General features: G+C 72.5%; 57 protein-coding genes (1 of these 57 only partly in view). 33 read left to right on the top strand and 24 right to left on the bottom strand.

The window, feature by feature from the left end:
• Positions 1-157 precede the first annotated feature (157 nt).
• Complete coding sequence (locus tag ACFC0G_RS28130) at positions 158-526, top strand: zinc ribbon domain-containing protein YjdM (RefSeq protein WP_376408042.1); 369 nt, start codon at positions 158-160, stop codon at positions 524-526.
• Positions 527-590: 64 nt separating this feature from the next.
• On the opposite strand, the gene ACFC0G_RS28135 is transcribed toward ACFC0G_RS28130, so the two are convergent.
• Genes ACFC0G_RS28135 through ACFC0G_RS28145 form a run of 3 tightly spaced genes read right to left on the bottom strand, consistent with a single transcriptional unit; the run spans position 591 to position 2,312 of the window.
• Positions 591-1,301 carry a class I SAM-dependent methyltransferase gene (locus ACFC0G_RS28135; protein ID WP_376408044.1) on the bottom strand — a complete coding sequence of 237 codons (711 nt, stop codon included), beginning with the start codon at positions 1,299-1,301 and terminating at the stop codon, positions 591-593.
• Positions 1,302-1,335: 34 nt separating this feature from the next.
• Positions 1,336-1,857, bottom strand: a complete 522-nt coding sequence (locus tag ACFC0G_RS28140; RefSeq protein WP_376408047.1) for a hypothetical protein — start codon at positions 1,855-1,857, stop codon at positions 1,336-1,338.
• A gap of 5 nt (positions 1,858-1,862) precedes the next feature.
• Positions 1,863-2,312 carry an ATP-binding protein gene (locus ACFC0G_RS28145; RefSeq protein ID WP_376408050.1) on the bottom strand — a complete coding sequence of 150 codons (450 nt, stop codon included), beginning with the start codon at positions 2,310-2,312 and terminating at the stop codon, positions 1,863-1,865.
• 262 nt (positions 2,313-2,574) lie between these two features.
• On the opposite strand from ACFC0G_RS28145, the gene ACFC0G_RS28150 reads away from it, so the two are divergent.
• The 3 genes from ACFC0G_RS28150 (at position 2,575) to ACFC0G_RS28160 (ending at position 4,564) form a co-directional block, all read left to right on the top strand.
• On the top strand, positions 2,575-3,447 hold the full coding sequence (locus tag ACFC0G_RS28150; RefSeq protein ID WP_376408053.1) for a helix-turn-helix transcriptional regulator: 873 nt from the start codon (positions 2,575-2,577) through the stop codon (positions 3,445-3,447).
• Entirely contained in the window at positions 3,448-3,684 is a 237-nt protein-coding gene (locus ACFC0G_RS28155; RefSeq protein WP_055640502.1) for a DUF397 domain-containing protein, read from the top strand.
• Between the two features lie 73 nt (positions 3,685-3,757).
• Entirely contained in the window at positions 3,758-4,564 is an 807-nt protein-coding gene (locus ACFC0G_RS28160; protein WP_376408056.1) for an SAM-dependent methyltransferase, read from the top strand.
• A 90-nt stretch (positions 4,565-4,654) separates the two neighbouring features.
• On the opposite strand, the gene ACFC0G_RS28165 is transcribed toward ACFC0G_RS28160, so the two are convergent.
• Both ACFC0G_RS28165 and ACFC0G_RS28170 read right to left on the bottom strand, forming a co-directional pair.
• Positions 4,655-6,547 carry a M64 family metallopeptidase gene (locus ACFC0G_RS28165; protein WP_376408059.1) on the bottom strand — a complete coding sequence of 631 codons (1,893 nt, stop codon included), beginning with the start codon at positions 6,545-6,547 and terminating at the stop codon, positions 4,655-4,657.
• A 101-nt stretch (positions 6,548-6,648) separates the two neighbouring features.
• Positions 6,649-7,992, bottom strand: coding sequence for a 6-phospho-beta-glucosidase (locus ACFC0G_RS28170; RefSeq protein WP_376408062.1), 1,344 nt, complete (start codon positions 7,990-7,992; stop codon positions 6,649-6,651).
• Between the two features lie 113 nt (positions 7,993-8,105).
• Between ACFC0G_RS28170 and ACFC0G_RS28175 the strand changes: the two genes are divergently transcribed.
• A complete protein-coding gene (locus ACFC0G_RS28175; protein WP_376408065.1) occupies positions 8,106-8,558 on the top strand; it encodes a YchJ family protein in 453 nt (150 codons plus the stop codon).
• 141 nt (positions 8,559-8,699) lie between these two features.
• On the opposite strand, the gene ACFC0G_RS28180 is transcribed toward ACFC0G_RS28175, so the two are convergent.
• From ACFC0G_RS28180 to ACFC0G_RS28195, 4 genes are all read right to left on the bottom strand, one after another.
• Entirely contained in the window at positions 8,700-10,802 is a 2,103-nt protein-coding gene (locus tag ACFC0G_RS28180) for an MDR family MFS transporter (protein ID WP_376408068.1), read from the bottom strand.
• A 116-nt stretch (positions 10,803-10,918) separates the two neighbouring features.
• Positions 10,919-11,170, bottom strand: coding sequence for a hypothetical protein (locus ACFC0G_RS28185; protein ID WP_376408071.1), 252 nt, complete (start codon positions 11,168-11,170; stop codon positions 10,919-10,921).
• Positions 11,171-11,296: 126 nt separating this feature from the next.
• The gene (locus tag ACFC0G_RS28190) at positions 11,297-11,476 is read right to left on the bottom strand and encodes a hypothetical protein (protein ID WP_376408074.1); all 180 of its coding nucleotides are present in this window, start codon (positions 11,474-11,476) and stop codon (positions 11,297-11,299) included.
• 67 nt (positions 11,477-11,543) lie between these two features.
• Positions 11,544-12,602 (bottom strand): ATP-dependent DNA ligase, encoded by a 1,059-nt coding sequence (locus ACFC0G_RS28195; protein ID WP_376408077.1) that lies wholly within the window; start codon positions 12,600-12,602, stop codon positions 11,544-11,546.
• 53 nt (positions 12,603-12,655) lie between these two features.
• Here ACFC0G_RS28195 and ligD point away from each other — a divergent pair, with 53 nt between their 5' ends.
• Positions 12,656-13,693: a non-homologous end-joining DNA ligase gene (gene ligD / locus ACFC0G_RS28200; protein WP_376408080.1), complete on the top strand. Its 1,038-nt coding sequence runs from the start codon at positions 12,656-12,658 to the stop codon at positions 13,691-13,693.
• A gap of 160 nt (positions 13,694-13,853) precedes the next feature.
• Complete coding sequence (locus tag ACFC0G_RS28205) at positions 13,854-14,723, top strand: alpha/beta hydrolase (protein ID WP_376408083.1); 870 nt, start codon at positions 13,854-13,856, stop codon at positions 14,721-14,723.
• Here the strand turns inward: ACFC0G_RS28205 and ACFC0G_RS28210 are convergent, their stop codons facing one another.
• The 3 genes from ACFC0G_RS28210 to ACFC0G_RS28220 all read right to left on the bottom strand — a co-directional run bounded on the left by ACFC0G_RS28210 (position 14,724) and on the right by ACFC0G_RS28220 (position 17,169).
• Positions 14,724-15,311 carry a hypothetical protein gene (locus ACFC0G_RS28210; protein WP_376408086.1) on the bottom strand — a complete coding sequence of 196 codons (588 nt, stop codon included), beginning with the start codon at positions 15,309-15,311 and terminating at the stop codon, positions 14,724-14,726.
• A gap of 234 nt (positions 15,312-15,545) precedes the next feature.
• Positions 15,546-16,244 (bottom strand): TetR/AcrR family transcriptional regulator, encoded by a 699-nt coding sequence (locus ACFC0G_RS28215; protein ID WP_376408088.1) that lies wholly within the window; start codon positions 16,242-16,244, stop codon positions 15,546-15,548.
• Between the two features lie 133 nt (positions 16,245-16,377).
• Positions 16,378-17,169, bottom strand: a complete 792-nt coding sequence (locus tag ACFC0G_RS28220; protein ID WP_376408091.1) for an IclR family transcriptional regulator — start codon at positions 17,167-17,169, stop codon at positions 16,378-16,380.
• A gap of 199 nt (positions 17,170-17,368) precedes the next feature.
• Here ACFC0G_RS28220 and ACFC0G_RS28225 point away from each other — a divergent pair, with 199 nt between their 5' ends.
• The 8 genes from ACFC0G_RS28225 (at position 17,369) to ACFC0G_RS28260 (ending at position 23,933) form a co-directional block, all read left to right on the top strand.
• A complete protein-coding gene (locus ACFC0G_RS28225) occupies positions 17,369-17,482 on the top strand; it encodes a putative leader peptide (RefSeq protein WP_376408094.1) in 114 nt (37 codons plus the stop codon).
• Between the two features lie 338 nt (positions 17,483-17,820).
• Positions 17,821-18,852, top strand: coding sequence for an ABC transporter substrate-binding protein (locus ACFC0G_RS28230; RefSeq protein WP_376408097.1), 1,032 nt, complete (start codon positions 17,821-17,823; stop codon positions 18,850-18,852).
• 73 nt (positions 18,853-18,925) lie between these two features.
• Entirely contained in the window at positions 18,926-19,927 is a 1,002-nt protein-coding gene (locus ACFC0G_RS28235) for an ABC transporter substrate-binding protein (protein WP_376408100.1), read from the top strand.
• The gene (locus tag ACFC0G_RS28240) at positions 19,924-20,811 is read left to right on the top strand and encodes an ABC transporter permease (protein ID WP_376408102.1); all 888 of its coding nucleotides are present in this window, start codon (positions 19,924-19,926) and stop codon (positions 20,809-20,811) included. Before ACFC0G_RS28235 ends, ACFC0G_RS28240 begins: the two co-directional genes overlap by 4 nt.
• Complete coding sequence (locus ACFC0G_RS28245) at positions 20,808-21,560, top strand: ABC transporter ATP-binding protein (protein ID WP_376408105.1); 753 nt, start codon at positions 20,808-20,810, stop codon at positions 21,558-21,560. The genes ACFC0G_RS28240 and ACFC0G_RS28245 overlap by 4 nt, the downstream gene beginning before the upstream one ends.
• Before the next feature lie 93 nt (positions 21,561-21,653).
• Complete coding sequence (locus ACFC0G_RS28250) at positions 21,654-22,517, top strand: ABC transporter substrate-binding protein (RefSeq protein ID WP_376408108.1); 864 nt, start codon at positions 21,654-21,656, stop codon at positions 22,515-22,517.
• Between the two features lie 5 nt (positions 22,518-22,522).
• Positions 22,523-23,617 carry an LLM class flavin-dependent oxidoreductase gene (locus ACFC0G_RS28255; protein WP_376408111.1) on the top strand — a complete coding sequence of 365 codons (1,095 nt, stop codon included), beginning with the start codon at positions 22,523-22,525 and terminating at the stop codon, positions 23,615-23,617.
• A gap of 46 nt (positions 23,618-23,663) precedes the next feature.
• Entirely contained in the window at positions 23,664-23,933 is a 270-nt protein-coding gene (locus ACFC0G_RS28260) for a WhiB family transcriptional regulator (protein WP_376408113.1), read from the top strand.
• 81 nt (positions 23,934-24,014) lie between these two features.
• Here the strand turns inward: ACFC0G_RS28260 and ACFC0G_RS28265 are convergent, their stop codons facing one another.
• From ACFC0G_RS28265 to ACFC0G_RS28275, 3 genes are all read right to left on the bottom strand, one after another.
• Entirely contained in the window at positions 24,015-24,989 is a 975-nt protein-coding gene (locus ACFC0G_RS28265) for an acyl-ACP desaturase (protein WP_376408116.1), read from the bottom strand.
• Positions 24,990-25,267: 278 nt separating this feature from the next.
• Positions 25,268-25,516, bottom strand: coding sequence for a hypothetical protein (locus tag ACFC0G_RS28270; RefSeq protein ID WP_376408119.1), 249 nt, complete (start codon positions 25,514-25,516; stop codon positions 25,268-25,270).
• Positions 25,517-25,530: 14 nt separating this feature from the next.
• The gene (locus tag ACFC0G_RS28275) at positions 25,531-26,382 is read right to left on the bottom strand and encodes a helix-turn-helix domain-containing protein (protein WP_376408122.1); all 852 of its coding nucleotides are present in this window, start codon (positions 26,380-26,382) and stop codon (positions 25,531-25,533) included.
• A 182-nt stretch (positions 26,383-26,564) separates the two neighbouring features.
• On the opposite strand from ACFC0G_RS28275, the gene ACFC0G_RS28280 reads away from it, so the two are divergent.
• Entirely contained in the window at positions 26,565-27,038 is a 474-nt protein-coding gene (locus ACFC0G_RS28280) for an ATP-binding protein (RefSeq protein WP_376408124.1), read from the top strand.
• 116 nt (positions 27,039-27,154) lie between these two features.
• Here the strand turns inward: ACFC0G_RS28280 and ACFC0G_RS28285 are convergent, their stop codons facing one another.
• The 3 genes from ACFC0G_RS28285 to ACFC0G_RS28295 form a co-directional block, all read right to left on the bottom strand.
• On the bottom strand, positions 27,155-28,795 hold the full coding sequence (locus ACFC0G_RS28285) for an ABC-F family ATP-binding cassette domain-containing protein (RefSeq protein WP_376408127.1): 1,641 nt from the start codon (positions 28,793-28,795) through the stop codon (positions 27,155-27,157).
• A 287-nt stretch (positions 28,796-29,082) separates the two neighbouring features.
• Positions 29,083-29,499, bottom strand: coding sequence for an SsgA family sporulation/cell division regulator (locus ACFC0G_RS28290; protein ID WP_376408129.1), 417 nt, complete (start codon positions 29,497-29,499; stop codon positions 29,083-29,085).
• A gap of 141 nt (positions 29,500-29,640) precedes the next feature.
• Complete coding sequence (locus tag ACFC0G_RS28295; RefSeq protein WP_376408132.1) at positions 29,641-30,135, bottom strand: (4Fe-4S)-binding protein; 495 nt, start codon at positions 30,133-30,135, stop codon at positions 29,641-29,643.
• 109 nt (positions 30,136-30,244) lie between these two features.
• On the opposite strand from ACFC0G_RS28295, the gene ACFC0G_RS28300 reads away from it, so the two are divergent.
• Positions 30,245-31,363, top strand: coding sequence for a WD40/YVTN/BNR-like repeat-containing protein (locus ACFC0G_RS28300; protein ID WP_376408135.1), 1,119 nt, complete (start codon positions 30,245-30,247; stop codon positions 31,361-31,363).
• Between the two features lie 67 nt (positions 31,364-31,430).
• Here the strand turns inward: ACFC0G_RS28300 and ACFC0G_RS28305 are convergent, their stop codons facing one another.
• Positions 31,431-31,730, bottom strand: coding sequence for a YciI family protein (locus tag ACFC0G_RS28305; RefSeq protein WP_376408138.1), 300 nt, complete (start codon positions 31,728-31,730; stop codon positions 31,431-31,433).
• A gap of 82 nt (positions 31,731-31,812) precedes the next feature.
• Between ACFC0G_RS28305 and ACFC0G_RS28310 the strand changes: the two genes are divergently transcribed.
• The 3 genes from ACFC0G_RS28310 to ACFC0G_RS28320 are packed head-to-tail and all read left to right on the top strand — an operon-like array spanning position 31,813 to position 33,078.
• Positions 31,813-32,526, top strand: coding sequence for an endonuclease V (locus tag ACFC0G_RS28310; RefSeq protein ID WP_376408141.1), 714 nt, complete (start codon positions 31,813-31,815; stop codon positions 32,524-32,526).
• Between the two features lie 49 nt (positions 32,527-32,575).
• Positions 32,576-32,710, top strand: a complete 135-nt coding sequence (gene mmpA / locus ACFC0G_RS28315; RefSeq protein WP_376408144.1) for a morphogenic membrane protein MmpA — start codon at positions 32,576-32,578, stop codon at positions 32,708-32,710.
• Positions 32,707-33,078, top strand: a complete 372-nt coding sequence (locus ACFC0G_RS28320; protein ID WP_376408147.1) for a VOC family protein — start codon at positions 32,707-32,709, stop codon at positions 33,076-33,078. The genes mmpA and ACFC0G_RS28320 overlap by 4 nt, the downstream gene beginning before the upstream one ends.
• A gap of 52 nt (positions 33,079-33,130) precedes the next feature.
• On the opposite strand, the gene ACFC0G_RS28325 is transcribed toward ACFC0G_RS28320, so the two are convergent.
• Complete coding sequence (locus ACFC0G_RS28325) at positions 33,131-34,489, bottom strand: saccharopine dehydrogenase family protein (protein WP_376408150.1); 1,359 nt, start codon at positions 34,487-34,489, stop codon at positions 33,131-33,133.
• Between the two features lie 181 nt (positions 34,490-34,670).
• Here ACFC0G_RS28325 and ACFC0G_RS28330 point away from each other — a divergent pair, with 181 nt between their 5' ends.
• The 4 genes from ACFC0G_RS28330 to ACFC0G_RS28345 are packed head-to-tail and all read left to right on the top strand — an operon-like array spanning position 34,671 to position 40,428.
• A complete protein-coding gene (locus ACFC0G_RS28330) occupies positions 34,671-35,816 on the top strand; it encodes a CaiB/BaiF CoA transferase family protein (RefSeq protein ID WP_376408153.1) in 1,146 nt (381 codons plus the stop codon).
• The gene (locus ACFC0G_RS28335; protein ID WP_376408156.1) at positions 35,813-36,955 is read left to right on the top strand and encodes an acyl-CoA dehydrogenase family protein; all 1,143 of its coding nucleotides are present in this window, start codon (positions 35,813-35,815) and stop codon (positions 36,953-36,955) included. Before ACFC0G_RS28330 ends, ACFC0G_RS28335 begins: the two co-directional genes overlap by 4 nt.
• 45 nt (positions 36,956-37,000) lie before the next feature.
• Positions 37,001-38,215 (top strand): acetyl-CoA C-acetyltransferase, encoded by a 1,215-nt coding sequence (locus ACFC0G_RS28340; protein ID WP_376408159.1) that lies wholly within the window; start codon positions 37,001-37,003, stop codon positions 38,213-38,215.
• A 38-nt stretch (positions 38,216-38,253) separates the two neighbouring features.
• Positions 38,254-40,428 carry a 3-hydroxyacyl-CoA dehydrogenase NAD-binding domain-containing protein gene (locus ACFC0G_RS28345; protein ID WP_376408162.1) on the top strand — a complete coding sequence of 725 codons (2,175 nt, stop codon included), beginning with the start codon at positions 38,254-38,256 and terminating at the stop codon, positions 40,426-40,428.
• On the opposite strand, the gene ACFC0G_RS28350 is transcribed toward ACFC0G_RS28345, so the two are convergent.
• Entirely contained in the window at positions 40,415-41,143 is a 729-nt protein-coding gene (locus ACFC0G_RS28350) for a MerR family transcriptional regulator (RefSeq protein WP_376408165.1), read from the bottom strand. The genes ACFC0G_RS28345 and ACFC0G_RS28350 overlap by 14 nt on opposite strands.
• Positions 41,144-41,219: 76 nt before the next feature.
• Between ACFC0G_RS28350 and ACFC0G_RS28355 the strand changes: the two genes are divergently transcribed.
• On the top strand, positions 41,220-41,702 hold the full coding sequence (locus ACFC0G_RS28355; RefSeq protein ID WP_376408168.1) for a macro domain-containing protein: 483 nt from the start codon (positions 41,220-41,222) through the stop codon (positions 41,700-41,702).
• A gap of 93 nt (positions 41,703-41,795) precedes the next feature.
• Positions 41,796-42,299 carry a hypothetical protein gene (locus ACFC0G_RS28360; RefSeq protein ID WP_376408171.1) on the top strand — a complete coding sequence of 168 codons (504 nt, stop codon included), beginning with the start codon at positions 41,796-41,798 and terminating at the stop codon, positions 42,297-42,299.
• A gap of 25 nt (positions 42,300-42,324) precedes the next feature.
• Here ACFC0G_RS28360 and sph read toward each other — a convergent pair whose 3' ends face one another.
• Positions 42,325-43,326 (bottom strand): sphingomyelin phosphodiesterase, encoded by a 1,002-nt coding sequence (gene sph, locus ACFC0G_RS28365; protein WP_376408174.1) that lies wholly within the window; start codon positions 43,324-43,326, stop codon positions 42,325-42,327.
• A 158-nt stretch (positions 43,327-43,484) separates the two neighbouring features.
• Between sph and ACFC0G_RS28370 the strand changes: the two genes are divergently transcribed.
• Positions 43,485-43,973, top strand: a complete 489-nt coding sequence (locus ACFC0G_RS28370; protein ID WP_376408177.1) for an ATP synthase F0 subunit B — start codon at positions 43,485-43,487, stop codon at positions 43,971-43,973.
• 116 nt (positions 43,974-44,089) lie between these two features.
• A complete protein-coding gene (locus tag ACFC0G_RS28375) occupies positions 44,090-44,959 on the top strand; it encodes an oxygenase MpaB family protein (protein WP_376408179.1) in 870 nt (289 codons plus the stop codon).
• A gap of 25 nt (positions 44,960-44,984) precedes the next feature.
• Here the strand turns inward: ACFC0G_RS28375 and ACFC0G_RS28380 are convergent, their stop codons facing one another.
• A complete protein-coding gene (locus ACFC0G_RS28380; protein WP_376408182.1) occupies positions 44,985-46,526 on the bottom strand; it encodes a M1 family metallopeptidase in 1,542 nt (513 codons plus the stop codon).
• 225 nt (positions 46,527-46,751) lie between these two features.
• On the opposite strand from ACFC0G_RS28380, the gene ACFC0G_RS28385 reads away from it, so the two are divergent.
• The 3 genes from ACFC0G_RS28385 to ACFC0G_RS28395 all read left to right on the top strand — a co-directional run bounded on the left by ACFC0G_RS28385 (position 46,752) and on the right by ACFC0G_RS28395 (position 50,525).
• On the top strand, positions 46,752-48,800 hold the full coding sequence (locus ACFC0G_RS28385; protein ID WP_376408185.1) for a Xaa-Pro dipeptidyl-peptidase: 2,049 nt from the start codon (positions 46,752-46,754) through the stop codon (positions 48,798-48,800).
• The gene (locus ACFC0G_RS28390) at positions 48,797-50,104 is read left to right on the top strand and encodes a M14 family metallocarboxypeptidase (protein ID WP_376408188.1); all 1,308 of its coding nucleotides are present in this window, start codon (positions 48,797-48,799) and stop codon (positions 50,102-50,104) included. The genes ACFC0G_RS28385 and ACFC0G_RS28390 overlap by 4 nt, the downstream gene beginning before the upstream one ends.
• Before the next feature lie 118 nt (positions 50,105-50,222).
• Entirely contained in the window at positions 50,223-50,525 is a 303-nt protein-coding gene (locus ACFC0G_RS28395; RefSeq protein ID WP_376408191.1) for a hypothetical protein, read from the top strand.
• 135 nt (positions 50,526-50,660) lie between these two features.
• On the opposite strand, the gene ACFC0G_RS28400 is transcribed toward ACFC0G_RS28395, so the two are convergent.
• Positions 50,661-51,617, bottom strand: a complete 957-nt coding sequence (locus ACFC0G_RS28400) for an FAD-dependent oxidoreductase (protein WP_376408193.1) — start codon at positions 51,615-51,617, stop codon at positions 50,661-50,663.
• A gap of 82 nt (positions 51,618-51,699) precedes the next feature.
• Between ACFC0G_RS28400 and ACFC0G_RS28405 the strand changes: the two genes are divergently transcribed.
• Together ACFC0G_RS28405 and ACFC0G_RS28410 are read left to right on the top strand one after the other, a co-directional pair.
• The gene (locus ACFC0G_RS28405; RefSeq protein ID WP_376408196.1) at positions 51,700-52,170 is read left to right on the top strand and encodes a hypothetical protein; all 471 of its coding nucleotides are present in this window, start codon (positions 51,700-51,702) and stop codon (positions 52,168-52,170) included.
• A gap of 223 nt (positions 52,171-52,393) precedes the next feature.
• On the top strand, positions 52,394-53,556 hold the 5' portion of the coding sequence (locus tag ACFC0G_RS28410) for an ABC-F family ATP-binding cassette domain-containing protein (RefSeq protein WP_376408199.1). 475 nt of this gene lie beyond the right edge of the window; 1,163 of the gene's 1,638 nt are visible here — the first part of the coding sequence; its start codon is at positions 52,394-52,396; the stop codon falls past the right edge of the window.

The following is a 53,556-nucleotide window of genomic DNA, read 5'->3' on the forward strand; positions in this document are numbered from 1 at the left end:
TGAGGTGCTAGTGCCCTTTATCGGGCGTGGGGGTTCAAGTCCCCCCTCGGACACCGAAGAGAAGTGCCGGTCGATCTCGTATCGACCGGCACTTCTCGTTTTCCACAGGGCGAGCGGGCGGCCGGGACGGCGGGCGGTTGGCGCCTATCCTGGGGGAGTGATCGAGAACCTTCCTCCCTGTCCCCAGTGCTCCAGCGAGTACACGTACGAGATGAACAACCTGGTGGTCTGCCCGGAGTGCGGCCACGAGTGGGTCCCGGCCGCCGACGGGGCGACGGACGGTGGCGGTACGGACGCGGGCGGCGAGAGCGTGATCAAGGACGCCGTCGGCAACGTGCTCAACGACGGCGACACGGTGACCGTCGTCAAGGCCCTCAAGGTCAAGGGCAACCCCTCCGGCATCAAGGCCGGCACGAAGGTGCGCAACATCCGGCTGGTCGACGGTGTCGACGGCCACGACATCGACTGCCGTATCGACGGCTTCGGTGCCATGCAGCTCAAGTCCAGCGTGGTCAAGAAGGCCTGACCCGAGGCCCTGACGACGGCGACGGCCCGGCACGGCCGGCATGCGGGGGGCCGTCGTGCGTCGGCTAGGGCTTTCGGGCCACCACCAGGCGGCAGTGCGGGCTGCCGTCGGCTCGGTGGCCCAGGGCTTCGAGGGGGGTCAGAGCGACCTCGAAGCCTGTCTCCTCCAGGCGGGTGCGGACGTCCGCGAGGCGGAACGTGCGGTAGTACATGACGAAACGCGGGTGCCACAGCGCGTTCCGGACGCGCATCGCGGCGTCGAAGCCCCACAGCGTCCAGTAGAGGCGCGAGCCGACCTGGGGCGGCGCCGGGAGGGGGAAGGCGAAGGTGCCGCCCGGGCGGAGCGAGGCGTGGACCTGGGCGAAGAGCGTGCGCTGGGCGTCCGGGACGAAGTGGCCGAAGGCGCCGAAGCTGACCGCGAGGTCGAAGACCGGGGCGAACGGCAGGGCCAGGGCGTCCGCGCGGACCAGGGCCGCAGCGGGGTGGGCGCCGCGTGCCCGGGTCAGCATGCCCGTACTGAAGTCGACGCCCGTGATCCGGCCCGCGCACACGGAGCGGAGGACGCCGAGTCCGGCGCCGGTGCCGCAGCAGACGTCGAGCCCCGAGTCGAAGGGGCCGAGCTCCTCCAGGGCGTCGGACACCGCGCTCAGGAGCCGGTCGGAGGTGCGGAACGGGGTCGCGTCGAACTTGTTCGCGAGCAGGTCGTAACCGTGCTCGACCGAGGAGAGGGCCTGGACGGTCAGCTCACGGAGGCTGGGGCCCTGCGGGGTGAACATGGTTCCGAGCCTATGCCGTCACTGCCCGTACGTGTCAGAGCGCACTGCGCACGGGGGGCGCCGGGGGCCTGGACCAGGCCGGGGCGATGCCGGTGAGCTGGCAGACCAGCAGGTACAGGGGGATCGGCGGCGTGTAGGGGGACGTGCCGTCGGGGTGGTGGACGAGTCGCGGGCCGCGGTCCGGGACCTCGGCGCCCGGCGCGTAACAGGCGGGCAGCGGCCAGGTCAGGTCCAGGTCGGAGCCGGCCGGGACGAGCCACCACCACCAGTCGGTGTCGGCGTAGACACAGCCCTTGGCGGGGAGGCGGGAGAGGATCTTGAAGCCGAAGCGGGCGGGGACGCCGACGGCGTCGAAGCCGAGGCCGGTGTGCAGGCCCACGGGGACGGCCAGGCGGGTCGCGCCGAGTTCTGCGGAGTCGAGGGCGCCGGAGCCGGGTGACGTGGAGCCGACCGTCCTGCCGTGCGGTCCCCTGGGGTCCGCGGCGCCGCGCTGGCGCGGGACGGTGGGGTTCTCCGGCGGCTTGCGGGCCGAGCGGGGGATCAAGAGGGTGGCCATCGACCTCAGCATGGTTCCCCCATGCCGTGGGCCAGCTCCGCCCAGACGATCTGCGCCGTGCCGTGCCCGGTGCGGTCGGCGCCCCAGGCGGTGCACAGCGCGTCGACTATGAGGAGTCCGCGGCCGCGTTCCTCCTCGCCGCAGTCGCGCATCCGCGGTCCCGCCGCGCCGCCCTCGTCCCGCACCGCTATGCGCAAGGTGTCCTCGCCCTCGCGGAGTTCGCAGATCACCCGGCCGCTCGCGGTGTGGACCACGGCGTTGGTGACGAGCTCGGAGACGACCAGGGCGACGGTGTCACGTATCTCGGGGCCGCAGCCCCAGAGAATGAGCCGCTCCTCCGCGAGCCGGCGGGCCCGCGCGACCGACGCGGTCAGGGCCGGGAGCTCGAAGGCGAAGCGGCGTACGCCGTCGGCGGGGGTGCCGGTATCGGTCCGGGGTTCTGGGCGCTGGGCCATGACTCGAGGGCTCATGAGACCTGAAGGCTGCGCGTTACCAGAAGCCACGACCGGTTCCTCACAACAGTGGGCAGGAGTGCCGTACGGCGCTGCCTCCATGGCGCGGTGGCGCATGACGGCAGCGTGTACTGGTTCACCGGAACACTGTCCTCCTGACTCGGACACTTGGCAAGTGGCACTCTGAAAATTGCAGAGTGCTGTGTTCTCTACGGCCTTGCTTCGTGGCACACTCGTCGAAACAGTGCGTCGGGGAGGTCTGAGAGTGAGCGAGCCGCGGTCCGCCCCCACGGTGGGACAGGTTGTTCTCGGCAGGCGGCTGCAGGATCTGCGCGAGCGGGCCGGCCTGAAGAGGGAAGAGGCGGCCAAGATCCTCCGGGTGGCCCCGGCCACCGTCCGGCGCATGGAGACGGCCGAGGTCGCGCTGAAGGTTCCGTACGTCCAGCTCCTGCTGAAGGAGTACGGGATCACGGAGGCCGAGGCGGAGGGCTTCGTCGCCCTCACGGAGGAGGCCAACCTCCCCGGCTGGTGGCAGCGGTTCCACGACGTGCTGCCCGGCTGGTTCTCCATGTACGTGAGCCTGGAAGGGGCGGCCAGCCTCATCCGGGCCTACGAACCCCAGTTCGTCCCCGGTCTCCTGCAGACCGAGGCCTACGCCCGAGCCATTCTGCGCAGCGGGGCGGTCGGCGGCAGCGATGCCGGCAAGGACGAGGACGCCGAGCGTCATGTAGCCCTACGGATGGAGCGCCAGTCCCTGCTGACGAGGGAGGACGCCCCGAAGTTCTGGGTGATCATGGACGAGACGGTGTTCCGCCGACCGGTCGGTGACGGGCCCGAAGTGATGCGCGACCAGCTCGACCGGCTGCTCGAAGCGTCCGAGTTGCCGAACGTCACCCTGCAGATCGCGGAGTTCGCGTCCGGCCACCACCCCGGCACCTACGGACCGTTCGTCCTCTTCCGCTTCGCCATGCCCGAACTCCCGGACATGGTCTACAGCGAGTACCTGACCGGCGCGGTCTACCTCGACGCGCGCCCCGAGGTGGCATCCCACCTGGAGGTCATGGACCGCATGGCGGCTCAGGCCGCGACTGCACAACGCACGAAGGAGATCCTCCGGGACCTCCGCAAGGAGCTGTGAATGGATCGCATATACAACGGCATGCCCGCCGCTGAGCTCGGTGCCGATGGCTGGCACAAGCCCTGGAGCGGCGGGAACGGGGGCAACTGCGTGGAGGCCATGAAACTGGCCGACGGCAGAGTCGCCGTGCGACAGTCCGCAGACCCTGAAGGACCCGCGCTCATCTACACCCACGGGGAGATCGCCGCTTTCATCCAGGGGGCCAAATCCGGTCAGGCTGACTTTCTGCTCACCTGACCCTTCCGCCCCGCCCGTTCCGTCGCGTAACTCTTGCTGAAGTGCCACCCGTTCGTCCCGACCAGGAGAGCCGATGACCCAGGACCCCGCATCCGTACGGATCGACACCAGCAAGCCGCATCCGGCGCGCATGTACGACTGGTTCCTGGGCGGCAAGGACAACTACCCGGTCGACGAGGCGATGGCGAAGCAGCTGCTCACCGTCGACGCCCGGGGCCGCGACATGGCCCGCGTCAACCGGGCCTTCATGCACCGCGCCATCCGCTGGCTCAGCGCCCACGGCGTCCGCCAGTACCTGGACGTCGGTACGGGCATCCCGACCGAGCCCAACCTGCACCAGATCGCGCAGGGGGCCGCGCCGGAGTCCCGCATCGTCTACTGCGACTACGACCCGATCGTGCTCGCGCACGCGGCCGCGCTGCTGCGCTCGACCCCGGAAGGGGCCACCGAGTACATCCAGGCGGACGCCCGTGACCCCGAGACCATCCTCGAAAGGGCCGGAAAGGTCCTTGATTTCGACCAGCCCATCGCCCTGTCGATGCTCGCCCTGCTGCATTTCGTCGGGGACGAGGACGGTGCCTACGACCTGGTCGCCAAGATCGTCGAGAAGCTCGCGCCGGGCAGCTATCTCGTCCTCTCCCATGTCACCGGGGACTTCGACCCCGAGGGCGCGGCGAAGGCGAGCGCCATGTACAAGGCGCGCGGGCTGACCCTGCGGCCCCGCTCGCGCGACGAGCTGGCCGCGTTCTTCGAGGGCCTGGAGTTCGTCGACCCGGGCGTCTCGCTCACCGCCGAGTGGCACCCGGAGCTGGGCGAGCCCGTCCCGGTCCAGGGCGACGACCCGATCCCGGGGTGGGCCGCCGTGGCCCGCAAGCCCTGACGAGATCCCTGAACAGTGCGGCACGAAGGCCCGCGGACCGAGGTCCGCGGGCCTTCACCTGTGTGCAGCGCCTGATCCGACGGTCGCCGCTTAGGGGGCGACCAGTGTCACCCGGAAGCTCCGCGCCGGGCTCACGTTGCCGGCGGCGTCGATCGTGCGGTACTCGACCGTGTGCGTCCCGTAGTCCGGGGTGGCGTCGTCCCACGGCACCGCCCGGCTCCGGCCCAGTTTCCCGTACACGAGGTCGTCGATGACCGTGCCGCTCGGCGTGAAGCGGAAGGGCGCGTCGGCGTCCGTCGGCCAGCCGTAGTACGTGTACCAGCCGTCGCCGTCGACCCGGAACTGGCTCACGACGGCGCCGTCCCGGTCGTCCCGCGCGGTCAGCCGCATCGTGAACGGGCCGTCGTAGACGTACTCGACGGGGAGCCCGGGGCGCCGCACGGTGCGCAGCGGCGTGGACAGTTCGTACGAGGACGTGGCCGCGCGGGCGTCCACCGTCCAGCTCAACTCCTCGTCCGTGCCCGGGATGTGGGCCGTCAGCGTGTGCGTCCCGGGTGTCACGCGGAGCGAACCCAGGTTCAGGTCACGGTCGTTGCGGGTGGTCGGGTGGACCGGCCGGCCGTCCAGACGCCAGTGCACGGCCGGGGTGCGGTCCGTCGGGTGTGTGGTGTCCGCGTGGACGACCGTCCGCGCGCCGACCGGGTCGCCGGTGGGGGTGTGCCCGGTGAACGCGGCATCCACGGGCGTCCTCCGGGTGGTGAGGGAGGTGTCCACCGTCCAGTCGACCGTGCGGGTGAGCGCCGTCGAAGCGCGGACCGCCGGGTCGCGGACGAAGGGCGTCGGGTCGGTGACCGTCGCCGTGAGCGTGTGCGTGCCGGGGGAGAGGTCCATCTTCCGCAGGTCGACCGTGCGCGCGCCGCGGGTCGTGAGCTCGCGCCCGTCCAGGCGCCAGGTCACGGCGAGTTCACCGCCGACCGGGTGCAGGGTGTCCACCCACACGGTCCGGTCCGCGCCGATCGGCTCGGCGTCGGGCGTGTGGTCCTGGATCAGGTCGACCTTCGCGGAGATGGCGCGGACCATCACCTCGCGCTCCACCTGGTCGAAGGCGTAGCCGAGGGTCTTCATCAGGGAGTGACGACTCGGCCGCCAGACGCCCTTCGTGGTGTACAGGCCGCCCTCGTGGCGGCCGATGACCCCGCCGGACTCGCTCTTCTCGCCGAGCCAGCGCCACCACTTGGCCTGCTGGGACCGCATCTGATCCTCTGTCAGGAGAGTGTGGTGGGTGGAGCCCGGCTCGGGGCCGGAGTACGTCCCGCCCGGCACTCCGCGTCCGTAGTAGTCGTACTCGTCCTGGAGGCCGCCGAGCGAATGGCCTATCTCGTGCGGGGTGATGAGGGAGGAGAGCGCGTTGCCTCCGGAGGCCGTGGCGTAACTCCCGCCCGCCCCACCGTAGGTGGAGCTGTGGGCGAGGGCGACGATCTGCCGGTTGGCGCGGCTCGTGCCCGGGACGAGGTCGGCGAGCGCGCCGGCCTTCGCGCTGTCGACGGTGAGCAGCCGCTGCACGCTGCCCGGGTTGCAGCCGCCCCAGAAGCCCATGTCGAGCACGGTGTCGCGCATGGGGGCCGTCAGGCCCGGGTCGCAGTCCACGCCGGACTCGGCCGAAGGGGCCTCCACCGCCCACACGTTGACGTACGAGCGGTACGAGGCGAACGGCTCGATGCTCCACAGCGTGTTCAGATGCCGTTCCAGGTCGGCCCGGAAGGCCGGCATCTCCGCGGCCGTGTAGCCGTCGCCCATGAACACGAGGTTGAACCGGCGGTCCGCGGGGCCGGTCGTCTGGACGGGGACGACGACCGGGCCGCCGGTGGTCGTCGGGGTCTCGGCGGCCGCCGGTCCCGTTCCCACGAGTCCGACGGCCAGCAGACACACCGCGACGAGGCGGGCCAGGCCTCTTCGTGCTCCCTTGCGACGCTGTGAGGTCATGGGGCGCGAGCCTAGGCCGCGCCCCCGATCCCGTAAAGATGTTCGTCAGCCGTACTGTTCCGCGACGGTGCCGTGAACGCTCCGCGTCGGTTGAGTACTGCTCAGTGCCGCAGATAGGCCAGGCCGGCGTGCTCCGCCGTGTAGTTCTCCACGAGCCGCCGGGCCACCGCCACCGAGTCGACCAGCGGATGCAGGGCGAACGCCTTGACCGCCGTCGCCCGTGAGCCGCTCTCCACCGCGGCGAGCACCTCCCGCTCCACCGCCTTCACGGCGGTCACGAGACCGACGGCGTGGTACGGCAGCGGCGCCACCGACACCGGATGGGCGCCGTTCGCGTCCACGAAGCAGGGGACCTCGATCACGGCGTCCGCGTCGAGCGCGGCCAGCGTGGAGCCGTTGCGGACGTTGAGGATCAGCGTGGCCCGCTCGTTCCGGGCGACCGCCCGCATGAGGGCGAGCGCCACCTTCTCGTACCCGCCCGACTCCAGGTCCTCCTCGGCGCGCTCGCCGATGCCGGCGGCCTCGCGGTTGGCGGCCATGTAGGTGGCCTCGCGGTCGGCGAGCGTCCGGTGCCAGGTGTCCAGGGCGGGCGTGTCGGGTTTGCCCATCTCCTCGTAGAAACCGGCCTGTTGGTCGCGCAGATAGGCGCCGCGGGTGCGCTCGGCGGTCCGGTAGGCGTGCACCGCCTCCCGGTTGAAGTAGTAGTAGTGCAGGTACTCGTTGGGGACGGCGCCCAGCGATCGCAGCCACTCAGGGCCGAAGAGCCTGCCCTCCTCGAAGGAGCCGAGCGCCTCCTCGTCGGCGAGGAGCCGGGGGAGTTCGTCGCGGCCGCCGATCCGCAGACCGCGCAGCCAGCCCAGGTGGTTGAGGCCCACGTAGTCGATCCACGCCTCGTCCGGATGCGCGCCGAGGACGCGGGCGACGCGGCGGCCCAGGCCCACGGGGGAGTCGCAGATGCCGACGACCCGGTCACCCAGGATCCGGGACATGGCCTCCGTCACGAGCCCGGCGGGGTTGGTGAAGTTGATGACCCAGGCGTCGGGGGCGACTGCGGCGACCCTGCGGGCGATGTGCTCCGCGACGGGCACGGTCCGCAGCCCGTACGCGATCCCGCCCGCCCCGACGGTCTCCTGGCCGAGCACCCCCTCGGCGAGCGCGATCCGCTCGTCGGCCGCCCTGCCCGCCAGGCCGCCGACCCGGATCGCGGAGAACACGAAGTCGGCCCCGCGCAGCGCCTCGTCGAGGTCCGTCGTCGCCGTCACGACGGGCGCGTCCGGCACCCCTTCGCCCTGCTCCACGAGGACCTTGGCGACGGCCGAGAGGCGGCCCTCGTCGAGGTCGTACAGCGTGACGTGGGTGACCCGCCCCTCGGCGTGGTCGCCGAGGAGAGCGCCGTACACCAGCGGCACCCGGAATCCGCCGCCTCCGAGAATCGTCAGTTTCATGCCCGTACGCTACTCGGGCGCACGCGCCGGGCAGCGGGTCGACGGGCGAGCGTCCACGGCGGCGTCCACATGCCGGGCGCGGCGTCGGCGTGCCCCTGGGGGAGAATGGCGGCATGTCCCGACGCAAGACCCGCCCCCGTACGTCCCCGGCCCCCGCTGCCCCGGCCGTCACCGCGGACTCCCCCTGCCCCTGCGGCCTCGGCGCCGTGTACGGCGCGTGCTGCGGCCGCTTCCACAGCGGTACGGCGGGCACGGCGCCGACGGCGGAGCTGCTCATGCGCTCCCGCTACAGCGCCTTCGTCGTCCGCGACGAGGCGTACCTGCTGCGGACGTGGGCGCCGGAGACCCGTCCCGGTGAGGTCGATTTCGACCCGGCCCTGCGCTGGACGGGCCTGGAGATCCAGGGGGCCACGGACGGCACCGCCTTCCACCAGCACGGCACCGTCACCTTCGCGGCGACCTACGTCCACGGCGGCGAGCCCGGCGCGATGCGCGAGCGGAGCCGCTTCGCCCGCCACGAGGGCGCCTGGGTGTACGTGGACGGCGACGTCACCGACACCGACTAGGGACGGCGACGCCTCCGCGTGACGGGGACGCCCCCGCCTCACGTACGGCCACCTCACCGCGTCACGGCGACGCCTCCGCCTCATGTACGGCGACGCCTCCGCCTCATGAACGGCGACGCCCCCGCCTCACGTACGGCGGCGTCACCGCGTCACGGATACCGTCCGGTCGTCCCCGGACCGCCCCGCCGGAAGTCCGCTCGCCAGGTCCTCGGCGACGACCCTCTTGGCGATGGCGTCCGTCGCCACCCGCAGCTCGGGACCGCTGGGCCGGCCGCGCTCCTGCTCGATCCGGTCGGAGAGCCAGTCGCCCCAGGCCCGGGTGATCACCCCCGCCTCGCGCTCGCCCGCCGGGGTGTGCGAGAAGAGATTGCCGTCCCGGGTGAGGAAGCCCTCGTCGACCATGCGCTCGAAGACCGGCACGAGCACCTCCGGCGGCACCCGCCGTCCGGCCGCGATCAGACCGAGGCTCGCGTGCCCGACCGTCCGGGTGAAGAGCTCGACCTGCATCACCGCCCAGGCCCCCGCCGTGTCGAGCCGCGTGTCGGACGTGCCGACGATCCGCCGGGCGGTGTCGAGGTCGATACGGCGCAGGATCCGGCCGACGGACAGTTCGAGGAGTTTCGCCGAGTCGCCGGACGTGGTGGGGGAGGCGAAGCCCTCGCCCATGTCGGGGGCGGAGGCCCGCGCCGAGTCGCGCAGCGTCACCTGCTTGAGGAAGAGGGCCACGACGAACCCGATCGCGGCGACCGGCACCGTCCAGAGGAAGACGGTGTGGAGGGTGTCCGCGTAGGCGCGGACGATCGGTTCGGCGACCTCGTCCGGCAGGCCGTGCACCCCGGCCGGGCTCTGCGCGGCCTTCGCCAGGCCGGCCGGGTCGATGCCGAGGCTCCCGGCGATCGCCGCCGCCTCGCCGACCCCCGCCGTCAGGTTGGGCTTGAGGGAGTTGACGTAGATCGTGCCGAAGACGGCAGTGCCGAAGGAGCTGCCGAGCGTACGGAAGAAGGTGACGCCCGAGGTCGCGGTGCCGAGGTCGGCGTACTCGACGGTGTTCTGCACGGCGATGGTCAGGACCTGCATGCACAGGCCGATGCCGACGCCGAGCACGAACATGTAGAGCGACTCCAGCCAGGTGCTGGTCTCCGGGCCCATGAGCGAGAGCAGATAGAGGCCGACGCCCATCACCGCACAGCCGACGATCGGGAAGATCCGGTAGTGGCCCGTCTTGCTGACGACGTTGCCGCTGAAGATCGAGGCGATGAGCAGTCCGACGACCATGGGCAGGGTGCGGATGCCGGAGACGGTGGCCGAGTCCCCGTCGACGTACTGGAGATAGGTCGGCAGGAAGGTCATCGCGCCGAGCATGGCGAAGCCGACGACGAAGCTCAGCACGGAGCAGACGGTGAAGACCGGGTTGGAGAACAGCCTCATGGGCAGCATGGGTTCGGCCGCCCGGGTCTCCACCCAGCAGAACAGGGCGAGGGAGGCGAAGCCGCCGACGAAGAGCCCGATGATGACGCCGGAGGTCCACGCGTACTCGTTGCCGCCCCAACTGGTCGCCAGGATGAGGGCGCTGGAGCCCGCGGCGACGAACGCGATGCCGGCGTAGTCGATGACCGGGCGGCTCGCGGAGCGTACGGAGGGGATCGTGCGGGCGGCGGCGATCACGACCAGGATCGCGATGGGCACGTTGACGTAGAACGCCCAGCGCCAGCTCAAGTGGTCGGTGAACAGACCGCCGAGGAGCGGGCCGATGACGGTGGAGACACCGAACACGGCCCCGATCGCGCCCTGGTACTTGCCGCGTTCGCGCAGCGGGATCACATCGGCGATGAGCGCCATCGAGGTGACCATGAGGCCACCGGCGCCGATGCCCTGGAGGCCGCGCCAGACGATCAGCAGCGTCATGTTCGTGGCGAGTCCGCAGAGGAACGAGCCGGTGATGAAGATGATCGCCGAGATCTGGAAGATCACCTTGCGGCCGAAGAGGTCGCCGAACTTGCCGACGAGGACGGTCGCGACCGTCTCGGCGAGCAGGTAGGCGGTGACCACCCACGACATGTGGGCGGCGCCGCCGAGATCCGAGACGATCGTGGGCAGGGCCGTGCCGACGATCGTCTGGTCGAGGGCGGCGAGGAGGACGCCCAGCATGATCGTGCCGAACACGATGTTGCGGCGGCGTTTGTCGAGCACGGGTGGCTCGGTGGCGGCCGGGGGCGCGGGCACTGCGTCGCTGGTCGTGGTCACCTTCGCAGCGTCACACCGCCTCCGGCCTCATGCATGCGGGGGACGGCCGAACAGGTGTACCCCACCGTCAGGAGCCGGAGGCTTCCGACGGCCCGGGCCGTCAGGGGCCCGGCCTGTCAGGGCATGACGGGCAGCTGGGGATGGTGCTTGGCGAGGATCTTGTTGGCCCGCGCCAGCGCCGCCAGGGCGTGCTCGCGGTCCGCCCGGTCCTCCGCGCAGAGCGGCCCCCGGAACCGGTACACCTCACGCGCCGCGCAGTCCGCGTCGACCTCGGCCTGGAGGACGTGCAGCGGGAGACAGGCGCCGATCAGGGCGGCCACGCTGTCGGGGATCGGGACGGGGACGAGGGGCGACGGCGAGGCGATCACGGGGCAATCCTTGCGGGTCCGGGAAGGGTGCGGGAAGAGCGCGGAGGTCTCTCTCTTCATACGTACCGGATCGCGGTGCCGGTTCCGGACCGGGCGTGTCGCGGCGCGGCGACGACACGGCGGCGCTCAGCCGCGGAGCGCGGCCGGCGGGGGAGCGGCCCGCGCGCGCACCCCGCCCGCGGGCGTCCGCGTTCCCGCAGGTACGGGCTTGATCGGCAGCATCCGCACCGCGCACCGGCTCCGGTCGTCGCTCGATTGTTCGTCGAACAGGTTGCCGATGGGGGCGGGTTGGGGAGGACTGATCATCCGTCGGATGTGAAGCATCTCACTCGCGGTTCCGGCGCCTTCCCTCCACGGCGATTCCGTGCCCGGTCTACGAGAAGATCTCGGCCAAGTCGTACGAGAGGGGCTCGTCCAACTGCCCGTAGCCGCACGACTCCGGCGTCCGGTCCGGGCGCCAGCGCTTGAACTGGGCCGTGTGGCGGAAGCGGTCGCCCTCCATGTGGTCGTACCCGACCTCGCACACCCGCTCCGGCCGCAGCGCCACCCACGAGAGGTCCTTCTTCCCCGACCAGCGGCTCGGCGCACCCGGCAGCCGCGCCCCCGCGTGCGCGGACTCGTCCCCCCACGCCGCCCACGGGTGCCCGTCCGGCGGATCCATGCGCAGCGGCTCCAGCTCCTCGACGAGTTCGGCGCGCCGGGCGGCGGTGAAGGCCGCGCACACGCCGACGTGCTGGAGGACGCCCCCGTCGTCGTACAGACCGAGCAGCAGCGAGCCGACGACCGGTCCGCTCTTGTGGAAGCGGTATCCGGCCACGACCACGTCGGCCGTCCGCTCGTGCTTGATCTTGTACATGAGGCGGGCGTCCGGCCGGTACGGCAGATCGAGCGGCTTGGCGATCACGCCGTCGAGCCCCGCGCCCTCGTACTGCTCGAACCAGCGCGCGGCGACCTCCGCGTCCCGGGTCGCGGGCGCCAGATGGACCGGGGCGTCGACCCCGTCGAGGATCCGCTCCAGGGCCGCCCGTCGCTCGCTCAGCCCCACGTCGAGCAGCGAGTCGTCCCCGAGGGCCAGCAGGTCGAAGGCGACGAACCGCGCCGGAGTGGTCTCCGCCAGCATGCGGACCCGGGAGTCGGCCGGATGGATCCGCTCGCTCAGCCGGTCGAAGTCGAGGTGGCCGTCGTGCTCGATCACGATCTCGCCGTCGACCACGCAGCGCTCCGGCAGCCGGGCCGCGAGCGCCTCGACCAGCTCGGGGAAGTAGCGGGTGAGCGGCTTGCCGGTACGGCTGCCGATGACGAGCTCCGGCCCGTCGCGGTGGACGATCGCCCGGAAGCCGTCCCACTTGGCCTCGTACTGCATGCCGGGCGGAATCCGCTTCACGGACTTGGCGAGCATCGGTTTCACGGGCGGCATCACCGGCAGATCCATGGGGACGATTGTCCGGTATGCGGGACTTGTCGGCGAACCCTAGGCTGACCCGCATGGCAGGCAAGGCAGCAGCGGTGGAACTGGAAGTCGGCGACCGGACCGTGCGGGTCTCGAACCCGGACAAGGTGTACTTCCCCGAGCCCGGCTACACCAAGCTCGACATGGTCACCTACTACCTGACCGTCGGTGACGGCATCACCCGCGCCCTGCGGAACCGGCCCACCACCCTGGAGCGCTACCCCGACGGGGTGACCGGCGAGTCCTTCTTCCAGAAGCGCGCCCCCAAGTACCTGCCCGACTGGATCCCGACCGCCCACATCACCTTCCCCAGCGGCCGGTCGGCCGACGAGATGTGCCCCACCGAGCCGGCCGCCGTGCTCTGGGCCGCCAACCTCGGCGCCGTCACCTTTCACCCCTGGCCGGTACGGCGGGAGGACACCGACCACCCCGACGAGCTCCGCATCGACCTCGACCCGCAGCCCGGCACGGAGTACGCCGACGCCGTCCGAGCCGCCCACGAGCTGCGCTCCGTCCTCGACGAGCACGGGCTGCGCGGCTGGCCGAAGACCTCGGGCGGCCGGGGGCTCCACGTCTTCGTGTCGATCACACCCGACTGGACCTTCACGCAGGTCAGAAGGGCGGCCATCGCCTGCGGCCGGGAGCTGGAGCGACGGATGCCGGAACGGGTGACCACCAAGTGGTGGAAGGAGGAGCGCGGGGAGAAGATCTTCGTCGACTACAACCAGACGGCCCGGGACCGGACCATCGCCTCCGCGTACTCCGTACGCCCGCGTCCGCACGCGCCCGTCTCGGCGCCGCTGCGGTGGGACGAGATCGACGACGCGGTGCCGCGCGACTTCGACATCAGGACGATGCAGGTCCGGTACGCCGAACTCGGCGACATCCACGCCGACATGGACGACGAACGCTTCAGTCTGGAGTCCCTGCTCGAACTGGCCCGGCGGGACGAGGCGGAGCACGGGCTCGGCGACCTGCCGTATCCGCCGGAGTACCCGAAGATGCCGGGCGAGCCGAAGCGGGTCCAGCCGAGCCGCGCGAAGAAGGAGCCGGAGTCGCCCGAAGAGGCGTGAACGTGTGGGCGGGGGCGGTGACGGGGTGCGCTGCGGTGCGACGGGGCGGGCCCGCCCGTTCCGGGTGGGGGCCGGCCCGCCCCGTCGTTCCGACCTTAAAACAACACGAACGGTCGTGCTAGCATTTTTTGTGTATCCAGGCCGACCGAGGAGATCCGGCATGTACCCGATGGCCCCGCTCGTACGCACCGTCCTGAACACCGCAGCCCGCGTCACCCCGGAGTCCGCCGGGCGCCTGGCCTTCCACCTCTTCGTCCGCCCGCTCGGCCGGGCGCGGCAGCGGCCCGAGGAGCAGGCGCTCTTCGCCGCCGCCCGCACGGGACACCTCCGCGTCCGGGGCAAGGACGTCGTCACGTACGCCTGGGGTGACGGGCGCCGGCCGGTCCTGCTCGTGCACGGCTGGTCCTCGCGCGCCTCGCGGCTCACCGCCTTCGCCGAGGCCCTCGTCGAGCGCGGCTACAGCCCCGTCGCCTTCGACGCACCGGGCCACGGCGAGTCCTCGGGCAGGGCGAGCAACATCATCGAATACCGGGCGATCATCCGGGAGTTGCACGCCGAGCACGGGGACTTCGACGCCGTCGTCGCCCATTCCTTCGGCGTCCTCGCCGCCCACCTGGCCCTCCGGGACGGCGTCCGCGCCGGCCGCCTGGTGGGGCTGGGCGGCGTCTCGTCCTTCACCATGCTGATGGCGGGCTTCCGGGCCGGCCTCGGCGTCGACGAGCTGGTGGTCCGGCGTATGCGTGCGTACGTCGAGCGCCGGGTCGCGCCGGGCGAGCCCGGGATCTGGGACCGGTTCGACGCCGACGGGTCACCTGCCGAACTCGACCTCCCCGTCCTGCTGTTCCACGACGAGGGCGACGACATGGTCCCGGTCGTCCAGGCCCGCCGCCTGGCCCGCGCCCACGGCGACCGGGCCCGGCTCGTCGTCACCCGGGGCCTCGGCCACCGCCGCATCCTGAAGGATCCGGGAGTGGTGGCCGAGGTCGTGGAGTTCGTGACGGCCGGGGCCGTCAGCTCGCCGGTGTCGTGATCACCGCCGGGTCGGCGCCGGCCCGCCGTGCGGGCCGACCTCGAGAGGTGACCGCAGTTTCATGCCCTGCCGGCTCACGCCGGTGGGGGGATCGTCCTCGGGGATACGGGTGGCGAGGAAGTCCGTCCCGGCCCGTTCGAAGCCGTAGGACATGAGGCCGACGACCCTGTTGTCCGACGCGGCGATCAGGGCGGCACCTGAATCGCCCCCCACGAATCTGGCGGCCACGCCGAGTGTGGTCGACTCGCAATTGATCCGGAGGAGATCTGTCCAACTGCTGTGGCCCGGAGGGACGGGCCAGTGGTTGTTGGCCACGCCGTAGCCGTGGACGGTCACGATGGTCGATTCCTGGACCTGGCCTGTCTTCTGGCCCACCCATTTCACCGTCTCGCCCTGGACGGGCTCCCTCCGGATTTCGAGCTCCTTTTGTTGTTGGTAAATCCCGTGGACGGTGTTCGAGGTCAGGTCCTGAGTCGTCTCGCTGGCATCGGGAACCTCGCACCACGCGAAATCGTACCGATTGTAGAACAGGGGAGTCGGGACCCCGGCCCCGTAATGGCGGATGATCTCGAAGGTGCCGTCGCACACTCCGAGGATGTCCCATTCCGGATCGGAGTCGTAGTCCGGCTCCGGCTGGTAGACGAAGCTCCCGGGCGGGTGCTGAACACTGTCCCTATCACGTGAGCGTTGGCCAGGAGGCAGCGTTTGTTGCGGTACATGGTCGTCACGCCCAGTGTTCCGAATCCTGGTGACAGTATGCCCGCGCGGTGTGGAGCGGGTCGGAAAGCGGCGAACGCCAGCGGTTTCGGGAGGGGTTACGGCTCAGGCGGACGCGGCGAGCGCCGTGCGGCCCCGGTCCGTGGCCGAGGAGTGCAGCCGGGCCGTGACGCCCCGCTCGGCGCGGCCGTACGCGCGCGTGTCGCCGAGCAGTACGGACTGGGCGTTGGCCGCTTCCATGAGGGCGATCACCTCGAAGGCCAGCTGCTCCACGTCCATGTCCTCGGTGAAGTCCCCCACCGCCCGCGCCTCCGACAGGGTCCGCTCCATGTAGGCGGTCCAGTCGAGGCGGGCGCGGGCCACGGCGTCGTGGACCGGACCCGTACGGGCGTCGAACTCGGCCGAGACCGCGTAGAAGAAGCAGCCGCCCGAGAAGACCCGGTCCGAGGAGTACGTCAGCCAGTTCCGGCACAGCGCGCGCACGCGCGGCGCCCCCGGCGGCACGTCCTTGAGGGGGGTGACGACCTGCTCGGCGAAGACGGCGACGGCGGCCCTGATGGTGGCGAGCTGGAGCTCCTCCTTCGAACCGAAGAGCGCGAAGACGCCGCTCTTGCTCAGCTCCAGCTCGGTCGCGATACGGCCCAGGGACAGGCCTTCGAGCCCCTCGACGGACGCGATGTCCATCGTCCGGCCGAGCACGAGCCGTCGCGTCTGGTTGCCGCGCTCGACGCGTCCGTCCGCCTTGGCGCCGGAGCGGGCGCGCGCGCCGGTCCCCGTGGTGGTGCTTCCCGTGCTGCCGCTCATGCCCCCATCGTACTGAACGCACGACCGTGCGGACATCTCCGTGCGTCCGCGTGCCGCACCCTCGGGGCGGGGCCCCGGGGCGGGACTCCGGGGCCAGGCTCTGGGGCGAGGCTCCGGGGCGAGGCGGGAGACGTCAGGTGCGTTCTGCGGGGTCCCGTCGTTCCGTCGGGGTGAGCAGCAGGACCTCCAGGGCCCTGGCGCACGACCGTGCCTGTGTCACGTACCAGTCGAGCCGTGCGTCGGTGATCAGCTCCGGTGTCGCGCGGACCGCGAGGGCGAACCGCGCGTGCCCCGCCCGTTCCAGGACCGGTACGGCCACGGTCCGCACCCCGTGCGCCGACTCGCCGTCGTTCACGGCGTACCCCGCCTCCCGTACGCGCGTCAACTCGGCTGTCAGCGCGGGAGGTTCGACGATCGTCCGCTCGGTGAACGCGGGCAGCGGCGGCAGGGAGCGGGGGCCGCCCTCGCCTGCGCGGGGCCAGGCGAGCAGGACCTTCCCGAGCGCCGTGGAGTGCAGCGGCCGGCGCAGGCCGACCTTCGGCGTCACCGAACCGCCCGCCACGATCACCACGTGCGGTCCGCTCCGCAGCGCCAAGTCGGCCGTCGCGCCCGTCCGTTCGGCCAGATCGGCGAGCTCGGGCGTGGCCAGGTGCAGCCCCCGCTGGTGGTACGAGAGCCGGCCCAGCTCCGTCATCGCCGGGCCGAGCCGGTAGCGGGCGGTCCGGGCGTCCTGCTCCAGGAAGCCCGCTCCGAGCAGGGTCCGCGCCAGCCGGTGCGCCGTGGAGGTGGAGAGCGCGAGCCGGCGTGCGAGGTCGGAGGCGCTCAGATCGGGCCCGTTGTCGTGGAAACAGTGCAGCACGTCCAGTGCGCGGCGGACCGCCTGGGCGCCCGCCGGGGGTCGGGCGATGCCGGCCTCGGTCGTCATAGGGTTCGCTCCCCGTGGGTGATCGGGCTCCCACGCTCCCACATGGCGGGAGCCGAATCGGGTGGAGAACGGGGTCGGAAACACTCTGTTCATACGCAATCCCACATCGTGGGAGTCGAGTTGTGAGAGGCGGAGCTTCCATGGCAGGGTTCCGGCCAACACCACACAGCGGCACCGAGCCGGAGGGAGCAGGCCAGCGATGAACGGACGACGTACCGCCCAGTCCACGCCCGTCGCCTCTCCCGTGGCGCCGTCCCTGACCCGGCGCCGCCACATCGACCTGGCGCGCGTCGCCGCCGCCACCTGTCGCTGAGCCGTTCCGCACGACGCCGTCCCACGAGCAGTCGTCCCACGAGCCGTCGTTCCGCACGGCGTCTTCCCCTGCGCCGCCGTCCCGCACGCCGCCGTCTCGCACACCGTCCTCCGGTGCGAATCGGTGCGCGGTACGGGCTGGACGCGCACTCGCCGCGCTGACCCCCTCGTCGTCGCGCCTGTCGTACGTGTCGCGGCCCGCCGCGCCGGTGCTCCCGGCCCGCGGGTCGCCCCGCCCCTCTCACCCGTCACGTCACCGAGCGGCCCGCCCCCGCGCCGTCGCGACGGCCGCCTTCGCCGGTCGGGCCCCTCCGACCCACCACACCCGGGAATCCCTCCATGACCTCCGCGCCCCCTGCCCGCGTCCCCGACACGCTCTGGTTCACCCGCTGCCCGGTCCCCACCGCCACCGGCGTCGCCGCCGACCGCGGCTGGCTGGCCGGGGAGTTCGCCCCGGACGGGATCGCCGTCCGCTCGCTCCAGGACGCCGAACCCGGCGCCGACCGCGCCACCCACTTCACCCACGCCCTTCCCGGACTCTTCCGCGAGGGCGGCAACGTGCCCGCGCTGTGGGCCCGTTCACGCGGCGAGCGCACCCGGCTCGTCGGCCTCACGTGGATCGAGGAGCGTCAGGTCGTGCTCGTCGCCCCCGGTTCCCCGGTCCGCGGAGCCGCCGCCCTGCGCGGCCTCCGGCTCGCCGTGCCCCGTCACTCCGTGCCGATCGACTTCTGGCGGGCCATGGCCCTGCGCGGCTTCGAGGGCGTCCTCGCCTCCGCGGGGTACGGACTCGCCGACGCCGTCCTCGTCGACGTACCGGCCGACGGGCACTCCGGGCAGTGGGCCGCCGAGCTGGCCGCACTGCGCCGCGGCGACGTCGACGCCGTCTACGTGAAGGGCGCCCTCGCCGTCGAGGCGGCCCGCCGCGCCGGAGCCGAGGTCGCCGTGGAACTCGACGAGCTCCCCGACCCCGCGCACCGCGTCAACAACGGCACCCCGCGCCCCCTCACCGTGCACCAGGACCTGCTCGACGAGCATCCCGAGCTGGTCGCCCGCTTCCTCGCCGTCCTGCTCCGCGCCGCCGACTGGGCCGCCGACGAGCCCGCCGAGGTCGCCCGCATCCTCGGTGCCGAGACCGGCGCGGGCGCCGAGGGCGTCGCAGGCGCCTACCGGCCCGGCACCCACCGCACCCTCCACCCGGACCTGTCGGCCACCCGGCTCGACCTGCTCGCCCGCCAGGAGGAGGCGCTGCGCGCGCACGGCTTCCTGCCCGAGGCCGTGGACGTACGGGCCTGGGCCGACCCGGAGCCGCTGCGCCGCGCCCGTCTCCTCGCCGCGGCCACCGGGCAGCGGTCCCCGCACCCCGTCCCGTAACACCGAGGCGCCGCCGCCTCGCCCGTACCACCCCCACCCCCGCCCCGACCCGCCTCCGAGAAGGACGACCGCCATGCGCCCACTCACCCCGCTCGCCGCCCTGGCCGCCCTCGCCGCCCTCTCCACGGTCACCGCCTGCGGCGGCACGACAGGAGCGGAGTCGTCGAAGGGAGCGAACGGCACCGTCACCGTCCGCATCCCCGATCCCGGCAACGCCGGCGTCCTCGCCCGCGGCAAGAAGGACGGCACCCTCGACAAGGCGCTCGCCGCCGTCGGCGCCAAGGTGGCCTGGACCGGCAGCGCCGGCCCGTTCGCCCCCGCCGCCCAGGCCATGAACGCCGACCAGCTCGACATCGCGACCGGCTCCATCACCTCCGGCATCACCTCCCTCTCCCAGAGCCCCGGCTTCGCCTTCTTCACGGCCACCGACCCCGACCCCGTCGGCGAGGGCATCCTCGTCCGCGAGGGCTCGGACATCACCTCCGTCAAGGACCTCGTCGGCCGCAAGGTCGCCGTCAACAAGGGCGGCACCGGCGAGTACCTGCTGCTCAAGGCCCTGGCCCGGGCAGGAGTCCCCGCCGACAAGGTCGAGCGGGTGTATCTGCGCCCCGACCAGACCGCCGCCGTCTTCAACGCCGGCCAGGTCGACGCCTGGGCCGTCTGGTCCACCTACGCCGTCGCCGAGATCGGCTCCGGCAAGGCGCACTTCGTCGCCGACGGCACCGCGATCGGCTCCGACAACTACAGCCTCAACGCGGTCCGTTCGGAGTTCGCCACGCAGCACCCCGACGTCGTGAAGGCGCTCTACCGCTACCTCCACGAGAACAGCGCCAAGGAGAAGCAGGACCCGTCCGCCTACCTCAACGTCTTCACCGACGCAGGCCCCACGGCCGTCAACGGCAAGGCGAAGGAGGTCCAGATCGGCTTCACCCGCGAGGGAGGCACCGTCGACCCGATCGGCGCCGAGGACATCAAGCGGTTCGAGACCGTCGCACAGTTCTACGCCGACCAGAAGGTCACTCCGAACAAGGTCGACATCGCCGCCCACCTCCTCGACATCGAGAAGCTGTCATGACGAGCGTGACGACCGCAGAGCCCACGGCGCCCACAGAGCCCACGGCACCCACTGCACCCGCTTCGACCGCCGGACTCGTCCCGCCCCGCCCGCCCGTCCGGCGCCCCCGCTCCCGGGCCCGCTCCGTCACCGTCCGCGCCCTCGGCCCCGTCGCCCTCCTCGCCCTGTGGTGGATCTCCTCCGCCACCGGCCTCCTCACCCCCGACGTCCTCGCGTCACCGCCGCAAGTCCTCGACGCCGTAGGGGAGTTGTGGGGCAACGGTCAGCTCCCGGACGCGCTCGCCACCTCCCTCACCCGCTCCGGCATCGGACTCGTCATCGGCCTCGCCGCCGGGCTCACCCTCGGCATCACCACCGGCTTCACCCGGCTCGGCGACGAACTCCTCGACTCCTCCCTCCAGACCCTGCGGACCATCCCCTTCCTCTCCCTCGTCCCGCTCTTCATGGTGTGGTTCGGCATCAACGAGACCGCGAAGATCCTGCTCATCGCCGTCGCCACCACCTTCCCCATGTACGTCTCCACCTCCGGCGGCGTCCGCAACACCGACCGCAAGCTCGTCGAGGCCATGCGCAGCTTCGGCCTCGGCCGCCTCGCGATCGTCCGCCAGGTCGTGCTGCCCGGCGCGCTGCCCTCGCTCCTCGCCGGACTGCGGCTCTCCATGACGCTGAGCGTGATCGCGCTCATCGCCGCCGAGGAGATCAACGCCACCGAAGGCATCGGCTACCTGATGTCCCAGGCCCAGAGCTACGCCCGCACCGACATCCTCGCCGTCTGCATCCTCGTGTACGGACTCCTCGGCCTCACCGCCGACGTCCTCGTCCGCGGACTGGAGCGGATCCTCATGCCCTGGCGCACGGCGGGCCCCGGGGGAGGAACCCGATGACCACGACCACCACCACCAACACGCCCACGCCCACGCCCACGATCACGGGCACGGCGGTACACGTGACAGGCCTGCGACGGGTCTTCGACACCCGCCCCGTCCTCGACGGCCTCGATCTCACCCTCGCGCGCGGCGAGTTCCTCGCCCTGCTCGGAGCGAGCGGCAGCGGCAAGACGACCCTGCTCCGCATCCTCGGCGGCCTCGACGGCGCAGACGGGGGAGAGGCGCTCGTCCCCGCGGCCCGCACGATCGTCTTCCAGGAGCCCCGGCTCATCCCCTCCAAGAAGGTCCTCGCCAATGTGACCGTCGGCCTGCCGCGCGGCGCGGCGACCCGGGCGACCGGCCTGCGGGCCCTCGCCGAGGTCGGCCTCGACCGTCATGCCGACGCCTGGCCGGCCACCCTGTCCGGTGGCGAGGCCCAACGTGTCGCGCTGGCCAGGGCGTTGGTACGCGAGCCCGAACTCCTCCTCCTCGACGAGCCGTTCGCCGCGCTCGACGCGCTGACCCGGCTCCGCATGCAGGACCTGGTCGGTGAGCTGCGCCGGATCCACCGCCCCGCCGTGCTGCTCGTCACCCACGACGTCGACGAGGCCGTGCGCCTCGCCGACCGGGTCGCCGTCCTGCGCGACGGCAGGCTCGTCACCGACGAGCCCGTGACCGTCGCCCAGCCCCGTGACCCGGGCGACCCGGCCTTCGTCGCCCTGCGTCGCCGCCTCCTCGCGGACCTCGGCGTCCACACCTCCCCGTAGCCCGTAGCCCGTAGCCGAACACCCCCACCCTCCCGTCCGCCCAGTCCGCCCAGTCCGCGAAGAACGCGCAGTCCGCCCAGAAGGAGCCCCCGCATGACCGTCACCATCGGTGTCCACCGCAGCAACCCCTCCCTCTACCACCTCTCCCGCCTCGGCTACGCGGAGGAGGAGCTCGCCGCCCTCGGCGAGACGGTGACCTGGCACCCGTACACCGACGGCGTCCGCACCGGGGCCTTCCTGGCCGACGGCACCATCGACTTCGGCGGCACCGGATCCACCCCGCCCGTCACCGCGCAGGCCGCCGGCCACGACATCGTCTACACCGCCGTCTCCGCCCCCCGGCCCGACCACGGCGCCCTCCTCGTCCCCGAGGACAGCCCGGTCCGTACCGTCGCCGACCTCAAGGGCGGCACCGTCCACCTCGCGGTCGGCTCCTGGCAGACGCACCTCGTCGCCAAGGCCCTGGACGACGCCGGGCTCTCGTACGCCACCGACATCACGCCCGTACGCGGCGACTCCGCCAGCGAGGAGAAGCTCCGCTCCGGGGAGATCACCGCCTGGGTCGCGCAGGGCGCCGAGCTCGCCGCCGCGCGCCGCACCGGAGGGCTGCGCACCCTGGTCCGCACCGGCGAGGTCATCACCGACCGGTCCGTCTTCTTCGCCCGCCGTGACCTGGCCGAGCAGCGGCCCGAGCTCGTCGAGGCGCTCACCCGCGCGCTCCGCAGGGCCGACGACTGGGCCGCCGCGCATCCCCGCGAGGCCGCCGAGATCGCCGCCGCCGACCAGGGCGGCACGGTCGACGACTGGGAGACGGCGCTGCGCGCCCTCCCCTGGACGATCGAGGCGGTCACGGAGGAGTTCGTCGCCGAGCAGCAGCAGGCGGCGGACATCTTCCACCGCACCGGATTCATCGACCGTGCGATCACCGTCGCCGACGCCCTGCCCCGGAAGGCCTGATCGCCGTGACCACCCAGACACCCGACGCGGCACCCGAAGTCCTCTGGTACATCATCCCGCGCGAAGGCGCCTACCCCTGGGAACCGGCCGGCCGCCGCCCCGTCGACCTCGGCTACCTCACGCAGCTCGCCGGGACCGTGGAGCGCCTCGGCTACACCGGGGCGCTGCTCGCCACCGACCTCTACGACGTCTGGCCCCTCGGCTCCGCGCTCGCCGCCTCCACGAGCACCCGCTTCAAGCCGCTGCTGGCCGTCCACCCGGGCCTGATCGCCCCGACCCTGCTCGCCAAGATGGCGCTCAGCTTCGACAACCTCTTCGGCGGCCGGCTCCGCTTCAACGTGGTCAACGGTTCCACCTCGTCGCTGCGCGAGTACGGACTCCACGTCGAGCACGACGAGCGCTACGAACTGAGCGCCGAGTACTGGTCGATCGTCAAGCGGCTCACGGCGGGGGAGGTCTTCGACCACAAGGGCCGCTTCTACGACCTCAAGGACGCGGGCGCCTCCTTCCGGGACCTGCGGCCCGTCCAGGAGCCGCACGTCCCGCTGTGGTTCGGCGGATCCTCGGCGCCCGGCATCGAGATGGCCGCCGAGCACGTCGACGTTTATCTCACCTGGGGCGAGCCCCCGCACCTGCTGAAGGAGAAGCTCGACCACGTACGGGCCCGGGCCGCGGCCCACGGCCGGACCCTCCGGATCGGTCTCCGGCTCCACCTCATCGTCCGTGACACCGAGGACGAGGCCTGGGCGGCGGCCGACCGGCTGCTCGACGTCACCAGCGAGGCGACGTACGCCCGGCAGCTCGGCGAGCGGGCGGGCGAGGACGGCGTCGGCTGGCAGCGTCAGTTCCGGCAGCACGGCGGGCGGGTCCCCGCGCGGGCGCGCGAACTGGAGACGCACCCGAACCTCTGGCCGGGCATGGGACTCTTCCGGCCCGGCCCGGGAACGGCGGTCGTCGGCTCCACGGCCCAGGTCGTGGAGCGCCTCCAGGAGTACCGTGAGCTGGGCGTCGACACGTTCATCCTGTCCGGGAACCCGCTCCTGGAGGAGGCGTACCGGGTGGCCGAGACGGTCCTCCCGGCGCTGGGTATCCGCCATTGATCGAACGTTGATGGCCTGTTTACGGCAGGCAGGCAACGTGTAGGTCATGCAGACGATGACCGACGCGCTGACCGACGCGCTGACCGCTCCCGACTTCTCCTGGCGTGAGAACGCCCTGTGCGCCCAGGCGGGCCCGGAGTTCTTCTTCCCGGCCCCCGGCTCGTCGACGCGCGAGGCCAAGCAGCTGTGCGGGGCGTGCGAGGGGCGCGTGGCGTGCCTGGAGTACGCACTGGCCCACGACGAGCGGTTCGGGGTGTGGGGCGGGCTCTCGGAGAAGGAGCGCGTGCGGCTCAAGCGGCAGCAGGGCAGCCGCTGAACCGCACGCGCTTCTCTCCGGGGTGCGAGGGGTGACTCAGCCAGGGGTGACTCAGCCAGGAGTGGCCTGGCCGGGGCTGCCTCAGCCGGCCGCTCGGGCCGCCATGCGGGCCTTGCGGGCCGCGAGCTTCGCGTCGAACTTGGAGGCCTCGCTGTCCAGGCCGTTCATGTACAGACCCAGCTCGTCCTGGGCCTGAAGGCCCTCCGGCCCGAGTCCCTCGATCTCGAGGACCTTGAGGAAGCGCAGGACCGGCTGGAGGACGTCGTCGTGGTGGATGCGCATGTTGTAGATCTCGCCGATCGCCATCTGCGCCGCCGCCCGCTCGAAGCCCGGCATGCCGTGTCCGGGCATCCGGAAGTTCACGACCACGTCCCGCACGGCCATCATGGTCAGGTCGGGGGCGAGCTCGAAGGCCGCGCCCAGCAGGTTCCGGTAGAACACCATGTGCAGGTTCTCGTCGGTGGCGATGCGGGCCAGCATCCGGTCGCAGACCGGGTCGCCGGACTGGTGGCCGGTGTTCCGGTGCGAGATGCGGGTCGCGAGCTCCTGGAAGGCGACGTACGCCACGGAGTGCAGCATCGAGTGCCGGTTGTCGGACTCGAAGCCCTCGCTCATGTGCGACATCCGGAACTGCTCCAGCTTGTCCGGGTCGACCGCGCGCGAGGCGAGGAGGTAGTCGCGCATCACGATGCCGTGGCGGCCCTCCTCGGCGGTCCAGCGGTGCACCCACGTGCCCCAGGCGCCGTCGCGGCCGAAGAGGCTGGCGATCTCGTGGTGGTAGCTCGGGAGGTTGTCCTCGGTGAGCAGGTTGACGACGAGGGCGATCTTGCCGATGTCGGTGACCTTGGACTGCTCGGGGTCCCAGGCCTCGCCGTCCTCGAAGAAGCCGGGGAAGTTCCGGCCGTCGGACCACGGCACGTACTCGTGCGGCATCCAGTCCTTGGTGACCTTCAGGTGCCGGTTGAGCTCCTTCTCCACGACCTCTTCCAGCGCGTAGAGCAGGCGCGCGTCGGTCCACTCCGCCGAGCTGCCGAGGTGGGGAGAGGTGAGCGTCACGGGGACTCCTGGGGACGGAGAGAAAGGACATACGGGATTACCTACGGATTCGTAGGTTACGAGACCGTAGGTTAAGGCTCCGTAAGGCGTCGGCCAAGCCCGTCTGGACGATGTCCGGTTACGTTCCGTTATGTGCGCTGCTCCGGCGGGGTGCTGGAGATGCAGGTCACGTCCCTCTCGCGCGCCGCCGGTCGACCGGTCGGCTACGCAGAGCAGACGGTTCGGCGCAGACGGTTCGGCGCACACGGTTCAGCGCGTTTCGGTTCACCGCGGACGGTTCAGAGCAGGTGGTCCGCCGCGCCGGCCTTCACCGCGGAGATCAGGGCGCGGAGCGCCTCCACCGAGTCGCTGACGTACTCGCCGGGGGTGAGGGTCGAGCCGATGTAGGCCCGGCCGGCGTCGTCGAGGCCGAACCGGAAGCAGTTCGCGCCCTCGCTGCAGAAGGCCTCGTTCCAGTCGATCGCGATGTCGATGTCGGCGGCGACGGCGGTGGCGGCGGCGAGGGGGGTGTCGGTCGTGACGTTCATGGTGGGGCGGTCCTTCACAGATCCTGGGCGATGGTGCGTATGAACGCGCGTGATTCGGTCGTGGAGAGGGTGAGCCCGCGCAGCCGCTCCAGGAGCCCCCGGTAGCGGCGGAGCTTCATGTCGGCGTCGAGGAGGATCGATCCGTGCGAGGAGTCGAGCTGCACGGTGTCGAGCTGCGGCACGGGCGCGGACACATAGGTGAACGACTGGCCCGCCCCGGGGAAACCCCCCGCGGCGAAGGGGATGACGCGGACGGTCACGGTGTCCCGCTCGGAGTACTCCAGGATGTGCTCCAGCTGGTCCCGCGCGACCTTCGGTCCGCCGAACTGCATGCGCAGCGCCGCCTCGTGGATCACGGCTTCGTAGAGCGCCGGCCGGTCCCGGTCCAGGACCTCCTGGCGGCGCAGCCGCAGGGCGAGTCGGGCCTCCAGGTCGGGTCCCGGCAGGAGCGGGACGGCGGTGTCGAAGACGGCCCGCGCGTGCTCCTCGGTCTGTAGGAGGCCGGGGATGTGGGTGGTGACCGCGCTCTGCAACTCCGAGGCGTGGAACTCCAGTTCGGCGATGTCGATGAGCGCGGGCGGCAGCAGTCCGCGGTGCTCCTCCCACCAGCCGCGGTCCCGCTCCTGTGCGATGTCCGCGAGCAGGTCCACGAGCGCCGTGTCGGGGCAGCCGTAGTTGAAGGCGAGGGTGCGGACGCGCTCGGCGCTGATGCCGAAGCGGCCCGACTCGATGTTGGGGATACGGGTGCGGTCGACGCCCAGGAGGGCGGCGGCCTGCTGGGCCGACATGCCCGACTGTTCGCGCAGTTTGCGCAGTTCGCTCCCGAGGCGCTGCTGGCGTGCGGTCGGGCTGCTCCTGGGTGGCACGCTCGATCTCCCCTTTCGTTGCGTGACGGCGGCGACCCTCGCGGATCGCCTTTTCGGCCGGAATGGCACGACTACCCGCAAGTAGTAGCACTGTGCTCCGCTCGTGCGCTACGGTCGGTAGCGCAAGTCTCACACGGGGCGACTGTGACCGTGTGTGCGTACACCCCCAATGCGCAAGAAATGTGAGCAACCCGATGAAGGGCGCACTGCGTTGCCTCCCGTCCGCCGTCGCGGCCGGGCCCATACCCCCCGCCACGGAGAACCTCAGCTACTCGATGCTCCTCCCCGGAGGTGCCTACTGCGCCGGACTCGCCCGCGATTCGGTCCGCACGCTCCTCACCCGGCACGGGCTCTCCGACCTCTGTGAGACCGCCGCACTCGCCACCTCCGAACTCGTGGCCGCGGCCTACCGCTTCACTCCAGACCGCGAGATGATCCTGCGCGTCCGCTGGCAGTACGAGGCGCTGCGGATCGTGCTCTACGACCAGCATCCGGCCCACGCCTCGCCCACCGCGGCCGAGGAATGCCGCGACCGCCGAAGCCGCAGCATGTGGCTGCTGGCCGCGGCGGTCGACGCGCACGGAGGCGATTGGGGCCTCGCCCCCGTACTGACACCGGGCGGCGGCACCAAGTCCTGGGCCTTACTCCACCGTTAGCGCCCTGTAACAGGTCTTCGCCCGACTCGACCTGACCTGACCTGACCCGACTCGATCCGACCCGATCCCATCCGCCCCGGCTCGACCGGATCGGACGTGGCCCGTTCCGTCCCGTCCTAGCGCGTCGAGGCCACCTCCCTGACCTCTTCCGCCGTCGTCGGCCGCAGCTCACCGTCGAGCAGCAGCCAGCGCGTGATGCCGAGCGACTCCAGGAACGTCACGTCGTGGCTCGCCACGATCAGAGCCCCTTCGTAGGCGTCGAGGGCCGCCGTCAGCTTCCGGACCGACCCCATGTCCAGGTTGTTCGTCGGCTCGTCCAGCATCAGCAGCTGCGGAGCCGGCTCCGCCAGGAGCAGCGCCGCGAGCGTCGCCCGGAACCGTTCCCCGCCCGAGAGGGTGCCCACGGGCTGATCCGCCCGCGCCCCCCGGAACAGAAACCTCGCCAGCCGCGCCCTGATCGTGTTCCCCGTCGCCGTGGGCGCGAAGCGGGCCACGTTCTCCACCACGCTCAGCCCGTCGTCGAGGACGTCGAGCCGCTGCGGCAGGAAGCGGAGCGGAACCCGCGTGTCCGCCTCGCCCGACAGCGGCTCCACCTCACCGGCGATCGTCCGGAGCAGCGTCGTCTTGCCGGCGCCGTTGCGGCCGACGAGCGCGATCCGCTCCGGTCCGCGCAGATCGAACTCGCCGCCGACCCTGGCCCCGTACCGCAGCTCCAGATCGCGCAGGAACAACACCTCGCGGCCCGGTGGAACCGAGGTGCGGGGCAGTTCGACGCGGATCTCGTCGTCGTCCCGTACCGCCTCCACCGCCGCGTCGAGCCGCTCCCTGGCCTCGGAGAGCCGCTCCGTGTGCAGGGCGCGGTGCTTCCCGGCCGCGACCTGGGCGTCGCTCCTGCGGCCGTTCGCCACGATCTTCGGGACGACCTTGTTCTCGTAACTCTTCTGCGCGAACCGTTTCCGCCGCGCCAACTTGACCTGTGCGTCGCTGAGTTCGCGTTTCTGGCGCTGTACGTCGGCCTCGGCGACCCGCACCATCCGCTCCGCGGCCTCCTGTTCCGCGGCGAGTGCCGTCTCGTACGCGGACCACGGGCCGCCGTACCAGGTGACCTCGCCGTCCCGCAGATCGGCGATCTGGTCGACGCGCTCCAGGAGTTCACGGTCGTGGCTGACCACGACCAGGACCCCGGACCAGCTCTCCACCGCCTCGTACAGCCGGGCACGGGCGTGCCGGTCCAGATTGTTCGTCGGCTCGTCGAGCAGCAGGACGTCCGGCTTGGCGAGCAGCAGCGCCGCGAGGCGCAGCAGCACGGACTCGCCGCCCGAGACCTCGCCGAGGGTCCGGTCGAGGCCGACGGCGGGGAGCCCCAGCTGATCGAGGGTGGCCCGGGCCCGCTCCTCGACGTCCCAGTCGTCGGCGAGGGCGGTGAAGTGTTCCTCGGCGGGGTCACCCGCCTCGATGGCGTGCAGCGCGGCACGCTTCTCCGCGATGCCGAGGATCTCGTCGACCCGCCGCGAGGTGTCCAGGACGACGTTCTGCGGAAGATAGCCGAGCTCACCGGTGACCCGGATCGTGCCGGAGACCGGGGTCAGCTCGCCCGCGACGAGTTTCAGGAGGGTCGACTTGCCGGAGCCGTTGAGCCCGACGAGCCCGGTGCGGCCGGGGCCGACCGCGAGGCGGAAGTCGTCGAGGACCTCGGTGCCGTCGGGCCAGGAGAAGGAGAGCGAGGAACAGGTGATGAACGTGGGGTGATGCGCCATGGAGGCCTCCCGGATGCGTGAACGCGAGCATGAAGGGGCGACGCGAGAACACCGGGGCGCGGGCTGGAAAGAACGGCTCGTACACCGAGGTCGAGAACGGCACGCACGGCACAGGGGCACGCGCGGCACGGTGTCTCGCAACCTCAGAAGAGCAACGTCCTTCTCCGATCAAGTGACGACTAGGTCAGATACGACCGTACGACCTGGATGGGGGAGGGGCAAATGATTTACGGGCGCTCGTTCTCCGGGCGCTCCGTCTGTGGCTGCTCGTTCTCCTGCCGCTCCGACTACGGCCGCTCGCGCAGCAGCTCCGCCAGGTCCTGGTCCCAGTTCAGGTACTGGTGCTCACGGCCGGCCGGCACCAGGTGCTCCGAGCGCTCCAGGAAACGGCGCAGCTCCGAGGTCCGTACATGGACCATCGCGACCCCCTCCGGGGCGTGGAACTCCACCACCGTGCGGTCGTACCCGTACGGGCGCAGACGGACGTCGCCGACGCCCGCCGGGCGCTCGACGCCCTGCACGAGCAGGTCGCGGGCGAAGGCCCAGGAGACCTCGATGCCCTCCAGGGTCGCCGGGGGCGGGAAGGCCATGCTCACGGCGTACGGGTCCTCGCGGTCGTACCGCAGGGTGGCGGGGACCGTCTCCATCCGGGGCGCGGATGCGACCAGGCGGGCCTGGACGGACTGCTCGATGACGGCGGACAAGACCGGCTCCTCTCGCGCGGTTTCGGATCCTGTGCGTCTCCCCGACACCAGGGCACCTCACACCAGGGAAGACGAGCGGCGCGGCCGGAACGTGCACTCGGGGACCACGTGACCTGCGTCACCGAGGGGCGATCCGCGACGTCAGCGCTGCTCGGCGACGTCGTCGTCCGGCTCCGCGCAGGGGCCCGAGTGGTCGCAGTACGGCTGGTTCGCGGAGGCCCCGCAGCCGCAGAGCATCACCCGGGTCTCGTGCCGGTCCCCGTGCGGGCCGGTCACGAGCAGGTCCCCGCGCAGGACGAGCTGGCCGGAGGGGGTGCGGCGCACGGTGGTGGGGGAGTCCGGGGGCTCGGGCGCGGCGGCCTCCGCCGGGTGGTGGTGGTACTGGAGCGCCCCCGAGGGGCAGCGGCGGATCACCTCGGCGACCAGGCCGGGCTCGGCGGCGTCGGGCAGCACCCACGGGCGCCGGGACAGGTCGAAGACCTCGGGCAGACCGTGGACGCACTCGGCCGCGTGCAGACAGCGCCGTGGCTCGAAAGTGACGGTGATGCCCTCACCCTCGTACTCCTTGAGCTTCGGCACCTCGTCGACCTTCGGCTTCTCGTCGGTCGGCGCACGCTCGCCCGTACGGTCGGTCATGGGACCCAGCCTAGGAACGACCGGCGCGGGGCGCACCCGGGGCGCTCCCGGGATGCACCGGGGACGCACCCTGGACGGGGACCGCCCCGGGGTACTAGCTTCCGGCGCCATGACGTCCATGGGGAAGACGAGACGAATGATGTCGGTGGGGCTGATCGGGGCGGCGCTCGCGCTGAGCCTGGCGGCCCCGGCGCGCGCCGGGGAGGCGCGTGAGACCGGTCGGGCCGGGGAGGCCGGGGAGACCCCCACGGCCGCGGCCGGCTGGGAGCTGACGCAGACCGGCACCGACGCCCGCTTCCGCGGGCTCGCGGCGGTCGACCGGAGGACCGCCTGGGCCGCGGGCTCCCAGGGCACGGTGCTGCGCACGACCGACGGCGGCCGGAGCTGGCGAAACGTCTCGCCGCCCGGAGCGGGGGAGCTCGAGTTCCGTGACGTCGAGGCCTTCGACGCCCGCCGGGCCGTCGTCCTCGCCATCGGGGAGGGCGAGGCCTCACGCCTGCTGCGCACCGAGGACGGCGGCGCCACTTGGACCGAGTCCTTCCGGAACACCGACCCGCGCGCCTTCTACGACTGCGTCACCTTCTTCGACCGGCGGCACGGACTCGCCATGAGCGACCCCGTCGACGGCAAGTACCGCATCCTCTCCACCGCCGACGGCGGCCGGTCCTGGCGGGTACTGCCGAGCGCCGGGATGCCGGACGCGCTCCCCGGCGAGGCGGGCTTCGCGGCGAGCGGCCAGTGCCTGGTGTCGTCCGGACCCCGGGACGTCTGGCTCGCGACCGGTGGCGGCGCCACGGCCCGCGTGCTCCACTCCGCCGACCGGGGGCTGACCTGGACCGCCACCGCCACGCCGATCCCCGCCGGGGACCCGGCCCGGGGCGTCTTCGGCCTCGCCTTCCGCGACCGTACGCACGGCATCGCCGTCGGCGGCGACTACCGCAAGGACCAGCCGTCCCCGCAGGCCGGCGCGGTCACCGCGGACGGGGGCCGCACCTGGCAGGCCTCGGACACGCCCCCGCCGGCCTACCGCTCCGGCGTCGCCTGGCTCCCGCACAGCAGGACGGCCGCGCTCGCCGTCGGCCCGACGGGCACGGACCTGACGACCGACGCGGGCCGCACCTGGCGCACGATCGACACCGGTTCGTACGACACGGTGGACTGCACGGACGACGGATCGTGCTGGGCCTCCGGCGAGAAGGGCCGGATCGCCCGCGCCGGACGCCGCTGAGCCAGGCCAGGGGCGAGGTCCGGAGCGACGTCCGTAGCGAGGTCCGGAGCGACGCCCATAGCGAGGTTCAGGAGGGCAGCTGCTCCCGGTACGCGGCGAGTCCCTCGGCCGTCTTGGTCGCGTAGAACTCCGTGATCCGGTACGCGCACACGCCCTCGACGGTGAACGGGTCGGCCGCCGCGATCGCCTCGATCTCCGCGCGGCCGACCCCGGCGGCCAGGATCACCCCGCCGTCGCGCGGGTTCTTCCGCCCCGAGGCGATGAACACCCCGGCGGCGTACTGCGCGTCCAGCCACGCGATGTGCGCGTCGAGGAGGGCGTCCACCCGCTCGACGGGCGCGGTGTAGGTCAATTCCAATACGAACATGATCGCCAGGCTACCGGGCGCCCCACGGACCCCGGCGAGGCGTTCCAGCCCTCGGAACCGGGGTCGTAGGGTGGCCCGCACTATGACGATCATCGGTATTCCGGCGGGCTGGCCCGCCGACGAGGACGCCGCACGGGACGTCCAGCGGGAGCTGCGCGGGCGGATCGTGCGCGACGAGCCGGGGCCGGCCGTCGGCGAAGGCCACGTCACGGGGCTCGACGTGGCCTACGACGACGAGCGCGATCTCGTCGCCGCCGCGGCCGTCGTGCTCGACGCCCGGACCCTCGACGTGGTCGAGGAGGCCACGGCGGTCGGCCGCGTCTCCTTCCCCTACGTCCCCGGGCTCCTCGCCTTCCGCGAGATCCCGACCGTGCTCGCCGCGCTCGGCTCCCTGACCGCCGACCCCGGCCTGCTCGTCTGCGACGGCTACGGTCTCGCCCACCCCCGCCGCTTCGGCCTCGCGAGCCATCTCGGGGTGCTGACCGGCCGGCCGTCCATCGGCGTCGCCAAGAACCCCTTCACCTTCACCTACGAACAACCGGGCCCGGAACGCGGCGAGTTCAGCGCGCTGCTCGCCGCCGACGGCGCCGACGAGGAGGACGAGGAGGTGGGCAGGGCCCTGCGGACCCAGGCCGGGGTGAAGCCCGTCTTCGTCTCCGTCGGCCACCGGGTCTCCCTCGACCGCGCCTGCGCCCACACGCTCCACCTCTCCCCCCGCTACCGCATCCCCGAGACCACCCGCCACGCCGACTCCCTCTGCCGCACGGCACTCAAGGAGGCACTGGCACGTACCTGAGTACGTGTACGGATGCCGCGCCGCGCCGCCGCCCGGCAGAGTGGGGTTCATGACAACTCCCCTTTCCGCTCCGTCGCGTTCCGCGGGGCGCGGCCTGACCCTGACCCTCGCCGCCGCCGGGCTCGTCGCCCTCGCCTGGGTCTGCGCCATGCTCTACGTCGTCGCCGCCTGGGTGCTCGCATGATCGGGCGGCTGCGGTGCGTCGTGCTCGACTGCCCCGACGCGCGGGAACTGGCCCTGTTCTACCAGCGGTTGATCGGCGGCGAGGTCGAGAGCCCCGACCCCCGGTGGGCGGTCGGCGAGGGATCCGCCGTCCTGCGCGGAGTCGGTGGCCCGCTCCTCGCCTTCCAGGACGTGGCCGACCACCGGCCGCCCGTCTGGGGAGCGCCCGAGCAGCAGTTCCACCTCGACGTACGGGTCGAGGACCTGGCCGCCGCGGACGAGGCCGTCCTCGCACTCGGGGCCACCCCGCTCGACGGCGGGGGCGGCGACCCGGCCTGGCGCGTCTACGCCGACCCGGCCGGCCACCCCTTCCGCCTCGTACGCTTCTGAGTCACGTCCGGCCTGACGAACTCGCTTCCGACCCGCTCCCCCTCCCGGCGGATCAGCCCCGGTGCGCCACCCGGAAGCGGATGCCCGCCGCGCGGAGCCGGTCGATCAGCGCGTCGCCCATCGCGACCGCCGTCGTCACCTGGCCCGCCGTCTTCGGCAACGGGTCGAAGGCCAGGCAGAGCGCCGACTCGGCGAGCATCCTGGCCGTCTCGTCGTACCCCGGGTCGCCGCCCGACACCTCGGTGAACACCCGCCGTCCGCCGCCCTCGCCGACGAACCGCACCGAGAACCAACTGCGGGCGCGCCGCTCGGCGGACGGCCCCTGTCCCGGCCGGTAACGCTCCATCAGCCAGCGGCGCACCGGCGGGAGTTGGGCCGCCATCACGCCCGCGCCGACGGCCGCCGTGCCGCCCAGAGCCATCGGGAGCGTCTTCACGGAGGCGTAGTGGCGGTAGCGGAAGTCCGGGCCGTACCGGTCGAGGGCGGCGGCCGAGCGGGCCACGACCTGCGGGTCGAGCGTCGGCAGCGGCAGGGCCCAGGTGCCCGTCTCCCGGCTGAACCGGGGGCCGCCCAGCGGCGCGCGGGCCCGGCGCCCCACCAGCCTCGGCGCGTACAGGCGCCGTTCGCGGGCCGCTTCCAGGACCTGCCGGCCCCGGCCGAGCGCGGTCAGTGCCGAGGCGAAGGTACCGCCGGAGAAGGTGGCCCCGACCCGGACGAAGCCGTCGACGCGGAGCGGTACGCCCTCCGGGAGCTGCCGGACGGTGAAGTACGCGCCCAGGTCGTGCGGGACGGAGTCGAAGCCGCACGCGTGCACGATCCGGGCCCCGGTCTCCCGGGCGCGCGCGTCGTGGCGTACGTACATCAGGTCCACGAACTCGGCCTCGCCGGTGAGGTCGACGTAGTCCGTACCGGCCTCGGCGCAGGCGGCGACCAGGCCCTCCCCGTACCAGACGTAGGGGCCGACGGTCGTCGCCACCACCCGCGCGGACTCGGCGAGCGCGCGCAGCGAGCCCTGGTCGTCGGCGTCCGCGACGATCAGGGGCAGCTCCGCGCAGTGCGGCCACCGGGCGGCGAGCCGCTCGCGCAGGGCCGCAAGCCCGGCGCGGTTGCGCCCCGCGAGCGCCCAGCGGCACTCCGCCGGGGCGTGCTCGGCCAGGTACTCGGCGGTGAGTCCGCCCACGAAGCCGGTCGCCCCGAAGAGCACGACGTCGTACGGCCGCGCACCGCCGTCCGAGCGCGCACTGTCCTCAGACCGCGCACCGCCGTCCGAGCGGGCGCTGTCCTCCGAGCTGGCACCGTCCTCCGAGCGCGCACCGCCGTCCGAGCCGGCACCGTCCTCCGAGCGCGCGCCGTCTCCCGGCCGTGTCCCGTCCCGCGCGTCCCCGCGCCCCGAGCCCGCCCCTGTCTCCATCCAGCCCCTCATTTCGGCCGTACCGCGCCGCCGCGCGCGGTTGTCGTCGGCGGAGAATAGCGGAACTCCGCGCCGTGGCGATTTCCAAGCGCTTGCTCGGCCGGGGGGCTTGTGCCGAGTGGAACACGTTCCTAGCATCTCCGGTGTTACATCATTGGTGTCACACACTCCTGGGGGCTCGATGAGCACGACGCACACCGCCCGGAACGGTCCCCTCTCCGGGGTGCGCGTGGTCGAACTGGCCGGCATCGGCCCCGGCCCCTTCGCCGCCATGCTCCTGGCCGACCTCGGCGCCGACGTCGTCCGCGTCGACCGCCCCGGCGGCGCCGGCCTCGGCATCGACCCGGCCCGGGACCTCACCAACCGCAACAAGCGCTCCGTCCTCGTCGACCTCAAGGCCGAGGACGGCCCCGCCACCGTGCTCGACCTCGTCGCACGCGCCGACATCCTGATCGAGGGCTACCGCCCCGGTGTCGCCGAACGCCTCGGCGTCGGCCCCGGGCCCTGCCTCGCCCGCAACCCCCGGCTCGTCTACGGCCGGATGACCGGCTGGGGCCAGGACGGACCGCTCGCCACGACCGCCGGGCACGACATCGGGTACATCGCGATCACCGGCGCCCTCGGCATGATCGGCCCCGACCCGGACGGCCCGCCCACCGTCCCCGCCAACCTCGTCGGCGACTACGCGGGCGGCTCCCTCTACCTCGTCATCGGCGTCCTCGCCGCCCTCCAGCACGCGCGGGCGCACGGCGAGGGCCAGGTCGTCGACGCCGCCATCGTCGACGGCACCGCGCACCTCACCACCATGATCCACGGCATGCTCGCGGCCGGCGGCTGGCAGGACCGCAGGGGAGTCAACCTCCTCGACGGCGGCTGCCCCTTCTACGGCGTGTACGAGACCTCCGACGGCGGACACATGGCGGTCGGGGCCCTGGAAGGACGGTTCTACGCGGAGTTCGCCCGACTCCTCGGCATCGAGGAGGCCGCCGCCCTGCGCGGCGACCTCGCCCGCTGGCCCGAACTGCGCGCGGCCGTCGCCGACCGCTTCCGGAGCCGTACCCGCGAGGAGTGGACCAGCGTCTTCGACGGCACCGACGCCTGCGTCGCTCCCGTCCTCTCCCTGCGCGAGGCCCCGAGCCATCCCCACCTGGCCGCCCGGGGCACCTTCACCGAACACGCCGGCCTCACCCAGCCCGCCCCCGCACCCCGCTTCTCCGTCACCCCCGGCACCCTCCGCTCGGGCCCCGCCCTGCCCGGTGCCGACACCGCCGCCGTCGCCCGCGACTGGGCCGTCCCCGCCTTGCACCCCGAGGAGACCGAAGCATGAAGCGCCAGCTCTACACCGCCGACCACGAGGCCTTCCGCGCGACCGTCCGCACCTTCCTGGCCAAGGAGGTGCTGCCCCACTACGAGCAGTGGGAGCTGGACGGCATCGTCGCCCGCGAGGCCTGGCGGGCCGCCGGACGGCAGGGGCTGCTCGGGATCGCGGTCGACGAGGAGTACGGCGGCGGGGGCAACCCCGACTTCCGCTACGGAGCCGTCCTCGCCGAGGAGTTCACCCGGGCCGGCGCCCCCGGGCTCGCCATCGGTCTGCACAACGACATCATCGGCCCGTACCTCACCTCGCTCGCCACCGAGGAGCAGAAGCGGCGCTGGCTGCCCGGCTTCTGCTCCGGCGAGATCGTCACCGCCATCGCCATGACCGAGCCGGGCGCGGGCTCCGACCTCCAGGGCATCCGCACGACCGCCGAGGACCACGGCGACCACTGGATCCTCAACGGCTCCAAGACGTTCATCTCCAACGGCATCCTCGCCGACCTCGTGATCGTCGTCGCCCGGACCACCCCGGAGGGCGGCGCGCACGGCCTCTCCCTCCTCGTCGTCGAGCGCGGAGCGGACGGCTTCGAACGCGGCCGGAACCTCGACAAGATCGGCCAGAAGTCCCAGGACACCGCCGAGCTCTTCTTCCACGACGTCCGCGTCCCCAAGGAGAACCTGCTCGGCGAGCTCGACGGCGCCTTCCTGCACCTGATGACCAACCTCGCCCAGGAGCGCCTGGCCATCGCCGTCGCCGGCATCGCCGGGGCCGAACACCTCCTGGAGATCACCACCCGGTACGTCAAGGAGCGCGAGGCCTTCGGCCGCCCGCTCGCCAAGCTCCAGCACATCCGCTTCGAGATCGCCGAGATGGCCACCGAGTGCGCCGTCACCCGGACCTTCGTCGACCGCTGCATCGAGGAGCACGCGAGCGGCGCACTGGACGCCGTCCACGCCTCCATGGCCAAGTGGTGGGCGACCGAACTCCAGAAGCGGGTCGCCGACCGCTGCCTGCAACTCCACGGCGGATACGGCTACATGAGCGAATTCCCGGTCGCCCGCGCCTACACCGACGGGCGGATCCAGACCATCTACGGCGGCACCACCGAGATCATGAAGGAGATCATCGGCCGCTCCATCCTCGGCTGACCTCCCGCCGCCGTCTTCTCCCACCCTCATCGCGAAAGGCTTTACGTGAGCACCGAAGCGTACGTGTACGACGCGATCCGCACCCCGCGCGGACGCGGCAAGGCCAACGGCTCCCTGCACGGCACCAAGCCGATCGACCTGGTCGTCGGCCTCATCCGGGAGATCCAGGCCCGGCACCCCGGACTCGACCCGGCCGCCATCGACGACATCGTCCTCGGCGTCGTCGGCCCGGTCGGCGACCAGGGCTCCGACATCGCCCGGATCGCCGCCATCGCCGCCGGACTCCCCGACACCGTCGCCGGCGTCCAGGAGAACCGCTTCTGTGCCTCCGGCCTCGAAGCGGTCAACATGGCCGCGATGAAGGTCCGCTCCGGCTGGGAGGACCTCGTCCTCGCCGGCGGCGTCGAGTCCATGTCGCGGGTGCCGATGGCCTCCGACGGCGGCGCCTGGTTCGCCGACCCGATGACCAACCTGGAGACCAACTTCGTCCCGCAGGGCATCGGCGCCGACCTCATCGCCACCCTTGAGGGCTTCACCCGCCGCGACGTCGACGAGTACGCCGAGCTGTCCCAGGAGCGGGCCGCCGAGGCGTGGAAGGCCGGCCGCTTCGCCCGCTCCGTCGTGCCCGTCCTGGACCGCGCGGGACTCGTCGTCCTCGACCACGACGAGCACATGCGCCCCGGCACCACCGCCGATTCGCTGGCCCGCCTCAAGCCCTCCTTCGCCGACATCGGCGAGCTCGGCGGCTTCGACGCCGTGGCCCTGCAGAAGTACCACTGGGTCGAGGAGATCGACCACGTCCACCACGCGGGCAACTCCTCCGGCATCGTCGACGGCGCCTCCCTCGTCGCCATCGGCTCGAAGGAGGTCGGCGAGCGGTACGGACTGACCCCGCGCGCCCGGATCGTCGCGGCCGCCGTCTCCGGCTCCGAGCCGACCATCATGCTCACCGGCCCCGCCCCGGCCACCCGCAAGGCTCTCGCCAAGGCCGGCCTCACCATCGACGACATCGACCTCATCGAGATCAACGAGGCCTTCGCGGCCGTCGTCCTCCGCTTCGTCAAGGACATGGGCATCTCCCTGGACAAGGTCAACGTCAACGGCGGCGCCATCGCGCTCGGCCACCCGCTCGGCGCCACCGGCGCGATGATCCTCGGCACCCTCGTCGACGAGCTGGAGCGCCAGGACAAGCGCTACGGCCTGGCCACCCTCTGCGTGGGCGGCGGCATGGGCATCGCCACCATCGTCGAGCGCGTCTGACCGTCCCGTCCGCACCCCTCTTACGGAGAAGCAGAGACATGAGCGAGAGCACCACCATCCGCTGGGAGCAGGACGCGACCGGGATCGTCACCCTCGTCCTCGACGACCCGAACCAGTCCGCCAACACCATGAACCAGGCCTTCCGGGCCTCGATCATCGCGATCGCCGACCGCGTGGAGGCCGAGAAGGACTCCATCCGGGGCATCATCTACACCTCCGCGAAGAAGACCTTCTTCGCCGGCGGCGACCTCAAGGACATGGTCAAGGCGGGCCCCGAGCACGCCCGGGACATCTTCGACTCCGCCATCGGGATCAAGAACGCGCTGCGCCGCATCGAGACCCTCGGCAAGCCCGTCGTCGCCGCGATCAACGGCGCGGCCCTCGGCGGCGGCTACGAGATCGCGCTCGCCTCCCACCACCGCGTCGCCCTCGACGCCCCCGGCTCCAAGATCGGCCTGCCCGAGGTCACCCTCGGCCTGCTGCCGGGCGGCGGCGGCGTCGCCCGCACCGTACGCCTCATGGGCATCACCGACGCCCTGCTCAAGGTGCTGCTCCAGGGCACCCAGTACGCCCCGAAGCGCGCCCTCGACAACGGCCTCGTCCACGAGGTGGCCGCCACCCCCGAGGAGATGATGGCCAAGGCCATCGCCTTCATCGACGCGCACCCCGAGTCCCACCAGCCCTGGGACGTCCCCGGCCACCGGATCCCCGGCGGCACCCCGTCGAACCCGAAGTTCGCCGCCAACCTCCCGGCCTTCCCGGCCAACCTGCGCAAGCAGCTGAACGGCGCGCCCTACCCGGCGCCCCGCGCCATCATGGCCGCCGCCGTCGAGGGCTCCCAGGTCGACTTCGAGACCGCGCTCACCATCGAGAGCCGGTACTTCACCGAGCTGGTCGTCGGGCAGACCGCGAAGAACATGATCCAGGCGTTCTTCTTCGACCTCCAGGCCGTCAACTCCGGCGCCAGCCGCCCCAAGGGCATCGCGCCCCGCCCGGTCCGCAAGGTCGCCGTCCTCGGCGCGGGCATGATGGGCGCCGGCATCGCCTACTCCTGCGCCCGCGCCGGCATCGAGGTCGTCCTCAAGGACGTCTCCGCCGAGTCCGCGGCCAAGGGCAAGGCCTACAGCGAGAAGCTCTGCGCCAAGGCCGTGTCCCGGGGCCGTACGACGCAGGAGAAGGCCGACGCGCTGCTCGCCCGCATCACCGCGACCTCCGACGTCCAGGCCCTGGCCGGCTGCGACGCGGTCATCGAGGCGGTCTTCGAGGACACGTCCCTCAAGCACAAGGTCTTCCAGGAGATCCAGGGCGTCGTCGCGCCCGACGCGCTGCTCTGCTCCAACACCTCGACGCTGCCGATCTCCGTCCTCGCCGAGGGCGTCGAGCGGCAGGCCGACTTCATCGGCCTGCACTTCTTCTCGCCCGTCGACAAGATGCCGCTCGTCGAGATCATCAAGGGGGAGCGGACCGGCGACGAGGCCCTCGCCCGCGCCTTCGACCTCGTCCGGCAGATCAACAAGACGCCGATCGTCGTCAACGACTCCCGCGGCTTCTTCACCTCCCGGGTCATCGGCCACTTCATCAACGAAGGCGTCGCGATGGTCGGCGAGGGCATCGAGCCCGCCTCGATCGAGCAGGCCGCGGCGCAGGCCGGCTACCCCGCGAAGGTCCTCTCCCTCATGGACGAGCTGACCCTGACCCTGCCCCGCAAGATCCGCAACGAGACCCGGCGGGCGATCGAGGAGGCCGGCGGCGTCTGGGCCACCCACCCGGGCGAGGCCGTGATCGACCGCATGGTCGACGAGTTCGGCCGCCCCGGACGCAGCGGCGGCGCGGGCTTCTACACGTACGCGGAGGACGGCAAGCGCGGCCCGCTCTGGCCCGGCCTGCGCGAGCACTTCACGAAGCCCGGATACGAGATCCCCTTCCGCGACATGCAGGAGCGGATGCTGTTCTCCGAGGCGCTGGACACCGTCCGGCTCCTGGAGGAGGGCGTCCTGACCTCGGTCGCCGACGCCAACATCGGCTCCATCATGGGCATCGGCTTCCCGGCCTGGACCGGCGGCGTGCTCCAGTACGTCAACGGCTACGAGGGTGGTGTCGCCGGCTTCGCGGCCCGCGCGCGCGAGCTGGCGGCGACCTACGGCGAGCGCTTCGAGCCCCCGGCCCTCCTGGTCGAGAAGGCCGAGCGCGGCGAGGTCTTCACCGACTCCTGAACGCGGCGCGCAGCTCCTCGCGGAGCGAGCGCTGGAAGGCCGTGACCAGGGCCTGGACCACCATCGGCTGCATATGGGCCGAGAGCGACCGCATGGCGCTCAGGTGGTCCGGGTCCTCGGCGCTCTCCCGGTACGGGTTCCACACCTCGTCCCGGAAGAGCCGGGAGAGCTCCTGGGCGGCGGCGCGCGCGTGCTCCACGAGGACCGTCCGGGAGGCGAGGATCGTCTCGTGCTCGATCGGCACCTCGAGCAGCTCGACCCCGAGCCGCAGCAGCGTCCCGTCGAGCCGGAAGGCCTCGCTCCCCGGGATCCGGTCCAGCACCCCCATCGCGGCGAGCCGCTCGACGTCCTGCCCGGTCAGGGGCCGCCCGGCACGCCGCTCCAGCTCCCGCAGGGTGATCTCCTCGGCGGACTCGGGCGCCCAGGAGGCCACGAGGGCCCGGTGGATGGCCAGGTCCTGCTCGCTGAGGTCGGCCGGCAACTGCTCCAGGTACCGCTCGATCGCGGCCAGCGTCATGCCCTGCCGCTGGAGCTCCTCGATGAGCGCGAGCCGCGCCAGATGCCCCGGCCCGTAATGCCCGACCCGCCGCGCCCCGATCACGGGCGGCGGCAACAGCCCCCGCGTCCCGTAGAACCGCACGGTCCGCACCGTGACCCCGGCCCGCGCGGCCAGCTCGTCGACCGTATAGCTCGGCTCGTGCTCCTCGTCGCTCACTTGAACAGTATTGCTGTCTCACCAGCTGTGTAAAAGACTCCGGCCACTGTCAGTGGCTGCCCGTAGCGTGATCGACATGAACGGGATCACGTACGTCGAAGGCGACGCGACCGCCCCGGGCGGCGAAGGCGCCAGGATCGTTGCCCACGTCTGCAATGACGCCGGGGCCTGGGGGAGGGGCTTCGTCCTCGCGCTGACGCGCCGCTGGCCCGAGCCGGAGAAGGCCTTCCGGCAGTGGTACCGCGAGCGTGCGGGGAACGACTTCGGACTCGGCGCCGCCCAGTTCGTGCGGGTCGAACCCGAGGTGTGGGTGGCCAACCTCGTCGGCCAGCACGGCATACGGACGGTCCGGAACCAGGCCGTGCCCGTGCGGTACGAGGCGATCGACGCCGCGCTCGGGCTGCTCGGCGACAAGGCGGCCGAGCTGGGCGCCTCCGTCCACATGCCGCGGATCGGCTGCGGGCTCGCCGGAGGCACCTGGGACGAGGTGGAGCCCCTGGTCATGAGCCGGCTCGTGGACCGGGGGATTCCGGTCACCGTGTACGACTTCGGCGCGTAACGGGCGTGGGGGCGGGGTATCGCGGGCGGTGTCGGAGGTGGGGGCTAGAGTCGGCGGCTGTTCGCATCGGGGGAATGGCAACAGGGGAGAGCGATGTACGTGCAACTCAGGGAGACGGCCGACGAGTTGGCCGGAATCCTGTGGCGGGAGCACACCGTTTACAGGGAGCGGGGCGGCGGGGTGGTCATCCGGGGCGAGCACGTGCGCCGGTGGATCAGCCTCGCGCCGACCGGGGGCAAGGACCGGGCGCTGCTGCGCGCCGGGCGGCTTCTCGACGGGGGGACCACGGCGCCGGCCCGGAGCGAGGTGGTGGTCGACCTGACGGTCGGGACGGCGGAGCTGGCGGCGGTCTGCCGGCGTCTGCTCGCCGATGTCGCGGCCGGTGCGGACACGGCCGAGGGGCCGTCCCGCGCGGGACGGCCGAAGGAGAAGGCGGGGAAGCGCGAGAAGCCGGGGCGGGCGGCTCGTGCCGCCGGCCCCGGCCGCCGCCCCCGCAAGGAGCGGCATACGAGCGCGGGCTCGTGGTTCGTGCTGCTGTGTGTCGCCGGCGTGCTCGGTGCCTGGCTCTACAGCCTCTTCGGCGGGTACGGGTACTGAGCCCCGTACTCGCAGCCGGGTCCGGTCAGAAGCCGGTGACCGGGTAGTGGTCGGAAAGGTTGCTGTAGGTGTACGTCGTGCCCCAGCTGGAGACCGACCACGGAGCGCTCTTCTCCGGGACCACGTGGTTGGTCCAGCCGGCGGGGCGGGCGTTCCCGGCCCGGTAGAGGACGTAGTCGAGGTCCTCGCGCGGGTCGTCCGGGTAGCGCTCGGAGGCGATCGAGTTCAGCTCGGTGTCGAAGGAGTACGGGTGGCCGGTGCGGGCGTCGGCCCCCACCAGGCCCGCGTCGGCGAGCATCGTGCCGTACTCGGACGTGCGCGAGTCGACGTTCATGTCGCCGGCGACGATCACCTGCTCGTTCGCCGGGATGTTCTTGGCGTCGAGGAAGGCGTCCATCGCCTTGAACTGGCGGCTGCGCATCTGCGCCGCCTCGCCCGCCGAGCAGCCCGGGTCGGTGGACTGGGCGTGGGTGCCGACGACGTGGACCCGGCTCCCGTTCACGTCCAGGACGGTGTAGACGAAGCCCTTGTTCGAGAACCAGTCGGCCCCGCAGGCGTCCTTGTAGACGTACTGCTCCTTGCGGACGATCGGCCACTTGCTGAGGATCGTCACCCCGCCGTCCTCGGGCGTGGTCGCGGAGTAGGCCCCGCCGGTGGCGTCCCAGCCGCTCTTGCCGCGCCCCATGACCGGGGTCTGGTGCGGGTACTGCGCGGCGGCGTTCGCCTTGAGCGCGTCGGAGGAGGAGTTGTCGAAGGCCTCCTGGAGCACGACGACGTCCTGCCCCTGGAAGAAGGAGGCGGCGGGGATCGCGCCGGCCCGGTGGTCCTGGCCCCAGTTCGGGTAGAGCGTCTTGGAGAAGAGGAAGGTGTTGTACGTGAGCACCTTCAGGCGCGGGGCCTCGGCGGTCGCGGCGGAGGCGGCGCCGGCGGCCGGGGCGGTGGCCGCCAGGGTGGCGGCGGCGAGCGCGAGCGACAGAGCGGCGCCGGGGGCGCGGCGGAGCGCGGCGAAGGACACGGGAACTCCCATGGTGACGTGGGGGGTTGGCCTGGCGCCGCACATACAATCAGCCGTGGTTACCTTCCGGTAGCCTTTGGATGCCGGGAATCTTGCCGAACTCGCACAACCGCGCCAACTCTCCTCCCAGTGTCTGAATTGTCCTTATTTGGACCAGGTAGAATGCGCGCATGACCCTCGCGAGTAACCCCACAGTCTTCAAGATGGACCTCGGTCCCCTCAACCCCGTCTGGGTGGAGCTCATCCTCGGCGTGGTGTTGTTTGCGCTCACCTTCCTCATCCTGGCGAAGGGGATCCTCCCGAAGATCCGCCGCACCCTCGACGAGCGTGAGGACGCCATCGACGGCGGCACCGAGCGCGCCGACGACCTGCGCTCCGAGGCCACGCAGATCCGCGAGCAGTACGAGGCGGAGCTCGCCGAGGCCCGCCACGAGGCCGCGCGCATCCGCTCCCAGGCCACCGAGGAGGGCTCGGCCGCCATCGCCGCCGCCCGCGCCGAGGGCAACGCCGAGCGCGAGGCCATCATCGCCGCCGGTGCCGCGAAGATCGCCGCCGAGCGCGCCGCCGCCGAGCGCGAGCTCACCGCGGACGTCGACGCCTGGGCCCACGCCCTCGCCGCCCGCATCGTCGGCGAGCCGGTCGGCGCCGACCGCTCCTGAACCCACGCTTTCGACGAAGGGGCCGTCCCCGGGCTGCAGTAAGCCCGAGGACGGCCCCTTCGCCATGAGCGCGGCATCGGACGTCTACTGGATGTGTACGTGAGGAGAGCCACCGCATGAGCCGCCCGCAGGAGGAGTCCACCGCCCCCGCACCCCCGCCCGTCGGCGGGGTGCTGTGGAGCGTCGCCGGTGACGTCCGGGCGCTCCTGATGCTGCCCGCCGCCCTCGCCATGCAGGTCGCCCACCCCGCGATCGGCGCCGGCGTCGACGAGCACTCCGTCTTCCGCACCGACCCCTGGGGCCGCGGCGAGCGCTCCCTGCGCTCGGTCCAGCTCTGGGTGTACGGGGGCGAGGAGGCCGCCGAGGAGGGCCGCCGCCTCCGACGGCTGCACCGCGACATCCAGGGCACCGACGCCCACGGCCGCACGTACCACGCCCTCACCCCGGCCTACTACTCGTGGGTGCACGCGACCGGCTTCCCCGTCTACCGGTACGGTCTCGGCCTTCTCGCCCGCCCCCTCACCGACGCCCAGGAACGGCAGCTGTACGCCGAGTGGCTCATGGTCGGCCGCGTCCTCGGCATCCACGACCGGGACATGCCGCAGACGGTCGAGGAGTTCTGGCCGCACTACCGGAAGGTGCTCGCCGAGGAGCTGGAGGCCACCACCGTCGTCCGGGAGCTGCTCGACCCCGACCTGCCGGTACCGGCCCCGGACCGGGGCCCGAGGCCCCTCCGGTTCGCGCTCCGGCTGCTCTGGCCGGTCCTCCGCCGCCCGTTCCTGCGGCTGCGGGCCTTCCTCACCATGGGCCTCATGCCCCCGGACGCCCGCGAGGCCATCGGCCTGGAGTGGACGGACGCGCAGGAGCGCGCGCTGCGCCGGTTCGCCGGGGTCGTCCGCGTCCTGGTCCCCGTCCTGCCCGAGCGGCTGCGCTACCTGCCCCTGGCCCGGAAGGCGCGCGAGGCCGCCCGCCGCGCGAAGCGCTGACGGACGGCCCCTCGTCGGGCGACGGTCAGTGGTCGTGGACCGTGTTCGTCGCCGCGATCTTCTTCCACGACTTCGGCTGCGCGGGCCGGGGAGCCGCGGACCGCGCGGCCGACCGGGCGGCCGGACCGGTCGCCGGCGCCGCCGCGGGCGCGGACAGGCCCGCCGCGGCCGCCGTCGACGCGGCCGGCTTCGACGGCTGGTACAGCCAGGTGTCGAAGAGCCCGGCCAGCGGCTTGCCGGAGACCCGCTCCGCGTACCGCACGAAGTCGCCGACGCGCGCGTTGCCGTAGGCGAACTCCTGCGGCCAGCCCTTCAGGATCGCGAAGAAGTCCTCGTCGCCGATCTCGTTGCGCAGGGCCTGGAGCGCCAGCGCGCCCCGGTCGTACACGGCGATGTGGAACTGGTTCTCCGCGCCCGGGTCACCCGGCTTGACCGTCCAGAACGGGTCCTCGGCCGTCCGCGTGGCGTACACGTAGTCCGCCAGCTCCTGCGCCGTGCCCTCGCCCTCCTTCTCCGACCACAGCCACTGGCTGTAGCGGGCGAAGCCCTCGTTGACCCAGATGTCCTTCCAGTCGCGGACGGACACGCTGTCGCCGTACCACTGGTGCGCCAGCTCGTGCACGACGACCGACACGTTCGCGCCGTTGGCGAACTGCCGCGGGCTGTAGAACGGGCGGGTCTGCGTCTCCAGGGCGAAGCCGCTGGTCACGTTCGGCACGTACCCGCCGAGGGAGTTGAAGGGGTACGGCCCGAAGACCCCCTCCAGCCACTCCGCGACCTCGGTCGTGCGCTCGATCGAGGCGCGCGCGGCCCCGTCGTTGTCGCCGAGGTCCTTGCTGTACGCGTTGAGGACCGGCAGCCCGTTGGCCGTCCTGTCCGTCGTGATGTCGAACTTGCCGACGGCGAGCGTGGCCAGATAGGTCGCCTGCGGCTTGTTGGAGCGCCAGTTGAAACGGGTCCAGCCGAGCTTCGAGGACTGCGACTGGAGCACGCCGTTGCTGATGGCCTGCGTGCCGTCCGGCACGGAGACGGAGACGTCGAAGGTGGCCTTGTCCAGCGGGTGGTCGTTGGACGGGAACCACCAGACGGCCGAGTCCGGCTCCTGCGCGGCGACACCGCCGTCCGGGGTGCGGGCCCAGGCCGACCAGCCGTCGACCTTGAACTCCGAGGGCTTGCCCGCGTAACGGACGACGACCGAGATCGCCTTGTTCTTCTCCAGCGGGGCGGCCGGGGTCACCTCCAGCTCGTGATCGCCCGAGGTGGTGAACTTCGCGAGGCGCCCGTTCACCCGGACCTCGCTGACCTTCAGACCGAGGTCCAGATTGAACCGGGACAGGTTCTGCTTCGTCGTGGCGAGGATCGTCGCCGTACCTTCGAGCAGATCGGTCGCCGGCTGGTACTTCAGCCGCAGGTCGTAGTGGGAGACGTCGTAGCCGCCGTTGCCGCTGGCGGGGTAATAGGAGTCGCCGATGCCCGGGGCCCCGGGGGTGAAGTCGGCCGCCGATGCCGGGATCGCCAGCAGCAGGGAGGCCGCGAGGGCGCTCGGAACGATGATTCTGCGGTGCACAGGTGCTCCCCAAGTCATAAGAAACGTAAGACGCGCGGGTGGTCGTCGGTCCTTAGCTCGGACCCTATTCAGCCCTCCGACGCACCGTCACGTCCAGAGGACCCCCTGTCACACGATCGCCATTCGGCCGACATGAACCCGTCCGTCCCCGGAATGACCCTGAATCACCCCTGATTGCCTCCGGCACTCTTTTGCGCGGGAGTTGACCGGGGTACGTTCCCGCCCATGCCGATGCGAAAGCGGAGAACCCGCGGAGCCCGACTGCCGTACGGAACGCTCGTGGCCGCGGCCACGGCCGCCCTGCTCGCGACCCTGGTCGGCCCGGCCGGCGCGCAGCCGGAGCCCGCGGCGCCCGCCGCGTCCGTCCAAGGCTCCCTGGGCTCCCCACGCGAGTCACGGCCCGTCCACTCCTACGCCGACGCCATCCGCGAGTCCGTCTGGGTCGACACCGGCCTCGACGGCGACGGGGACGGGCGCGGCGACCGGGTCGCCGTCGACATCGTCCGGCCCCGGGAGCCCGCGGCGGCGGGCCGGAAGATCCCGGTCATCATGGACGCGAGCCCGTACTACGCCTGCTGCGGACGCGGCAACGAGAGCCAGAAGAAGACGTACGACGCCGACGGGAACCCCGTCCAGTTCCCGCTCTTCTACGACAACTTCTTCGTCCCGCGCGGCTACGCCTTCGTCGCCGTCGACCTCGCCGGCACCAACCGCTCCGACGGCTGCGACGACGTCGGCGGACGCTCCGACGTCCGCTCCGCCAAGGCCGTCGTCGACTGGCTGAACGGCCGCGCCCGCGGCTACACCACCCGCACCGGTACGGCGCGGGCCGGGGCCACCGGCTGGAGCACCGGCAACGTCGGCATGATCGGCAAGAGCTGGGACGGCACCATCGCCAACGGCGTGGCCGCCACCGGGGTGGAAGGGCTGAAAACGATCGTTCCGATCGGGGCCATCTCCTCCTGGTACGACTACTTCCACTCCCAGGGCGCCCCGCTCTACAACGCCAACCCGAGCTGGCTCTCCGAGTACGTGAACAGCCCCGAAGCGCAGGCCCGCTGCGGGGCCGTCCAGGACCGGATCACCGAGGCCACCCCGTACAGCGGCGACTGGACGCCCGCCTGGACCGAGCGGGACCACGTGCGGGACGCCTCGAAGGTGAAGGCCAGCGTCTTCGTCGTCCACGGACAGCAGGACCTGAACGTGCGCGCCAACCAGTTCGGGAAGTGGTGGGACGCGCTCGCCGCCCACGGCGTCGAGCGGAAGATCTGGCTCTCCCAGACCGGCCACGTCGACCCCTTCGACTTCCGGCGCGCCGACTGGGTCCGCACCCTGCACCGCTGGTTCGACCACTACCTGCTCGGCTACGACAACGGCATCGACCGCGAACCGGTCGCCGACATCGAGCGCGCCCCGGACCGCTGGACCACCGACCGGCAGTGGCCGCCGCGCGGCACCTCGGCCACCACCCTGCGCCCCGCCCCGGGCGCCGCGCCCGGCGCCGGCACCCTCGGCCGGACGCCCGCCGCCTCCGGGTCCACCGCGACCTTCACCGACGACCCGGGCCTCGGCGAACTGGACTGGGCCGCCCGCGTCGACTCCGCGACCCCCGAGAAGGCCGGGTTCGTCACCCGGCCGCTCTCCCGCGACCTGCGGATCTCCGGCTCCTCGAAGGTGACGGTCACCGCCACCCCGACCACCGCCACCGCGCACCTCTCCGCCGTCCTCGTCGACCTCGGCCCCGACACGATCCGCGACTACGGCGCGGCGGGGGAGGGCATCAGCACGCTGACCGACCGCACCTGCTGGGGTGCGAGCACCCCCGGCGACAGCGCCTGCTTCAAGGAGACCCGGGCCCGCACGGCGGACGTCGGGTACACGGTCGTCAGCCGTGGCTGGGCCGACCTCGGCACCTGGGCGAACCCGCGCGAGGAGCGGCCGCTGACCCCCGGCAGGGCGTACACCCTGACCCTGGACCTCGCCGCCACCGACCACGTCGTCCCGGCGGGCCACCGCCTCGCCCTGATCGTCGGCGGCACCGACAAGGACCTGATCGACCCTCCGTCGACCACCCCCACCCTGACCCTCGACCTCACCCGCACGTGGGCGAAGGTGCCCCTGGTCGGTGGCCCGGACGCGTTCACCCGGGCCACCACGGGACCGTCCCCGGCCCTGCCCTCGCCCGCCGCCCGGCCGTCGCTGAGCGACAGCGGCCCCGTACCGCCGGCCGCCGTCACCGGTCCGCGCCTCCCCGCGGCGGGAGCCGCCCGATGAGACTCCGCACCGCGCAGAGGAGGTCCCGCCGCGTGCTCGCCCTCGCGGCGGGCACCGCCGCCCTCGCCCTGCCGCTCGTCACCGTCCCCGCCAAGGCGGCGGACAGCGCGCCCCCGAGCCCCCTCCCGCGCACCGGCTTCGAGACGAGCCACGGTGCCCGGTGGACCACGGAGGACGAGGAGCGGGAGTTCCTCGCGGCCGTCGACCGGCGCAGCGACCGGGTGTCGCTGCGCACGATCGGCACCACCTCGCAGGGCAGACCGCTGCGGCTCGCCACCCTCGGCACGGGCGGCACCACCGTGCTCCTCGTCTGCACCCAGCACGGCGACGAGCCCGCGGGCCGCGAGGCCTGCCTGAGCACGCTGCGCGACCTCTCCACCGCCGAGGACACGGAGACCCGGCGCCTCCTCGCCCGGACCACGATCCTCGTCGTCCCCACCGCCAACCCCGACGGCAGGGAGGCCGACACCCGGGGCAACGGCGACGGCATCGACGTCAACCGCGACCACATCGCCCTGCGCACCGCCGAGGCCCGGGCCGTGGCCGCCGTCATCCGCGACCGGCGCCCCGAACTCGTCTACGACCTCCACGAGTACGGGGCCACTCCTCGCTACTACGACAAGGACCTGCTCGCCCTCTGGCCCCGCAGCCTCGACGCCGACCCGCACGTCCACGACGAGTCCCGGACGCTCTCGGAGTCCTACGTCCGGCCCGCCGCCGGGCTCGCCGGCTACAGCACCGGCATCTACGGCATCTGGACCGACCCCCTCACCGGCAAGCCGGTCAAGCAGGTCGCGGGCGACGGCCAGGAGCGGATCCTGCGCAACACCGCGGGCATCAAGCACGCGGCCGGCCTGCTCGTCGAGACCCGCGTGGACGCGCTCGACGAGGCCGAGAAGGACGACCCGGCACGCAACCACCGGCGCCGCGTCGCCACCCAACGGGCCGCGCTGGACGGAGCGTTCGCCTATCTCGACGAGCGGCGCGGGCCGCTCCTGGCGGCCACCGCCGTCGCCCGGCACGCCGGGTTCGCCGACCGGGGGCCCGTCTTCCTCGGCGGCGCCGACAACGACCCGCCGGAGCCCGGGGAGATCCTCGCTGACCCGCCCTGCGGCTACCGCCTCGACGCCGCCCAGTACGCCGAGGCGGGCGACGAACTCGCCCTGCACGGGGTCACCGTCCGGCGGGACGGCGCCGGGGTGTTCGTGCCGCTGCGCCAGTCGCAGCGCGCGCTCGTCCCGCTCCTCCTCGACGAGCGCGCGACCTATCACCTCGTCAGTGGGAGTCCTGTGAAGGAATGTTGACGGTCGGGCGGCAGGGGCGCGCGATGGCGGGAAACCGACGGTGGCAGAGGTAAAGTTACCGACCGGTACTGACCATGCCTCAAACCGGCGTTCCGCGCCGGGAAGTTGGAGAACCACCATGCGCCACACCATGACCCTGCGCCGCACCCTGACGGCCGTGCTCACCACGACGCTGCTCGCCGGAGGCGTGCTGCTCGGCCAGACAGTCACCGCCGAGCCCGCGGCCGCCGCCAAGATCACCTGCAACATCGACAAGCTGCGGGCGGACGCCCGCAAGGAGCGCGACCGGGCCGCCCAGCTCCGCCGCCTCGGTGCCACGACGGAGGCCCGCAAGGCCGCCGCCCGCGCCGACGCCCTGGAGCGCCGCGCCCAGCAGTGCCACGACGCGGAGAACAACAACCGCCCGCCGCTCTGGAAGTAGCGGCTCGCGCGGGGCGGGTGCGGTCCGAAAAGGGCCGTACCCGCCCCGCGGCCGTTCTCTGTCGCACGGCAGTCGCACGGGCAGCCGCAGGGCAGCCGCAGAGCAGTCGTACGTCCGTCGCGCGTCAGCCGTGCGTCATCCGCCCACCAGCTCCGCCGCCCGCTCCGCGCAGCCCCAGGCCACCGTCACCCCCGCGCCCCCGTGCCCGTAGTGGTGCACCAGCCGGCCGCCGCCCGGCAGCGGCACCGCCTCGATCCGCACGCCGCCCGCCCGCGCGGGCCGGAGCCCCACCCGGTGTCCGAGGATCCGCGCCCCCGCGATCTCCGGCCGCACCCGCGCGCACCGCGCGACGATCGCCGCCGCCGTCGCCGGATCGGCGTCGAGCCCCTCCGCCCCCTCCTCGGCCGTCCCGCCCAGGATCAGCCGGCCCGGCTGCGGGAAGAAGTACGTCGTCTCGCCCGCCCCGTCGTCCGCCGCCGTGAACCACTCCTCGACGCCCGGGTTCTCCACGAGCACCAACTGCCCCCGCACCGGCCGCAGTCCGGCATCCGGTACGAGCTCCCGCGCGCCGAGCCCCGCGCAGTCGACGACCACCCGCGCCCGCGCCGCGGCCTCCTCGAACCCGGTGACCGCACGCCGCTCGAAGACCCCGCCCGCGGCCTCGAACCGGCCCCGCAGCCACGTCAGATGGACCGGCATGTCGATGAGCGGGATCCGGGCCGCCAGGCCCACGTCGTACGGCCCCGGCACCTCCTCCGGAGCCAGCTGCCGCAGCCCCGCCACCTCCTTCGCCCACGGGCCCAGCGTGTCCAGGACGACGTCCGCGTGGACCCCGGCCACCCAGCGCACCCCCGTCCGCTCCGGATCGCCGGCCAGCTCCCCGTACACGCGGAGCGAGGCCAGCGCCCAGGCGCCGACCTCCGCCGCCGGCTCGATCCGGTACGGCCACCACAGGGCACCCGCCACGGCCGACGTCGTCGCCGTCACGTCGTCCCGTGACCAGATCCGTACCCGCAGTCCGCGCTCCGCCAGCGTCACCGCCGTCGTCAGCCCGACGACCCCGCCACCCACCACGATCACGTCGCTGTCCATGGCGCGGACCGTACCGGGACCGGGACATTTCCGGGACTCCCCAGCCATGGAACGGGGCCGTATCCGGGGAAATACTTCCTGCATGCCGTCCGCGTACACGACCTTCGACCTCACCGGCCCTCACCGCGACACCCCCGATCTCGTGGTCGACGGCAGGCCCCTGCTCCACCGGCTCGACGAGGTCGAGGGCATCGACGCCGTCTCGCCCCTGGCCTCGGACCTCCCGCCCGCCGTCCGCGCCGAGTCCGTCCGCGGGCTGCTCTTCGACTCCGCGTCCTCCGCCGGCCGCCGGACCGTCTACTCCTGCCCCGGGTGCGAGGACCCGGGCTGCGGCGCCGTCACCGCGGTCGTCGAGCGCGACGGCGAGGACGTCGTCTGGCGCGACTTCGCCTGGCGGACCGGCGGCCAGGACGACCCCGTCGACCTCGACCGCGACGGCTACCCGGGCGTCGGCCCGTACCGCTTCCGCGGCGACACCTACCGCGCGGTCCTGCTCCGCCTCCTCGGCGACGCGACCGCCGAGCCCCACGGCGCCCGGCTCGCCGCCGCCTGACCGGAGCGGGCCCGACGGGAGCCGGCCGAGGGAAGCCGGGTCGACCGGAGCAGGCCCGCCCCGAGCGCGGCCTGGCCGAAGCAGGCCCGCTCCGAGCGAGGCCCGACGGGAGCAGGCCCGGCCGAAGCGCGCCGATCGCGGCAGGCCACGGAAGCCGGGTCGATCGGGGCAGGTCCGGCCGGGCGGAGCAGTGCTCCCGCCGTCGCCTAGGATTCGTACCCTCATGACTGCAACCCTCGTCGCCAAGGACCTCGCCGCCGGCCACGGCGAACGCACCCTCTTCGCCGGGCTCGACCTCGTCGTCGCCCCCGGTGACGTCATCGGCCTCGTCGGCGTCAACGGCGCCGGGAAGTCCACGCTGCTCCGGCTGCTCGCCGGGCTCGACACCCCGGAGGAGGGCGAGCTGCGGCTCTCCCCGCCCACGGCGAGCGTCGGCCACCTCCCGCAGGAGCCCGAGCGGCGCGCCGGCGAGACCGTGCGCGAGTTCCTCGCCCGCCGCACCGGCGTCACCGCCGCCCAGACCGCCATGGACGAGGCCACCCAGGGCCTCGTCGACGGCACACCGGGTGCCGACGACGCGTACGCCGAGACGCTGGACCGCTGGCTGAACCTCGGCGGCGCCGACCTCGACGAGCGCGCCGAGGAGGTCTCCGACTCCCTCGGCCTCACCGTCGGCCTCGACCAGCCGATGACCTCGCTCTCCGGCGGCCAGGCCGCCCGCGCCGGTCTCGCCTCGCTGCTCCTCTCCCGCTACGACGTCTTCCTCCTCGACGAGCCCACCAACGACCTGGACCTCGACGGTCTGGAGCGCCTGGAGGGCTTCGTGAAGGGGCTGCGCGCCGGGACGGTCGTCATCAGCCACGACCGCGAGTTCCTCACGCGCACGGTCACCAAGGTCCTCGAACTCGACCTCGCCCAGCAGCAGATCACCCTGTACGGCGGCGGTTACGACGCGTACCTCGACGAGCGCGACACCGCCCGGCGGCACGCCCGCGAGGACTTCGAGGAGTACGCGGGCAAGAAGGCCGCCCTCGAAGCGCGCGGCCACATGCAGCGGTCCTGGATGGACAAGGGCGTCAAGAACGCCCGCCGCAAGGCCACCGACAGCGACAAGCTCGGCCGCAACGCACGCAGCGAGGCCAGCGAGAAGCAGGCCGCGAAGGCCCGGCAGACCCAGCGCATGATCGAGCGCCTCGACGTCGTCGACGAGCCCCGCAAGGAGTGGGAGCTGCGCATGGAGATCGCCTCCGCCCCGCGCTCCGGCTCGGTCGTGGCGACGCTCCGCGAGGCCGAGGTGCGCCGCGGCGACTTCGCCTTCGGCCCCGTCACGCTCCAGATCGACTGGGCCGACCGGGTCGCCGTCACCGGCGCCAACGGCGCCGGGAA

Origin of the sequence: Streptomyces sp. NPDC056169 (assembly GCF_042268445.1) — a bacterium.
Classification (GTDB): domain Bacteria; phylum Actinomycetota; class Actinomycetes; order Streptomycetales; family Streptomycetaceae; genus Streptomyces.

Excerpts from the sequence above, each read along its gene's own strand:
- ACFC0G_RS28135 (WP_376408044.1), bottom strand. The coding sequence starts at position 1,301 with ATGTTCACCCCGCAGGGCCCCAGCCTCCGTGAGCTGACCGTCCAGGCC.
- ACFC0G_RS28140 (WP_376408047.1), bottom strand. The coding sequence starts at position 1,857 with ATGGCCACCCTCTTGATCCCCCGCTCGGCCCGCAAGCCGCCGGAGAAC.
- ACFC0G_RS28145 (WP_376408050.1), bottom strand. The coding sequence starts at position 2,312 with ATGGCCCAGCGCCCAGAACCCCGGACCGATACCGGCACCCCCGCCGAC.
- ACFC0G_RS28155 (WP_055640502.1), top strand. The coding sequence starts at position 3,448 with ATGGATCGCATATACAACGGCATGCCCGCCGCTGAGCTCGGTGCCGAT.
- ACFC0G_RS28160 (WP_376408056.1), top strand. The coding sequence starts at position 3,758 with ATGACCCAGGACCCCGCATCCGTACGGATCGACACCAGCAAGCCGCAT.
- ACFC0G_RS28165 (WP_376408059.1), bottom strand. The coding sequence starts at position 6,547 with ATGACCTCACAGCGTCGCAAGGGAGCACGAAGAGGCCTGGCCCGCCTC.
- ACFC0G_RS28170 (WP_376408062.1), bottom strand. The coding sequence starts at position 7,992 with ATGAAACTGACGATTCTCGGAGGCGGCGGATTCCGGGTGCCGCTGGTG.
- ACFC0G_RS28175 (WP_376408065.1), top strand. The coding sequence starts at position 8,106 with ATGTCCCGACGCAAGACCCGCCCCCGTACGTCCCCGGCCCCCGCTGCC.
- ACFC0G_RS28190 (WP_376408074.1), bottom strand. The coding sequence starts at position 11,476 with ATGATCAGTCCTCCCCAACCCGCCCCCATCGGCAACCTGTTCGACGAA.
- ACFC0G_RS28195 (WP_376408077.1), bottom strand. The coding sequence starts at position 12,602 with ATGGATCTGCCGGTGATGCCGCCCGTGAAACCGATGCTCGCCAAGTCC.
- ligD (WP_376408080.1), top strand. The coding sequence starts at position 12,656 with ATGGCAGGCAAGGCAGCAGCGGTGGAACTGGAAGTCGGCGACCGGACC.
- ACFC0G_RS28205 (WP_376408083.1), top strand. The coding sequence starts at position 13,854 with ATGTACCCGATGGCCCCGCTCGTACGCACCGTCCTGAACACCGCAGCC.
- ACFC0G_RS28215 (WP_376408088.1), bottom strand. The coding sequence starts at position 16,244 with ATGAGCGGCAGCACGGGAAGCACCACCACGGGGACCGGCGCGCGCGCC.
- ACFC0G_RS28220 (WP_376408091.1), bottom strand. The coding sequence starts at position 17,169 with ATGACGACCGAGGCCGGCATCGCCCGACCCCCGGCGGGCGCCCAGGCG.
- ACFC0G_RS28225 (WP_376408094.1), top strand. The coding sequence starts at position 17,369 with ATGAACGGACGACGTACCGCCCAGTCCACGCCCGTCGCCTCTCCCGTG.
- ACFC0G_RS28230 (WP_376408097.1), top strand. The coding sequence starts at position 17,821 with ATGACCTCCGCGCCCCCTGCCCGCGTCCCCGACACGCTCTGGTTCACC.
- ACFC0G_RS28235 (WP_376408100.1), top strand. The coding sequence starts at position 18,926 with ATGCGCCCACTCACCCCGCTCGCCGCCCTGGCCGCCCTCGCCGCCCTC.
- ACFC0G_RS28240 (WP_376408102.1), top strand. The coding sequence starts at position 19,924 with ATGACGAGCGTGACGACCGCAGAGCCCACGGCGCCCACAGAGCCCACG.
- ACFC0G_RS28245 (WP_376408105.1), top strand. The coding sequence starts at position 20,808 with ATGACCACGACCACCACCACCAACACGCCCACGCCCACGCCCACGATC.
- ACFC0G_RS28250 (WP_376408108.1), top strand. The coding sequence starts at position 21,654 with ATGACCGTCACCATCGGTGTCCACCGCAGCAACCCCTCCCTCTACCAC.
- ACFC0G_RS28260 (WP_376408113.1), top strand. The coding sequence starts at position 23,664 with ATGCAGACGATGACCGACGCGCTGACCGACGCGCTGACCGCTCCCGAC.
- ACFC0G_RS28270 (WP_376408119.1), bottom strand. The coding sequence starts at position 25,516 with ATGAACGTCACGACCGACACCCCCCTCGCCGCCGCCACCGCCGTCGCC.
- ACFC0G_RS28285 (WP_376408127.1), bottom strand. The coding sequence starts at position 28,795 with ATGGCGCATCACCCCACGTTCATCACCTGTTCCTCGCTCTCCTTCTCC.
- ACFC0G_RS28295 (WP_376408132.1), bottom strand. The coding sequence starts at position 30,135 with ATGACCGACCGTACGGGCGAGCGTGCGCCGACCGACGAGAAGCCGAAG.
- ACFC0G_RS28300 (WP_376408135.1), top strand. The coding sequence starts at position 30,245 with ATGACGTCCATGGGGAAGACGAGACGAATGATGTCGGTGGGGCTGATC.
- ACFC0G_RS28305 (WP_376408138.1), bottom strand. The coding sequence starts at position 31,730 with ATGTTCGTATTGGAATTGACCTACACCGCGCCCGTCGAGCGGGTGGAC.
- ACFC0G_RS28310 (WP_376408141.1), top strand. The coding sequence starts at position 31,813 with ATGACGATCATCGGTATTCCGGCGGGCTGGCCCGCCGACGAGGACGCC.
- mmpA (WP_376408144.1), top strand. The coding sequence starts at position 32,576 with ATGACAACTCCCCTTTCCGCTCCGTCGCGTTCCGCGGGGCGCGGCCTG.
- ACFC0G_RS28320 (WP_376408147.1), top strand. The coding sequence starts at position 32,707 with ATGATCGGGCGGCTGCGGTGCGTCGTGCTCGACTGCCCCGACGCGCGG.
- ACFC0G_RS28325 (WP_376408150.1), bottom strand. The coding sequence starts at position 34,489 with ATGGAGACAGGGGCGGGCTCGGGGCGCGGGGACGCGCGGGACGGGACA.
- ACFC0G_RS28330 (WP_376408153.1), top strand. The coding sequence starts at position 34,671 with ATGAGCACGACGCACACCGCCCGGAACGGTCCCCTCTCCGGGGTGCGC.
- ACFC0G_RS28335 (WP_376408156.1), top strand. The coding sequence starts at position 35,813 with ATGAAGCGCCAGCTCTACACCGCCGACCACGAGGCCTTCCGCGCGACC.
- ACFC0G_RS28345 (WP_376408162.1), top strand. The coding sequence starts at position 38,254 with ATGAGCGAGAGCACCACCATCCGCTGGGAGCAGGACGCGACCGGGATC.
- ACFC0G_RS28355 (WP_376408168.1), top strand. The coding sequence starts at position 41,220 with ATGAACGGGATCACGTACGTCGAAGGCGACGCGACCGCCCCGGGCGGC.
- ACFC0G_RS28360 (WP_376408171.1), top strand. The coding sequence starts at position 41,796 with ATGTACGTGCAACTCAGGGAGACGGCCGACGAGTTGGCCGGAATCCTG.
- sph (WP_376408174.1), bottom strand. The coding sequence starts at position 43,326 with ATGGGAGTTCCCGTGTCCTTCGCCGCGCTCCGCCGCGCCCCCGGCGCC.
- ACFC0G_RS28370 (WP_376408177.1), top strand. The coding sequence starts at position 43,485 with ATGACCCTCGCGAGTAACCCCACAGTCTTCAAGATGGACCTCGGTCCC.
- ACFC0G_RS28375 (WP_376408179.1), top strand. The coding sequence starts at position 44,090 with ATGAGCCGCCCGCAGGAGGAGTCCACCGCCCCCGCACCCCCGCCCGTC.
- ACFC0G_RS28385 (WP_376408185.1), top strand. The coding sequence starts at position 46,752 with ATGCCGATGCGAAAGCGGAGAACCCGCGGAGCCCGACTGCCGTACGGA.
- ACFC0G_RS28390 (WP_376408188.1), top strand. The coding sequence starts at position 48,797 with ATGAGACTCCGCACCGCGCAGAGGAGGTCCCGCCGCGTGCTCGCCCTC.
- ACFC0G_RS28395 (WP_376408191.1), top strand. The coding sequence starts at position 50,223 with ATGCGCCACACCATGACCCTGCGCCGCACCCTGACGGCCGTGCTCACC.
- ACFC0G_RS28400 (WP_376408193.1), bottom strand. The coding sequence starts at position 51,617 with ATGGACAGCGACGTGATCGTGGTGGGTGGCGGGGTCGTCGGGCTGACG.
- ACFC0G_RS28405 (WP_376408196.1), top strand. The coding sequence starts at position 51,700 with ATGCCGTCCGCGTACACGACCTTCGACCTCACCGGCCCTCACCGCGAC.